General features: G+C 66.2%; 57 protein-coding genes and 1 riboswitch (1 of these 58 running past the window's edge). Of the genes, 34 read left to right on the forward strand and 23 right to left on the reverse strand.

Annotation, left to right across the window (positions count from 1 at the left end; translation table 11 throughout):
• Positions 1–184: 184 nt before the first annotated feature.
• Positions 185–877, reverse strand: a complete 693-nt coding sequence (locus ACQR1X_RS30930) for an alpha/beta hydrolase family protein (RefSeq protein WP_434900242.1) — start codon at positions 875–877, stop codon at positions 185–187.
• A 424-nt stretch (positions 878–1,301) separates the two neighbouring features.
• Positions 1,302–1,457 (reverse strand): hypothetical protein, encoded by a 156-nt coding sequence (locus tag ACQR1X_RS30935; protein WP_434900243.1) that lies wholly within the window; start codon positions 1,455–1,457, stop codon positions 1,302–1,304.
• 601 nt (positions 1,458–2,058) lie between these two features.
• Here ACQR1X_RS30935 and ACQR1X_RS30940 point away from each other — a divergent pair.
• Positions 2,059–2,448 carry a DUF1236 domain-containing protein gene (locus tag ACQR1X_RS30940; protein WP_315805169.1) on the forward strand — a complete coding sequence of 130 codons (390 nt, stop codon included), beginning with the start codon at positions 2,059–2,061 and terminating at the stop codon, positions 2,446–2,448.
• Between the two features lie 57 nt (positions 2,449–2,505).
• On the opposite strand, the gene ACQR1X_RS30945 is transcribed toward ACQR1X_RS30940, so the two are convergent.
• From ACQR1X_RS30945 to ACQR1X_RS30955, 3 genes are all read right to left on the reverse strand, one after another.
• Positions 2,506–2,859: a VanZ family protein gene (locus ACQR1X_RS30945; protein ID WP_316218496.1), complete on the reverse strand. Its 354-nt coding sequence runs from the start codon at positions 2,857–2,859 to the stop codon at positions 2,506–2,508.
• Positions 2,860–2,988: 129 nt separating this feature from the next.
• Positions 2,989–3,588, reverse strand: coding sequence for a thiamine pyrophosphate-dependent enzyme (locus ACQR1X_RS30950; RefSeq protein ID WP_315805112.1), 600 nt, complete (start codon positions 3,586–3,588; stop codon positions 2,989–2,991).
• Entirely contained in the window at positions 3,585–4,136 is a 552-nt protein-coding gene (locus ACQR1X_RS30955) for a thiamine pyrophosphate-binding protein (RefSeq protein WP_316218495.1), read from the reverse strand. The genes ACQR1X_RS30950 and ACQR1X_RS30955 overlap by 4 nt, the downstream gene beginning before the upstream one ends.
• A gap of 149 nt (positions 4,137–4,285) precedes the next feature.
• Between ACQR1X_RS30955 and ACQR1X_RS30960 the strand changes: the two genes are divergently transcribed.
• Both ACQR1X_RS30960 and ACQR1X_RS30965 read left to right on the forward strand, forming a co-directional pair.
• Positions 4,286–5,335, forward strand: coding sequence for a hydroxyacid dehydrogenase (locus ACQR1X_RS30960; protein WP_434900244.1), 1,050 nt, complete (start codon positions 4,286–4,288; stop codon positions 5,333–5,335).
• A gap of 431 nt (positions 5,336–5,766) precedes the next feature.
• Positions 5,767–5,979 (forward strand): hypothetical protein, encoded by a 213-nt coding sequence (locus ACQR1X_RS30965; RefSeq protein ID WP_315805115.1) that lies wholly within the window; start codon positions 5,767–5,769, stop codon positions 5,977–5,979.
• A gap of 9 nt (positions 5,980–5,988) precedes the next feature.
• Here the strand turns inward: ACQR1X_RS30965 and ACQR1X_RS30970 are convergent, their stop codons facing one another.
• Together ACQR1X_RS30970 and ACQR1X_RS30975 are read right to left on the reverse strand one after the other, a co-directional pair.
• Positions 5,989–6,561 (reverse strand): GNAT family N-acetyltransferase, encoded by a 573-nt coding sequence (locus tag ACQR1X_RS30970; protein ID WP_434882681.1) that lies wholly within the window; start codon positions 6,559–6,561, stop codon positions 5,989–5,991.
• An 8-nt stretch (positions 6,562–6,569) separates the two neighbouring features.
• A complete protein-coding gene (locus ACQR1X_RS30975) occupies positions 6,570–8,927 on the reverse strand; it encodes an Orn/Lys/Arg decarboxylase N-terminal domain-containing protein (RefSeq protein WP_434900245.1) in 2,358 nt (785 codons plus the stop codon).
• Positions 8,928–9,070: 143 nt separating this feature from the next.
• On the opposite strand from ACQR1X_RS30975, the gene cobT reads away from it, so the two are divergent.
• From cobT to cobS, 3 genes are read left to right on the forward strand one after another with little or no spacing between them, the layout of a single operon-like run.
• A complete protein-coding gene (cobT, locus tag ACQR1X_RS30980) occupies positions 9,071–10,126 on the forward strand; it encodes a nicotinate-nucleotide--dimethylbenzimidazole phosphoribosyltransferase (protein ID WP_316182761.1) in 1,056 nt (351 codons plus the stop codon).
• Positions 10,126–10,719: a histidine phosphatase family protein gene (locus ACQR1X_RS30985; protein WP_434888105.1), complete on the forward strand. Its 594-nt coding sequence runs from the start codon at positions 10,126–10,128 to the stop codon at positions 10,717–10,719. Before cobT ends, ACQR1X_RS30985 begins: the two co-directional genes overlap by 1 nt.
• Complete coding sequence (gene cobS / locus ACQR1X_RS30990; RefSeq protein ID WP_315805120.1) at positions 10,716–11,435, forward strand: adenosylcobinamide-GDP ribazoletransferase; 720 nt, start codon at positions 10,716–10,718, stop codon at positions 11,433–11,435. The genes ACQR1X_RS30985 and cobS overlap by 4 nt, the downstream gene beginning before the upstream one ends.
• On the opposite strand, the gene cobD is transcribed toward cobS, so the two are convergent.
• Complete coding sequence (gene cobD, locus ACQR1X_RS30995; protein ID WP_315805121.1) at positions 11,432–12,484, reverse strand: threonine-phosphate decarboxylase CobD; 1,053 nt, start codon at positions 12,482–12,484, stop codon at positions 11,432–11,434. The two genes, cobS and cobD, sit on opposite strands and share 4 nt — an antisense overlap.
• A gap of 37 nt (positions 12,485–12,521) precedes the next feature.
• Here cobD and cbiB point away from each other — a divergent pair, with 37 nt between their 5' ends.
• A complete protein-coding gene (gene cbiB, locus ACQR1X_RS31000) occupies positions 12,522–13,493 on the forward strand; it encodes an adenosylcobinamide-phosphate synthase CbiB (RefSeq protein WP_434900246.1) in 972 nt (323 codons plus the stop codon).
• Here cbiB and ACQR1X_RS31005 read toward each other — a convergent pair.
• From ACQR1X_RS31005 to cobU, 3 genes are read right to left on the reverse strand one after another with little or no spacing between them, the layout of a single operon-like run.
• A complete protein-coding gene (locus tag ACQR1X_RS31005) occupies positions 13,480–14,973 on the reverse strand; it encodes a cobyric acid synthase (RefSeq protein WP_315805123.1) in 1,494 nt (497 codons plus the stop codon). The genes cbiB and ACQR1X_RS31005 overlap by 14 nt on opposite strands.
• Positions 14,974–14,977: 4 nt before the next feature.
• On the reverse strand, positions 14,978–15,586 hold the full coding sequence (gene cobO / locus ACQR1X_RS31010; RefSeq protein WP_315805124.1) for a cob(I)yrinic acid a,c-diamide adenosyltransferase: 609 nt from the start codon (positions 15,584–15,586) through the stop codon (positions 14,978–14,980).
• A 16-nt stretch (positions 15,587–15,602) separates the two neighbouring features.
• Positions 15,603–16,139 (reverse strand): bifunctional adenosylcobinamide kinase/adenosylcobinamide-phosphate guanylyltransferase, encoded by a 537-nt coding sequence (gene cobU, locus ACQR1X_RS31015; protein WP_434896332.1) that lies wholly within the window; start codon positions 16,137–16,139, stop codon positions 15,603–15,605.
• Positions 16,140–16,173: 34 nt separating this feature from the next.
• Positions 16,174–16,366: riboswitch (cobalamin riboswitch) on the forward strand.
• Between the two features lie 119 nt (positions 16,367–16,485).
• Here cobU and ACQR1X_RS31020 point away from each other — a divergent pair.
• The 8 genes from ACQR1X_RS31020 to cobJ are packed head-to-tail and all read left to right on the forward strand — an operon-like array spanning position 16,486 to position 25,419.
• Positions 16,486–17,118 carry a HupE/UreJ family protein gene (locus ACQR1X_RS31020; RefSeq protein WP_315805126.1) on the forward strand — a complete coding sequence of 211 codons (633 nt, stop codon included), beginning with the start codon at positions 16,486–16,488 and terminating at the stop codon, positions 17,116–17,118.
• Positions 17,119–17,121: 3 nt separating this feature from the next.
• Positions 17,122–17,517: a DUF1636 domain-containing protein gene (locus ACQR1X_RS31025; protein ID WP_315805170.1), complete on the forward strand. Its 396-nt coding sequence runs from the start codon at positions 17,122–17,124 to the stop codon at positions 17,515–17,517.
• Between the two features lie 20 nt (positions 17,518–17,537).
• A complete protein-coding gene (cobW, locus tag ACQR1X_RS31030) occupies positions 17,538–18,575 on the forward strand; it encodes a cobalamin biosynthesis protein CobW (RefSeq protein WP_315718434.1) in 1,038 nt (345 codons plus the stop codon).
• Between the two features lie 9 nt (positions 18,576–18,584).
• Entirely contained in the window at positions 18,585–22,007 is a 3,423-nt protein-coding gene (gene cobN / locus ACQR1X_RS31035) for a cobaltochelatase subunit CobN (RefSeq protein WP_434900247.1), read from the forward strand.
• Positions 22,004–23,275, forward strand: coding sequence for a precorrin-3B synthase (gene cobG, locus ACQR1X_RS31040; protein WP_434900248.1), 1,272 nt, complete (start codon positions 22,004–22,006; stop codon positions 23,273–23,275). The genes cobN and cobG overlap by 4 nt, the downstream gene beginning before the upstream one ends.
• Positions 23,268–23,900, forward strand: coding sequence for a precorrin-8X methylmutase (locus ACQR1X_RS31045; RefSeq protein WP_315805129.1), 633 nt, complete (start codon positions 23,268–23,270; stop codon positions 23,898–23,900). The genes cobG and ACQR1X_RS31045 overlap by 8 nt, the downstream gene beginning before the upstream one ends.
• A complete protein-coding gene (locus ACQR1X_RS31050) occupies positions 23,897–24,655 on the forward strand; it encodes a precorrin-2 C(20)-methyltransferase (protein WP_434900249.1) in 759 nt (252 codons plus the stop codon). Before ACQR1X_RS31045 ends, ACQR1X_RS31050 begins: the two co-directional genes overlap by 4 nt.
• Positions 24,652–25,419 (forward strand): precorrin-3B C(17)-methyltransferase, encoded by a 768-nt coding sequence (cobJ, locus tag ACQR1X_RS31055; RefSeq protein WP_434891083.1) that lies wholly within the window; start codon positions 24,652–24,654, stop codon positions 25,417–25,419. Before ACQR1X_RS31050 ends, cobJ begins: the two co-directional genes overlap by 4 nt.
• Here cobJ and ACQR1X_RS31060 read toward each other — a convergent pair.
• On the reverse strand, positions 25,383–26,156 hold the full coding sequence (locus tag ACQR1X_RS31060) for a cobalt-precorrin-6A reductase (RefSeq protein ID WP_434900250.1): 774 nt from the start codon (positions 26,154–26,156) through the stop codon (positions 25,383–25,385). The genes cobJ and ACQR1X_RS31060 overlap by 37 nt on opposite strands.
• A 14-nt stretch (positions 26,157–26,170) precedes the next feature.
• Between ACQR1X_RS31060 and cbiE the strand changes: the two genes are divergently transcribed.
• Genes cbiE through cobM form a run of 3 tightly spaced genes read left to right on the forward strand, consistent with a single transcriptional unit; the run spans position 26,171 to position 28,565 of the window.
• On the forward strand, positions 26,171–27,406 hold the full coding sequence (gene cbiE / locus ACQR1X_RS31065; RefSeq protein WP_434891082.1) for a precorrin-6y C5,15-methyltransferase (decarboxylating) subunit CbiE: 1,236 nt from the start codon (positions 26,171–26,173) through the stop codon (positions 27,404–27,406).
• The gene (locus tag ACQR1X_RS31070; protein WP_434891081.1) at positions 27,403–27,807 is read left to right on the forward strand and encodes a cobalamin biosynthesis protein; all 405 of its coding nucleotides are present in this window, start codon (positions 27,403–27,405) and stop codon (positions 27,805–27,807) included. Before cbiE ends, ACQR1X_RS31070 begins: the two co-directional genes overlap by 4 nt.
• Positions 27,804–28,565 carry a precorrin-4 C(11)-methyltransferase gene (gene cobM, locus ACQR1X_RS31075; RefSeq protein WP_434900251.1) on the forward strand — a complete coding sequence of 254 codons (762 nt, stop codon included), beginning with the start codon at positions 27,804–27,806 and terminating at the stop codon, positions 28,563–28,565. Before ACQR1X_RS31070 ends, cobM begins: the two co-directional genes overlap by 4 nt.
• On the opposite strand, the gene ACQR1X_RS31080 is transcribed toward cobM, so the two are convergent.
• Positions 28,535–29,665, reverse strand: a complete 1,131-nt coding sequence (locus ACQR1X_RS31080) for a cobalt-precorrin-5B (C(1))-methyltransferase (protein ID WP_434900252.1) — start codon at positions 29,663–29,665, stop codon at positions 28,535–28,537. The genes cobM and ACQR1X_RS31080 overlap by 31 nt on opposite strands.
• Before the next feature lie 47 nt (positions 29,666–29,712).
• Here ACQR1X_RS31080 and ACQR1X_RS31085 point away from each other — a divergent pair, with 47 nt between their 5' ends.
• A complete protein-coding gene (locus ACQR1X_RS31085; protein ID WP_434891080.1) occupies positions 29,713–31,053 on the forward strand; it encodes a cobyrinate a,c-diamide synthase in 1,341 nt (446 codons plus the stop codon).
• Positions 31,050–31,706, forward strand: a complete 657-nt coding sequence (gene bluB, locus ACQR1X_RS31090) for a 5,6-dimethylbenzimidazole synthase (protein WP_434900253.1) — start codon at positions 31,050–31,052, stop codon at positions 31,704–31,706. The genes ACQR1X_RS31085 and bluB overlap by 4 nt, the downstream gene beginning before the upstream one ends.
• Before the next feature lies 1 nt (position 31,707).
• Here the strand turns inward: bluB and ACQR1X_RS31095 are convergent, their stop codons facing one another.
• Together ACQR1X_RS31095 and ACQR1X_RS31100 are read right to left on the reverse strand one after the other, a co-directional pair.
• Entirely contained in the window at positions 31,708–32,433 is a 726-nt protein-coding gene (locus ACQR1X_RS31095) for a formyltransferase family protein (RefSeq protein ID WP_316238637.1), read from the reverse strand.
• An 18-nt stretch (positions 32,434–32,451) separates the two neighbouring features.
• Positions 32,452–33,783, reverse strand: coding sequence for a hypothetical protein (locus ACQR1X_RS31100; RefSeq protein ID WP_434891079.1), 1,332 nt, complete (start codon positions 33,781–33,783; stop codon positions 32,452–32,454).
• A 734-nt stretch (positions 33,784–34,517) separates the two neighbouring features.
• Here ACQR1X_RS31100 and ACQR1X_RS31105 point away from each other — a divergent pair.
• The 12 genes from ACQR1X_RS31105 to ACQR1X_RS31160 all read left to right on the forward strand — a co-directional run bounded on the left by ACQR1X_RS31105 (position 34,518) and on the right by ACQR1X_RS31160 (position 44,839).
• The gene (locus ACQR1X_RS31105; protein ID WP_315805141.1) at positions 34,518–34,727 is read left to right on the forward strand and encodes a hypothetical protein; all 210 of its coding nucleotides are present in this window, start codon (positions 34,518–34,520) and stop codon (positions 34,725–34,727) included.
• Complete coding sequence (locus ACQR1X_RS31110; RefSeq protein ID WP_315805142.1) at positions 34,724–35,431, forward strand: RNA polymerase sigma factor; 708 nt, start codon at positions 34,724–34,726, stop codon at positions 35,429–35,431. The genes ACQR1X_RS31105 and ACQR1X_RS31110 overlap by 4 nt, the downstream gene beginning before the upstream one ends.
• A 138-nt stretch (positions 35,432–35,569) precedes the next feature.
• Positions 35,570–36,394 carry a flagellin gene (locus tag ACQR1X_RS31115; protein WP_315805143.1) on the forward strand — a complete coding sequence of 275 codons (825 nt, stop codon included), beginning with the start codon at positions 35,570–35,572 and terminating at the stop codon, positions 36,392–36,394.
• 61 nt (positions 36,395–36,455) lie between these two features.
• A complete protein-coding gene (gene fliD / locus ACQR1X_RS31120; RefSeq protein WP_434894273.1) occupies positions 36,456–38,168 on the forward strand; it encodes a flagellar filament capping protein FliD in 1,713 nt (570 codons plus the stop codon).
• Positions 38,168–38,593 carry a flagellar export chaperone FliS gene (fliS, locus tag ACQR1X_RS31125; RefSeq protein WP_434900254.1) on the forward strand — a complete coding sequence of 142 codons (426 nt, stop codon included), beginning with the start codon at positions 38,168–38,170 and terminating at the stop codon, positions 38,591–38,593. Before fliD ends, fliS begins: the two co-directional genes overlap by 1 nt.
• A 232-nt stretch (positions 38,594–38,825) precedes the next feature.
• Positions 38,826–39,098, forward strand: coding sequence for a hypothetical protein (locus tag ACQR1X_RS31130; protein ID WP_315805146.1), 273 nt, complete (start codon positions 38,826–38,828; stop codon positions 39,096–39,098).
• A 365-nt stretch (positions 39,099–39,463) separates the two neighbouring features.
• Positions 39,464–40,129 carry a flagellar hook assembly protein FlgD gene (locus ACQR1X_RS31135; RefSeq protein ID WP_315805147.1) on the forward strand — a complete coding sequence of 222 codons (666 nt, stop codon included), beginning with the start codon at positions 39,464–39,466 and terminating at the stop codon, positions 40,127–40,129.
• 22 nt (positions 40,130–40,151) lie between these two features.
• Positions 40,152–41,390, forward strand: coding sequence for a flagellar hook protein FlgE (gene flgE, locus ACQR1X_RS31140; protein ID WP_315805148.1), 1,239 nt, complete (start codon positions 40,152–40,154; stop codon positions 41,388–41,390).
• A gap of 2 nt (positions 41,391–41,392) precedes the next feature.
• On the forward strand, positions 41,393–41,662 hold the full coding sequence (locus tag ACQR1X_RS31145) for a hypothetical protein (protein ID WP_315805149.1): 270 nt from the start codon (positions 41,393–41,395) through the stop codon (positions 41,660–41,662).
• 15 nt (positions 41,663–41,677) lie between these two features.
• Positions 41,678–42,130 carry a flagellar protein FlgN gene (locus ACQR1X_RS31150; RefSeq protein ID WP_315805150.1) on the forward strand — a complete coding sequence of 151 codons (453 nt, stop codon included), beginning with the start codon at positions 41,678–41,680 and terminating at the stop codon, positions 42,128–42,130.
• Positions 42,131–42,157: 27 nt separating this feature from the next.
• Entirely contained in the window at positions 42,158–43,915 is a 1,758-nt protein-coding gene (gene flgK, locus ACQR1X_RS31155) for a flagellar hook-associated protein FlgK (RefSeq protein ID WP_434891076.1), read from the forward strand.
• A gap of 15 nt (positions 43,916–43,930) precedes the next feature.
• A complete protein-coding gene (locus ACQR1X_RS31160; protein ID WP_434900255.1) occupies positions 43,931–44,839 on the forward strand; it encodes a flagellin in 909 nt (302 codons plus the stop codon).
• A 316-nt stretch (positions 44,840–45,155) separates the two neighbouring features.
• Here the strand turns inward: ACQR1X_RS31160 and ACQR1X_RS31165 are convergent, their stop codons facing one another.
• The 7 genes from ACQR1X_RS31165 to ACQR1X_RS31195 form a co-directional block, all read right to left on the reverse strand.
• Entirely contained in the window at positions 45,156–45,695 is a 540-nt protein-coding gene (locus ACQR1X_RS31165) for a hypothetical protein (protein ID WP_434885336.1), read from the reverse strand.
• Between the two features lie 140 nt (positions 45,696–45,835).
• A complete protein-coding gene (locus ACQR1X_RS31170) occupies positions 45,836–46,234 on the reverse strand; it encodes a BA14K family protein (RefSeq protein WP_434872405.1) in 399 nt (132 codons plus the stop codon).
• A gap of 123 nt (positions 46,235–46,357) precedes the next feature.
• The gene (locus ACQR1X_RS31175) at positions 46,358–47,140 is read right to left on the reverse strand and encodes an alpha/beta fold hydrolase (RefSeq protein ID WP_434882702.1); all 783 of its coding nucleotides are present in this window, start codon (positions 47,138–47,140) and stop codon (positions 46,358–46,360) included.
• Positions 47,141–47,143: 3 nt separating this feature from the next.
• Entirely contained in the window at positions 47,144–48,439 is a 1,296-nt protein-coding gene (locus ACQR1X_RS31180; RefSeq protein ID WP_315805156.1) for an O-acetylhomoserine aminocarboxypropyltransferase, read from the reverse strand.
• A 92-nt stretch (positions 48,440–48,531) separates the two neighbouring features.
• A complete protein-coding gene (locus ACQR1X_RS31185) occupies positions 48,532–49,152 on the reverse strand; it encodes a nitroreductase family protein (protein WP_434900256.1) in 621 nt (206 codons plus the stop codon).
• Positions 49,153–49,233: 81 nt separating this feature from the next.
• Entirely contained in the window at positions 49,234–50,232 is a 999-nt protein-coding gene (locus ACQR1X_RS31190; RefSeq protein WP_434900257.1) for an aliphatic sulfonate ABC transporter substrate-binding protein, read from the reverse strand.
• Between the two features lie 1,849 nt (positions 50,233–52,081).
• On the reverse strand, positions 52,082–52,369 hold the full coding sequence (locus ACQR1X_RS31195) for a hypothetical protein (RefSeq protein WP_315805158.1): 288 nt from the start codon (positions 52,367–52,369) through the stop codon (positions 52,082–52,084).
• Between the two features lie 149 nt (positions 52,370–52,518).
• Between ACQR1X_RS31195 and ACQR1X_RS31200 the strand changes: the two genes are divergently transcribed.
• Positions 52,519–53,859, forward strand: a complete 1,341-nt coding sequence (locus ACQR1X_RS31200) for an IS1182 family transposase (protein WP_315803004.1) — start codon at positions 52,519–52,521, stop codon at positions 53,857–53,859.
• A 372-nt stretch (positions 53,860–54,231) separates the two neighbouring features.
• On the opposite strand, the gene ACQR1X_RS31205 is transcribed toward ACQR1X_RS31200, so the two are convergent.
• Positions 54,232–54,882, reverse strand: coding sequence for a TetR family transcriptional regulator (locus tag ACQR1X_RS31205; RefSeq protein WP_315805159.1), 651 nt, complete (start codon positions 54,880–54,882; stop codon positions 54,232–54,234).
• Between the two features lie 93 nt (positions 54,883–54,975).
• Between ACQR1X_RS31205 and ACQR1X_RS31210 the strand changes: the two genes are divergently transcribed.
• Positions 54,976–55,265 carry the beginning of an O-methyltransferase gene (locus tag ACQR1X_RS31210; protein ID WP_315805160.1) on the forward strand. It continues 373 nt past the right edge of the window, so the window shows 290 of its 663 coding nt (coding positions 1–290); the start codon lies at positions 54,976–54,978; its stop codon lies beyond the right edge, outside the window.

Genomic DNA, 55,265 nt, shown 5'->3' on the forward strand with positions numbered 1-55,265 from the left:
TCCCCCACCAAGCCAACGCGTCCTCGGAACAGCCGGCGTTCACGACGAAACTACTGCCGAGTTTTTCAACGGAATCGGTCAAAAGCAGTCTTCCGACGGTCGAACGACTTGCTTCCGGTTGAACCCGGGCCGCAAGATCTGGGATGAATCAATCAGCGACACCGGCAAGGGATGCGTAGCCATGTCACTGGCTTCCAGCGAGATGCTGACGGAAAAACCTGATCATCTCAGCGTGAAGGTGTTGATGAAAATCGTGACGGTCGAAGCCCGGCGCATCGGTGCAAGCCGACGGGTTACCCTGCGCTTCCTTCGGTGTGCAGGTCGCAAGGAAAGAGAAGTGTTTGGCGTCTGTGACGAAGTGATAATCCGGTCTCGGAAGCCCTTGTTTGATCGCTGCCGCACAGCATCCTGACAGGCCATCGCCGTTCTGAGCAGGATCGGAACTCCACAATTGCACGGGAACCGCTACTTCCTTCAGGTTCTTCTCGGGGAACACAAATGCCGGATAAGGATCAACGATGACGGCGGCCCTCACACGCGGATCGGACGTGACTGGCTGACCGGGCGCCTCGCCGTTTTCCAGCTGCTTGCAGGCCAACAGGCTGGACGTCGCGCAATTGGGCAGGCCCTTTCGCAAATCGGGATGACCACCGATGACGGCAAGACCCGTATAGCCGCCAAACGAAAATCCGTAGAGACCGATACGCTGGGCGTCGATGCGCGCCGCGTCGGGCCAGCCATCGAGCATGTAGTCGATCAGCCGCTTGATATCCGCAGGGCGCTCCACCAGCACCGAAAGGCTATCGGTACGGCTGGTGTCGCGCCAGGTGTCACCGGGATGATTGTGTGCAGCGACGACAAAGCCCGCGTCGGCCAAGGCGGCTGCAGTGTCATGGTGGCCGCCGAACTATCCTCGTCTGCCGTGCGATATCACGATGAGGGGAAGCTTTTCCCCTGTCACGGCGCATCCGGGGACTGCAAGGAAAATGGCACCACGTGCATCCATTTCGCGCGGGGTCTCTGCACAAGGTGTCCAAACGAGCAGCCTGATCGCCGGTCCCATCCCGCCAGCAGGAGTGTCGAAATTTTTGACACCCGCCGCGTTCGCCACTGTCAGCTCAAGGACAAAACAGAAAGCAGTTAGCAAAATAACGAGACGCATTCTTGGCTCCTGCGGGAAGAGGGCCTGCACAATGGGGAGTTGAACCAACCGATTATGTCGCCTTCGGGTTAAAAGCGGGATCAGCCGTTGTGGCCGAAACGCTGGCTCCCCGGCGTCTTCGACGTGCTCGTCGGGCAAATCACCGCCGATCCTGCGCGCAGCCATCGAACTTGCCAAGCGCAGCGCGCGAAACATGCCATGGATGTAGGTCGAAATTCGCTCGTCGGATCAATCCGATGTCGCAGCTCGTCGCTGCCAGGAAAAAATCACTTTCTTTTTTCCAGAAATCATGCATGATGCACGCATCCTGTCCCGCCGAGAGGGGCGTAGCGCGCGATCGTCACGACACGTGGGGCAGGGATGCGGTGGCCGTGTTGTGTCGCAGCGTGCTCAGCGCATGTGGACGAACGACGCATCACGGACGCGAAGTCGTGTGGTCCTGGCCTCCCGGTGCCGAGGTCAAGTTCGCGACGAGGGCTTGTGCTCTCGCGCGATGCGACGGGGTCAATCAGCCGGTCCCCGAGGAGAGCGCGAAGGAAGCGTTAAGACCGCCGCGCAGGGAATGCCGGTTGATCGGCTTTGCCTGTGGTACCTGCCGCCTGCATTTTTTTCAGCAGGCGGGCCATGGGTGAGGTCTTCACCCGGCATTCCCTGCGCCCTCTCGATGTCATCGAAGGGCGGTCGATCGCAGGACTCGGGCGTGATCCGCCGCGAGAGTGCGAACGTGCGCGTGGTTGTTTGAAGCGTGAATAGCAACTGAGCCGTCTCTCCGTGCTGTCCACGACTTCGAAGTTTTGTTCCCGCGGACATGATGAAGTTTCGGCCATTTGGAACCGGAACTGCAGCCGATCCCTTGGTGTTGAACGGCATCTCGAACACACTGGAGGAGAGAGATGATGAGAACCCGTCTTGCCGTTTCGCTGATCGCCACCTCGCTGCTGGCATCGACCGCCGCGTTCGCCCAGTCCACGACCGTCGAAGGGGCCGCCAATGGCGCGGCGGCTGGCGGCGCGGTCGCCGGTCCGGTCGGCGCCATGGTCGGCGGCACGGTCGGTGCGGCCGTTGGCGCCGCGGTGGAGATCCCGAATGCGGTGATCACGTCGATCGATGCCGAGCGTGCGCCCTCGGTCGTGGTGCATGAGCGCGTCGTGGTCGGCGAGCCGCTGCCCGCCACCGTCGAACTGCGTCCGGTACCGCGCTACACCGAGTATCGCTATGCGGTCGTCAACGATCGCCGCGTGATCGTCGATCCGCGCACCCGCCGCGTCATCAAGATCATCGAGTAATCTGACATCATCGCGCCGGAAGGCCCCGCCGCAAACCGTGGCGGGGCCTTTCTGCGTTCAGGTGGTCTGGGTGCGGATCTGGCGCGCGAGCCAGTCGAGCGCGGCGGCCAGGCCGAAGCCGATGCAGGCGGTGGTGGCGTCGACGATGAAATCCTCCAGCCGCGCATGACGCCCGGGTGCCAGGAATTGCGCCAGCTCCAGCGCCCCGATCAGGATGACCGCGATCCCTGTGGTGAGCAGCCGATGGCTGCGATAGGCGAGGCCGAAGGCCAGGCCGATCAGGACGAAGGCGAGGGCGTGCTCGCCGTCCTGTCCGAGATGGGAATGCGGCCGGTAGTTCGGCGGGCCCAGCGTCGCGAAGGCGACGGCTGCGGCGAGCAGCCAGGCCGAAAGGCGGAATACGATCTTCATGAGCTCTGCTTAGCACGATCCGGGCTGTGGGCCGGGCTCACAGCGGCTTGAGCCCCTAGTGTAGTTAACGCGGCGCGGGTCGAGGTTCATGGCGTCTCATCTTACCGCGCGGCGCCGTCGCCGGGCTTTTCAGATCGGCTGCCGCACGCCCAACCCCTGCATGAAGCGCTCGCGAATCTGCGCGGGATCGCGCCGGGTGGCGCCGACGCCGGGCTTGTCGTCGATGCGGGCCGCGATCAGCACCGGGCCGGCGGTTCCCAGCGCCAGATCGACGAGGCGTTCGAAATCCTCCTCATCTGCGGCCCAATGGCTGGCGCGAATGCCGCATCCTGCGGCAATGGCTGCGACGTCGGCCTGCCGGGCCGAGGTCGGCTGGCTGCCGGTGATCTGGTAGACGCCGTTGTCCATGACGATGATGGCCAAATTTTTCGGCGCCAGCGTCGCAATCGTGGCGAGGCAGCCGAGCTGCATCAGCAGCGAGCCGTCGCCTTCGAGCGCGAACACCCGGCGCTGCGGCTGCGCCAGCGCGACGCCGAGCGCGATCGGGCAGGCCAGCCCCATGCTGCCGAGCATGTAGAAGTTCTGCGGCCGCGGGCCCGCCGCCCACAGATCGAAATTGGTGTTGCCGATGCCGCCGATGACGGCTTCCTCATGCTTGAGCTTCGCAACCAGCCGGCAGGTAAGGTCATGGCGGTTCATGATCTTGGTGTTGAGGATCGGCGCGGTCATGCGAACACCTTTCCGCCGGTGAGCAGCGGGGAGAGGATCAGCGCCACCGGCGCCTGCGTCGCGACCGCCTGCTTGATCGAGCGGTCGACGATGAAGTCGAGCTCGTCGAGCCGCGTCATGGTGTGATGCTCCATCGCCAGCGCATCGAGCACCGGCCGCATGGTCCGGCACACCAGCGACTGGCCGACATTGAATTCGCCGAGCGTGCCGCGCTCCGACACGAGCATGATGAGCGGGATCTGGCAGGGCACGACCAGCGAGGCCAGCACGTTGGGCAAGGTCGCGAAGCCCGAGGTCTGCATCAGGAGCGCGCCGCGCCGCCCGCCCATCCAGGCGCCGGCGAGAATGCCGACCGCTTCCTCCTCGCGCGCGGTCGCAAACGTCGTGAAGAACGGATCGTCGTGCAGGCTCCGGATCAGCGGCGTCAGGACGCGGTCGGGAACGTAGGGGATGAGATCGACGTCGTTGCGCTTGAACGTCTGCAGCACGATCTCGTGCCAATTCGGCACAGCGGCTGCGGATCGCGCCGCGTCGGCATCGGCGGCCATTGCTGTTCCTCCGGTCGTCCCTGATGGGGCTCTGTTTGGTGCCGAGCTTGACGGCACCGGGACGATTGTCAACATGCCGGCCCGGCCGGTCAGGCATCCGCCTTTCAAGTCGGAAATCAAGAACCAAGATACCAGGAGGTCGCCTGTTCATGGCCGCGAATTCCAAGCGCGTCTTCTACGTCAAATATCTCGCGCACCCGATCTTCAGCGAGCTGCTCGCCGCACGCCCCGACGTCCGGCTCGACCGGCTGGAGAACGAGAGCTCCGAGGCCGAGACGGCGCCGATCCTCGCGGCGGCCCAAGCCTACCAGATCGGGGCGGCCCGGGACGAGCTCGCGCCGCGCTTCCATGTCGATGCGGAGCTGCTCGCCCGCGCGCCGAACCTCCTGATCGTGTCCAGCAACGGCGCGGGATACGATCCCGTCGATGTCGAGGCCTGCACCGCGGCCGGCGTCCTGGTCGTGAACCAGTCCGGCGGCAACGCGCATTCGGTGGCGGAGCACACGCTCGGCATGATGCTGACCCTGTCGAAGCGCATCATCCAGTCCGACCGCCGGCTGCGCCGCGAGCCCGATGTCAACCGCAACGATCTGATCGGCAACGAGGTGCAGGGGCGGACGATCGGCATCGTCGGACTTGGCAATGTCGGCCGCCGGGTTGCCGAGCTGTGTCGCGGCCTCCTCGGCATGACGGTGCTGGCCTATGACCCCTATCTCTCGTCGGAGGAGATCGCGGCCCGCGGCGCGGAGAAGGTGGACCTCCATGACCTGATGCGGCGCTCGGATTTCGTCTCGATCAACTGCCCGCTGACGAGAGACAGCCGCGGCATGATCGGCGCCCGGGAGTTTGTGCTGATGCAGCCGCATGCCTATTTCGTCACCACCGCCCGCGGCTTCATCCACGATGAGGAGGCGCTGTTCGCTGCTCTGAGCGAAAAGCGTATCGCCGGCGCCGGGCTCGACGTCTGGGCCAAGGAGCCGCCGCCGCTGGATCATCCGCTGCTCCAATTCGACAACGTGCTGGCGAGCCCGCATACCGCCGGCGTGACGCGGGAGGCGCGGCAGAACATGGGCCGGATCGCGGCCGAGCAACTGCTCGCCGCGCTCGACGGCGGCCGGCCGCCGCGCCTGATCAATCCCGAGGCCTGGCCGCGCTACAGCGCCCGTTTCCGCGAGGCGTTCGGAGTGGCGCCGGGCTAGCCGGGAGAGGGGGAGTTGCGGGGAGAAGATTTCATGCGTCGCAAGCTGCGGGGTGGTAATGAATCTTCTCTCCCGGGCGGCTGCGGCGACGTGGACATTGCTATTTTCCGCGCCGTCTCGACAGCCCGGCGGCGGCTGATCATTTTTCCAGAGGCGCCATGAGCTTAGGCCATTTTTTTCGCTCGGCGCAGAAGGGAAACTGGTCCGATGCGCCGGCTGAACGCCATCCTGAAGTCGACCCATGGCCGCGTCCGTCGCGCCGTCTCGCAGTTCGTCGCGATTGCCGCCGCAAGCCTGCCTTCGGTCGGAGCCTGAGCGCCGGTTCCACGAGCTGCGTCAAATATTTGCGTCGGCCGCTTGATATCGGTCAACAGCGGACGGAGAAGCGCGCTAACATCTCCTCGATCACTGCGTGAGAGGCAGGAGGTTGCATGTCGCGCTACGTCATCCATTTCCTGAAGGACGTGCTGGGCGAGAATGGCCGCCAGTGCGAGATTTGCCAGAGCACGCTGGAGGTTGAGGCCGACAGCGAAGGCGAAGCCGCAGAAATCGCAAAGTCCAGGTTCTGCGAACAGCAGGAGCTGCGCGACTGGTCGCTGCACGCCGACCGCATCGAGGTGAAGGCGGCCGACTTTCCCTCCTGAGCTGCGGGCTCAGCGGCCCAGCCCAGCCGGTGCATCGCGGGCCCCGGGGCCCAGCGAGCGCTGCACCATCACGGTGTCGCACCAGCGGCCGTAGCGGTAGGCGACGCCCGGCAGCAGCCCCACTCTGGCGAACCCGAAGCGTTCGTGAATGCCGAGCGAGGCGACGTTGTCGGCGTCGATATAGCCGATCATCTGCCGATATCCCGCCGCGGCGGAAGCATCGATCAGCGCCTGCATCAGCAGCCGGCCGACACCGCGGCCGAGATGCTCATGGTGGACATAGATCGAATGCTTGACCGCGAACCGATAGGCCGGCCGCTTCCTGAACAGGACGACATAGGCATAGCCCACGACCTCGCCGCGGAATGTCGCAACCAGATGCGGCAGGCGATGATTGCGCAGATTCTTGCGCCGCTGCTTGAGATCGTCCGGCTCCGGCGCGCCGGAACCGGGGGCGCTGTCCTCGACCCCGCGGCGGACGTGCCGCCGGTAGATCGAGAGCATGGCCTCGACGTCCTCGTCGCGTGACGGCCTGACGAGGACCGGCGGCTCGGTCTCGCCAGCCGTGATCGTGCTGTCCATGGTTCGAATTACTCTGCGCAGACATAGGTATGGAGCCGGACCCGGCCGGACTCGTCGAGCTCCTTGTACAGCCCCTGGATCTCGACGTCGAAGCCGGGATAGGCGTTGAACGCCCGCTCGAACATCTTGAGGTAATCGATCATCGGCTGGGCGCGCGCGGAGAGCCGCTCGCCCGGAACGATGGTGGCGATGCCCGGCGGATAGACCACGAACGGCGTCGTCGCAACGCGCCCGGCGATCTGGTCGATCGGCAGGTAATCGACCTCGTTGCGCATCAGCGCACGCGCTGCCTCACGCGGCGACATCGCGATCTCCGGCAAATGCTGCGGCTGGAACTGCTTTGCCTGCAGCGCGCTCACCTCGGCGTCGCGATAGAACCGATGCATCTCGCCGCAGAGGTCGCGCAGCCGCAGCTTGCCGTAGCGCGCAAAGCGCTTCCGGGTGAACTCCGGAATGGCGTCCTCCAGCAGCACGTTGTCATCGTGGAGCCGCTTGAAGGCGACCAGACCGCTGATCAGGGTTCCGGCCTTGCTGGCCTCGACACCCGGCGTCAGCAGGAACAGCAGCGAGTTGAGATCGTTCTTCTCCGCCACGATGCGGTTCTCGCGCAGATATTGCGCGACGATCGGCGCCGGGATGCCGTGGTCGGCATAGCCGCCGGTGGCGCGATCAAAGCCTGGGGTCAGCAGGGTCAGCTTGTTCGGATCGGTCATCGTGAAGCCGGCGGCGAGATCCGGAAAGCCGTGCCATGCGGCCCCGGGCGCGAGCTGCCAGAGGGACGCGTCGGTCGCGAGCTGGTCGGTCGAGATCGCCTCCCAGGCCACATCGTGGCTGGCTCCGGGATTGGCCGCATCGGGAATCGAGACGCGATCCGGCACGAACGGCTCGAAGAACCAGCGCCGTGCCGGATCCTTCTCCTTCTCCTCGAATTCCCTGCGCATCGCCCGGATCTTCTTGCGCAATTCGATGCCGAGCCGGATCGTGTCGTCCCACAGCACCTCGCCGGAGCGGCCCTTCATCATCTGCGCGCCGACGTCCAGCGAGGCGAACAGCGGATAGAACGGCGATGTCGAGGCGTGCTGCATGAAGCTCTCGTTGAAGCGCCGATGCTCGATCCGCCGCCGCTGCCCCTTGATGTGGCGGTCCTTGACGTGGATCTGCGAGGCCTGGGAGAAGCTCGCGAGCTGCTTGTGGGTCGATTGCGTGGCGATGATGCCTGGTGCGTCGGGTCCGAGATCGCCGAGGCCCATGGCGAAGCGGCCGGCATAGAGCGGGTGGAACTTCATGAACCCCGCCCAGGCCTCGTCGAACATGATGTAGTCGCAGAGGTGGCCGATCCGCTTCAGGATCATCTCGGCGCTGTGGATCGTGCCGTCATAGGTGCACTGCTCGACCACCGCGACGCGGAACGGCCGCTCCTTGCGCCAGGCGTCGGGGTCCTTCACCAGCGGGTTGTCGCGGATTTGTTGCCGCAGGTGCTGCTCGTCGAGCAGGTCCCAGCGCATCGGGCCGATCAGGCCCCAGGGGTTGCGAACTGTCGGGACGTAGATCGGGACGCCGCCCGAGATGAGCAGCGCACCATGATGGGCCGCCTTGTGGTTGTTGCGGTCGAACAGCACGAGGTCACCATCGGTGACCAGCGCGCCCAACACGACCTTGTTGGAGGTCGAGGTGCCGTTGAGGACGAAATAGGTCTTCTCGGCGCCAAAGATTTGCGCCGCTTCCTTCTGCGCGCGCAGCGCCGGTCCCTCATGGGTCAGGAGATCACCGAGATCGAGCACGGAATTGTCAAGGTCGTCGCGGAATACGGCTTCGCCGAGATGCTCGACGAAGATCCGGCCGATCGGGCTGCGGCTGTAGAACACGCCGCCATTGTGTCCGGGACAGGTCCAGAGCTGGTTGCCTTCCTCGGCATAGTCGACCAGCGTGCCGAAGAACGGCGTTTTCAGCGTCTCGGCATATTGCTTCAGCCGGCTGATCAGGTTCTTGGCGATGAAGGCGGGCGTCTCCTCGGAGAGGAAGACATAGCCGTCGATGAAATCGAGCACCTCGACCGGCAGGTCCTCGAAGCGCTTGCGCCGAATCAGCAGGATGATCGGGAAGTCCAGACCGCGCCGGCGCATCAGGTTGATCAGCGACGCCGTCTTGCCTTCCAGGCCCTTCTTGCCCCAATCGACGACCATGCAGCCGATCGCGGCATCCGTCTGCACCGCGATCTCGGCGTCCTCCAGCTTGCGGGCGCGCACCACCTCGAAGCCCGAGCGCTGGATCTCCTCAATGATCTGGTTGAAGCGGACGCCGGCGAGATCGTCGGTCTCGAACACCGGCGCGGCGAACAGGAAGGTGAAGCGGCGGAAGTAATCCATGAGCGTCTTTCGGGCTGGGTGGGGCAGCCACCTGTCGTCACGTTCGATGACGGTTCGATGACAATCGGGCACTCACGGAGCTTGTCTCGGCCGTCTCGCGGTGGCAATCGTCCCGAACCCGAGTGACGCTGAAAGGATCCGCGGTGCTTCCTGAATGGATCAGCCTTGATTGTGCGGCCCCGTCCGAACTCCATCGGCAGGCGGCGCTGGAACGCCAGGCGCAGTTGACCAAGCCGTTTGGCGCCCTTGGGCGATTGGAGCAGGTGGCGGTCGAACTGGCGGCGCTGCAGGCCCTGGAACGGCCGGGGGCCGACAGGGTCCCGGTGGTGCTGTTCGCAGGGGATCACGGCATCGCGGCGCAGGGCGTGTCGGCCTATCCGCCGGAAGTGACGGTGCAGATGCTGCACAACTTCGCGGCCGGTGGTGCGGCGATCTCGGTGCTGGCGCGCAGCCTGGGCTGCCCGCTTGAGGTGGTCGACGTCGGGACGCTGGCGCATGAGCCGGTGCCCGGCGTCGTCGTCGACAAGCCACGGCGCGGCACCCGCGATTTCAGCACCGAGGCGGCGCTGACGCCGGAGGAGGTTGCGTTCGCGGTGGAAGCCGGACGGCGCGCGGTGCTGCGGCAGGCCGATCACGCGCCGCAACTCGTGATCTTCGGCGAGATGGGGATCGGCAACACGACGTCGGCGGCAGCGATCGCCGCAGCGCTGCTGTCCTGTGCGCCTGCGGACACCGTCGGCAGCGGCACCGGGCTCGACGCCGACGGGCGGGCCAGGAAGGCCGCGGTGATCGCCGACGCATTGCGGCGACACGGGCTCACGGCGGGAGCGGCCGTCGCGGACATCCTGAAAGCGGTCGGCGGCTTCGAGATCATCGCGATGGCCGGCGCGATCGTCGCCGCCGCGCAGCGGCGCTGGCCGGTGCTGGTCGACGGCTTCATCGTCTCGGTCGCGGCGCTGGTTGCCGTCCGCCTCAATCCTTCCTGCCGTCCGTGGCTGTTGTTCTCTCACCGCTCGGCCGAACGCGGCCACGCCATCGTGCTCGACGTGCTCGGCGCCCGTCCTCTGATCGACCTCGATCTGCGGCTCGGCGAGGCCTCGGGCGCCGCCACCGCGCTGCCGATCATCAGGCTGGCCTGCGCGCTCCACGGGGGCATGGCGACCTTCGCGGAGGCCGCCGTCTCGGGAGCCAAGTCCTGATGCGGATCGATCTGCTGCGGCACGGGACGACGGGGCGGGATGGCCATCTCGATGGCCGCACCGATCCGCCGCTCAGCGAATCCGGCTGGGATCAATTCCGGCGGCAGACGCAGAGCCGGATCTGGCGCAGCGTCGTCAGCTCGCCGTTGGCGCGCGCACGTGCGGCAGCGGAGGATTATGCGCGTCAGACCGGCTGCGCGCTGAACATCGACGCGGATTGGAGCGAGCTCGATTTCGGGCGCTGGGACGGGCGAAGCCGCCGTGACATCGCCGCCGAGTCCGGGGGTGAAGGCTTGCTCGACGCCTTTCATGCCGATCCCACAGTCCGGGCACCGGGCGGTGAGAGCTGGGTCGATCTGCGAGCGCGTGTCACGCGCGCGACTGATCGCATTCTGGCAAAGTCCGAGTCTGCGCCGGTTCTGGTGGTGACGCATGGCGGCGCCATGCGTGCCGCGTTGTCGCATCTGCTTGGCTGGCCGCTGCGCCAGCTATGGAGCCTCCGTATCTGTCCCGGCACGCGGATCACGCTCGAAGCCGGGCAGGGCGATGATGGTGTAGCTTGGGGCGAAATCGTCGAGATCATCCAGCCATGAGTCTGCGTGAATTCTGGATCGCATTGCAGTTCCTGACGCGGCTACCGACACCGCGCGTCGCGGAGTCGCGGCCGGACGATCTTGCGCGGGCGTCGGTCTGGTTTCCGGCAGCCGGACTGGTGATTGGCGCCTGTCTGGCGCTGATCGCCCGCCTTTTTCATGAGGCCGATCCGTGGATCGTCGCGCTCGCCGTGCTGGTCGCCTGGATCTGGATCACCGGCGCGCTGCATCTCGACGGGCTCGGCGACGTCGCCGATGCGTTCGGCGCCGCGCATGGCAAGCCCGAGCGCTTCGTCGCCGTGCTCGGCGATCCCCATGCCGGCAGCTTCGCCGTGGTCGCGATATCGCTGCAGATCGCCGCCAAGCTGGTGCTGACCGCCGAGCTGGCCACGGGCCCGACGGCCTGGGTGCTGCTGCTGATCCCGGCCTGGGCACGGCTGGGAACGCTGGTCTGCACCAAGACGCTACTGTCGTTGAAGCCGGGGCTCGGCGCGAGCGTCTCGAACAGCGTCGGTTGGAATGTCATTATCGCGTGGGGCGGCGTGCTCGTGATCGCCGCGCTGGCCGGCGCGGTCCCGACGCTGCTCGCCATCGTGCTCCTGCCGGCGGTCGCATTCTATTGGCAATGGCGGCTCGGCGGCATCACTGGTGATTGCCATGGCGCCAGCATCGAGGTCACGGAAACGCTGCTGCTTGCCGCCTGCGTGCTCGGCTAGAAGGCGCCGCCGAGCGCCTGCGCCAGCCGCTGCCACTCGGACTCATCGCCCGGCAGGCCGAAGCGCAGCCAGTTTGGCTGAGCCGGAAAACGCCGAACGTGGATGCCGTGCCGGGCGAGCCGCTCGGCCAATGCGGCAGCATTCGCGTTCTCGACCAGCCTGAACAGGGGTGTTCCGCCAAGAGCCCTGGAACCGAGGCTGTGAATTTGGCAGCCGGACGCGGTCAGCATCGTATCGAGCCGTTGTCCGTCGGACACCAGCCTCACGCGTGCGTCCCGCAGCCATTGGTCGTCAGCCAGAGCAATCGAACCTATCGCAAGCGCAGGTCCAGACACGGCCCATGGACCCAGCGCACGGCGCAATTGATCGGCCAGGTCCTGGGAAGTTATGGCAAAGCCGAGCCTCAATCCTGCCAGGCCGTAAGCCTTTCCGAACGATCGCAACACCAGAGTGGCTGGTGGCAAGCTCGGAATCAGGCTCGCCTCCACGGGACAGAAATCAGCAAAAGCTTCGTCTACCACAAGCAGGCCGTTGCGACGCGCGAGCGTCACGCCGAGCAAGTGGAGCGTGGCGCGTGGCAGCAATCGTCCAGTGGGATTGTTCGGGTTGACCACAATGGCGACGTCTGCTTCCGCCAGCGCATCGACCTTGTCGACCAAACGCACTCGGTGACCGCAGCGGCGCCAGCAGAGCTCATGTTCTTCGTAGGTCGGCGTAAACACAGCGACCGAACTTGAAGCGCGCAGGCGCGGCAGAATCTGCAGCAGCGCTTGGGTGCCTGCGGCCGCAACAATCGATGCGGGTGTCTGCAGGCGGTACCGTGCAGCGGCAACGGACAGCAGCGCGTCCTCGTCGGGCTTGCTGGGCAACCGTGTCCAGCTCTCAGCCGGGACCGTCGGCACGGGGTAAGGGATCGGATTGATGCCGGTCGACAGATCGATCCACGGCAGCGGTGCGTCCGGGTAGAGACGGCTGACCGCAGCGAGATCGCCGCCGTGAAGGATCGCTTCCGGCTCATCCTTATGCGTGCTAGTCGCTCTGTCGTCCATCTCGTTCCTTTACATGCCTTTCCTTCAGCGGAGATCGATGTTCGTCTCTCTCGCGCTCACGGCGCTCCTCGTCGAGGCGGCCGTGGGCTATCCCCAGGTCCTGGTGCAGCGGATCGGTCATCCCGTGATGTGGATGGGCGCGCTGATAGCATGGGGCGACCGCCGCTGGAACAGGGCAGCAGACAGCTTTGCCGCACGACGCGCGCGCGGCATTGGGCTGGTGTGCCTGCTCGTCGTCGGGATGATGGCCACCGGCCTTATTGCAGCATGGGTCGTGCAGGCGCTCGTCGGCGAGCCGGTTGCAACCATCATCATTGGTGTGGCGGCAAGCAGCCTGCTGGCCCAGCGCAGTCTCGATACGCATGTCGCAGCCGTCGCCGAAGGATTGGAGCAGCAGGGACTCGACGGCGGCCGCCAAGCCGTCTCCATGATCGTCGGCCGCGATCCCGAGCGGCTGGATGAAGCCGGCGTCGCGCGGGCTGCGGTCGAGAGCCTGGCGGAAAACTTCTCCGATGGAGTCGTCGCGCCGTTGTTCTGGCTCGTTGTCGGCGGATTGCCGGGCATCCTGATCTACAAGGCTCTCAACACCGCCGACAGCATGATCGGTCACCTCTCGGACCGTCACCGCGCGTTCGGCTGGGCGGCGGCGCGGCTCGACGATCTCGTCAATCTGCCGGCCTCGCGCCTGTCCGCGCTGTGGATCGCAGCCGCTGCGGCCTGCATCCCCAGCGCCTCGACTTCGGCCGCGGTGCGAGCCGTTACACGCGATGCATCGAAGCATCGTTCGCCCAATGCCGGCTGGCCGGAAGCGGCGATGGCCGGTGCACTCGGACTGCGCCTGGCGGGCCCGCGCGTCTATCACGGTCATCTCGTCACCGACGCCTGGATGGGAGACGGGCGCGCCGATCTCGACGCGTCCGACATCCGGCGCGCCTTGCGGCTGTATCGGCTAGCGTGTCTGGTTCAGGCCGTGGTCGTCGCAGGACTCGTCCTGGTCAGGATCGTGTAGCCGCCTCCGGTGGTGCGGGCTGGCTGGCCAGCGCGAGGATGCGGTCGACGTCGACGTGGCGTTCAAGATGCGCCGCGAATGCATCCAACGTCGTGTCCACATCGGTCTCATAGACGAGGCCGCTCGTCGTCGAGCCGAGGCCGCGCAGCCAGTGGCTACGCAGGCCGTCGTCGGCGAACAGGCCATGTACGTAGCAGCCGGCAACCAGGCCATCGGCCGTGATGGCACCATCGCGCCGGCCATCGGAGAAGGTCAGGAAGGGGCGCTGTGTCGCCAGTCCCTCGGTGCGGCCGATATGCATCTCGTAGCCGTGAAACGACAATTGACCGTCCATCAGCGTGCCCTGGACCTCGCGCAACGCCTTGTCGTCGGTCAGGGTCGTTTCGACGTCAAGCAGCCCAAGTCCCGTGACAGAACCAGATGCCCCCTCGTGTCCGTCGGGATCGCTGATCATGCGTCCGAGCATCTGATAGCCGCCGCAGATGCCGAGCACGCGGCCGCCGCGGCGCAGATGCGCGATGAGATCGATGTCCCAGCCGGCGTCACGCAGGGCGCTGAGATCGGCGATCGTCGCCTTCGAGCCCGGCAGGATCACGATGGATGCGTCGCCAGGAATCGGCGTGCCCGGGCGCAGGAACTGCAGGTCGATTCCGTCCTCCAGCCGCAACGGATCGAACTCGTCGAAATTGGAGATGCGCGGATAGGCGAGGATGACGACCTTCGGCCTGCGTCCTTCCGATGATCCGCGTTCAGCCAGTCCGAGCGCATCCTCGGCGGGCAGGCGGCGCGCATCGGAAAAATGCGGAATGAGCCCGAGCGACGTCCAGCCCGTCCGCTGCGCGATCTCGTTGATGCCCGACGCGAATAACGCCGGATCGCCGCGGAACTTGTTGACGAGGAAACCCGCGATGCGTGCGGCATCCGCGGGCGCGATCACCGCCTGGGTGCCGACCAGGCTCGCAATGACGCCGCCGCGGTCGATGTCGCCGATCAGCACCACCGGAATCTGCACCGCCTGGGCAAAGCCCATGTTGGCGATATCGCCGGCGCGCAGGTTGATCTCGGAGGCGGAGCCGGCGCCTTCGACCAGCACGATGTCGGCATCAGCAGCCAGATGGTGAAAGCTCTCGAGCACCGCATTCATCAATTGCGGCTTCATCGCCTGATAGGCCGACGCCTTGGCGTTGCCGATGACGCGGCCCTGCACCACGACCTGCGACCCGATCTCGCTCTGCGGCTTCAGCAGCACCGGGTTCATGTGCACCGTCATCGGCCGCCGCGCCGCGCGCGCCTGCAGCGCCTGGGCGCGGCCGATCTCGCCGCCATCCGTGGTGACGGCGGCGTTGTTCGACATGTTCTGCGGCTTGAACGGCGCCACTTTCAGGCCGCGCAAGGTCAGCGCACGCGCGAGCCCCGCGACGATCAGCGATTTGCCGACGTCGGAGCCGGTGCCCTGGAACATGATGGCGCGCGCGCTCATGAGCCTAGTACTCGATGCCTTCCTGCGCCTTCACGCCGGCCGCGAAATGATGCTTCACGAGGTTCATCTCGGTCACGAGATCGGCGGCCTCGATCAGCTCCGGCTTGGCGTTGCGGCCGGTGACGACCACGTGCAGGTCGGGACGGCGCCCTGCGAGCGTGGCGACGACGTCGGTGATATCAAGGTGATCGTAGCGTAGCGCGATGTTGAGCTCATCGAGGACGAGCAGCCGGATCGACGGATCCGCCATCAGCTCCTTTGCCTTGGCCCAGGCGCGCTCGGCCGCGGCGACGTCGCGCGCACGATCCTGGGTCTCCCACGTGAAGCCTTCCCCGAGCGTGTGCCACGACACCTGGTCGCCGAACGTCTCGATCGCCTTGCGCTCGCCGGTTTCCCACGCGCCCTTGCCGAACTGCACGACGCCGATGCGAAAGCCGCGGCCGATCGCGCGCAGCATCAGGCCCCACGCCGCCGTCGATTTGCCCTTGCCCTTGCCGGTGTGAACGATGAGCAGGCCCTTCTCCACGGTCTTGGAGGCGACCTCGGCATCCTGCACCGCCTTGCGGTTCTCCATCTTCGCCTTGTGGCGTGAATCGTCGGCGCTTTCGGTCACGGGCATGTTCTCCTTGTCACTTCAAAGTCAACGGCAGTCCTGCCGCCATCAGGATTACGCGATCGGCCACGGCCGCGACGTCCTGGTTCAATCGTCCCTGGGCATCGCGAAAGGCGCGTGCGAGCGCGTTGTCCGGCACGATGCCCAGTCCGACTTCGTTGGACACGACCACGATCGGGCCATGCGCGTTCCTGAGCGCGTCGATCAACTCGGCGCATCTGGCCGGCACGTCCATGTCGGCGAGCATCACATTGCTGAGCCAGAGCGTCAGGCAATCGATCAGCATGGGCGTGCCCGAATCTCCGCTTGCCCGGACGAGGCTAGCTAGATCATGCGAGGTCTCCAGCGTCTGCCATCCCTCGGTGCGGCGCGCCTTGTGCTGGGCGATCCGGTCGGTCATTTCGGCGTCGAACGCCTGCGCCGTCGCAACATAGGTCCAGGGCGGCGGAACGGCGGTGACGATGGCCTCGGCATGGCGGCTCTTGCCCGAGCGCGCGCCGCCGAGCACCAGCGTCAGGCGCGGCAGGACGGGGTGCGGCGGGGCAGGGACCATGGGGACGATTCCGATTGACGGGCTTTGACGCGACCCGTATCTAACAGATGACGGTTCTCCGAAAGGAGAGATTTAGGGAACACGGTGCGGGTTCTTGACCCAAGGCCGTGGCTGCCCCCGCAACTGTAATCGGCGAGTGTGAGGCCAAGACACCACTGGGAAACCGGGAAGGTGGCCTGATGCAGCGACCCGAGAGCCAGGAGACCTGCCGTCGACATTGCTGTTGGCCGACCCGTCGCGCGGGGAGTCGCGATGCTGGTTCTGATCCCGCCGGGATGGGCGGGATGCCGTCGGATGCAGCGCATCGTCCGGTCCTCTGGGGAGCCGGCAAGCGACGGAGACGGCCATGAAGTTGACCCGTACCACGATCTTTGCAGCCGCGAGCCTGTTGCTGCTCGCCGCCGATCCCGCCTTCGCGCATCACATGATGGGCGGCAAGCTGCCGCAGACGTTTGCGCAGGGGATGCTGTCCGGCCTCGGCCATCCCATCATCGGAATCGACCATCTGGCGGCGATCGTGGGCGCAGGCATCGTTGCAGCTCTTCTGGGCCGCGGCTTCGCGCCGGTGCTCGCCTTCACCACCGCGATGATCGCGGGCGTCGGCCTGCATGTGGCCAAGGCCAACATCCCGGCTGCCGAGCTGCTGGTCGGCCTGACCACCGCCGTGGTTGGGCTGGTGGTGGTGATGCGTGGGCGTTTCGGCGTGTTGCCGGTTGCCGGCCTGTTCGCCGTGACCGGCCTCGTCCACGGATATGCGCTGGGTGAATCGATCGTCGGCGCCGAGAACTCTCCGCTTGGAGCCTATCTCGCCGGGCTGCTCGTGATCCAGACCGTCATCGCGGCCGGTGCGTTCCTCGGCACCAGGCTGCTGTCGGCGAAGGCCAAGGCGGCTGCGCCGCTGGCGCTGCGGCTCGCGGGCGCTGCCATCGTGCTGGTGGGCGGCGTTGCCGCCGCAACGGCCGCCGGCGTGATCGGCTGATTGATGATCGCATCGGAGACTGGAGAGACGACGCTGTTCGTCTGCGTCACCTGCCGCACGCAGGCGCCTGAAGCTGCGCCGCCGGACGAGCCGCGGGCCGGTGCCCGTTTGCTCGCAGCCATCGAGACGGTGCCGGCCGCGCAGCGCGCCGGCGTCACCGTTGTCGGTGTCGAGTGCCTGTCGAACTGCAATCGTGCGTGCACGGTTGCGGTGACAGCGCCGGGCAAATGGACCTATGTGCTCGGCGCGCTCGATCCGGATCTGCATGCGCGGGATGTGCTGGCATTCGCGCAGCTGCATCAGCGCCATGATGCGGGCCTGCCGGCCTGGCGCGAGCGCCCGGAATACATCCGCAAGAACACCGTCGCGCGCGTGCCTGCGCTGTCGGCGCCACGCTGAAACCGAGAGATCGCATCGCCATGACGAAGTCGTTCGCCAAGACGCCTTGCACCATCGTCACCGGTTTTCTCGGCGCCGGCAAGACGACGCTGGTGCGCAATCTGATCGAGACCGCGAACGGCCGCCGGCTCGCCATCATCGTCAACGAGTTCGGCGACGTCGGCATCGACGGCGACATCCTGAAAGGCTGCGGCGTGCCGGACTGTCCGGAGGATCGCATCGTCGAGCTGTCGAACGGCTGTCTGTGCTGCACCGTCGCCGACGATTTCGTTCCCGCGCTCAGGAGCCTGCTGGACCAGAAGGAGCCGCCGGAGCATATCGTGATCGAGACCTCGGGGCTGGCGCTGCCGAAGCCGCTGGTGCAGGCCTTCAACTGGCCCGAGATCGCGACGCGTGTCACGGTCGACGGCGTCGTGGCGGTCGTCGACGGCCCGGCGGTGGTTGCGGGCCGCTTCGCCGACGATCCGGAAGCGCTCGCGGCGCAGCGCGCCACCGATGCCTCGCTCGATCACGACAACCCGCTGGAGGAGGTCTACGAGGACCAGCTGCTGTGCGCCGATCTCGTCGTGATGAACAAGAGCGATCTGATGAGCGAGGAGCAGCGCAAGGATGTCGCCGCCGAGATTGCCGCCAAGGTGCAGCGCGCCGTCAAGGTGATCGCGACCGAGCATGGCAGGCTGTCGGCGTCGGTGCTGCTCGGGCTCGGCGCCGCGGCGGAGGATGATCTCGCCGCCCGGCCGTCGCATCACGACAACGAGGCCGAGCATGATCACGACGATTTTGAGAGCTTCGTGCTCGACGTCCCGGCGCAGGCCTCGCCCGATGCGCTCGTCGACCGCATCGCGGCCGCCGTCGATGCGCATGATGTCTTGCGGGTGAAAGGGTTCGTGGAAGTTGCCGGCAAGCCGCTGCGCCTCCTGGTGCAGGCCGTGGGCAGCCGCATTCAGCACCAGTTCGAGCGCCCGTGGCGCTCGGGCGAATCGCGGCAGGGGCGGTTGGTGATCATCGGCGAGCGCGGCCTCGATGCCGCCGCCATCCAGAGCCTGATCACAGGGTAGGCGTCACCGATGCACCTGCTGGCGACAACGGGCGGGGATCTCGACGACCTCGAACAGGCCGTGGATCTTGCGCAGTCGCCGGCCGAGATCGTCGTGCTGTCGTTCTCGGACACCGACCTGTCGGCGTTGGCCGAAGCCTGGACCGCGACGTCGACCGAGCTGCCCAGCCTGCGCCTCGCCAGCCTGAAGCGGCTGAAGCATCCGATGTCGGTCGATCTCTATGTCGACCGCGTCGTGCTCGGGGCGCGCGCCGTCGTCGTGCGTTGTCTCGGTGGGCTCGACTATTGGCGCTACGGGCTGGAGCGCATCGCGTCGGTGTGCCGCAGCCGCAACATCCTGTTCGCGGCACTGCCGGGCGACGATCGCGCCGACGACCGGCTCGATGCGCTCTCGACCTTGCCGCACGACGCGACGTCGCGGCTTTACGGCTATCTGCACGAGGGCGGCGTCGGCAATGCGCGCGAGGCGCTGCGTTATCTCGCGCGCCTGCTTGGCCGTGACGCGCCGTTTGCCGAGCCGATCGCGATCGGTCCGATCGTCGGCTTTACGCGCGACCGCGGCGCGGTCGGCATCGATGACCTCTGCAGCCACGATGATGCACGGCCGAGCGCGCTGATCGTGTTCTACCGTGCGAGCCTGCTCGCCGCCGATACGGCCGGGATTGCGGAATTGATGCGTTCGATCGAAGCCGAAGGGCTGGCGGCGGTCGCGGTCGCGGTGACCAGCCTGAAGGATCCCAGCATCGGCGATGCGCTGGCGCGACTGGTCCGGCACCGGCGTCCTGCGGTCATCTTGAACGCGACCGCGTTCTCGGCGCAGCGCGAGGACGGCACAACGGCGCTCGACCTCGCGGACGCGCCGGTTCTGCAGATCATCCAGGCACAGAGCACCGAGGAAGCCTGGGCTTCCTCGGCGCGTGGACTGTCGCCGACGGACCTTGCGATGAATGTCGTGCTGCCGGAGCTCGACGGCCGGCTGCTGGCGCGCCCGATTGCGTTCAAGGGCGAAGCGCCGGCGGACGAGCGTCTGCAGTTCAGCGCGATGCGTTATGTGCCTCAACAGGACCGTATTGCTTACGTCGCCCGGCTCGCGGCGCGATGGGCGCAATTGCGCGCGCTGCCGGCCAGCGAACGGCGCGTGGTGCTGGTGCTGTCCGATTATCCGGCACGCGGCGGCCGCCGCGGCTATGCGGTCGGGCTCGACACCAGCGCAAGCGCGGCCGCGATCGCGCGGCTGTTGGCGGACAGCGGGTACGACATCGGCCGCGCAGCGCCGATCGCCGACGACATCGAAGCGCTGCTGCGGGACCAGGCAGATGAGCTCGTCGTGCCGCTCGCGACCTATCGGTCCGCGCTGGCGCTGTTGCCGGATGATCTGCAGCGCGCCTTGCACGATACCTGGGGAGAGGCGGATGTCGACCCGGCATTCCGGGATGGCGCGTTCCGTTTCCCGGTGCTGCGTACAGGAAAACTGCTGATTTTGTTGCAGCCGGATCGTGGCCATCGCGCCGACCGCAAGTCCGGCTATCACGACACCAGCGTGCCGCCGCGGCACGCTTTCGTCGCGCTCTACGCGCATCTTCGTGAGGCCGAGCGGATCGATGCGCTGATTCATCTGGGTGCGCATGGCACGCTGGAATGGCTGCCGGGCAAGGCGCTGGCGCTCTCGAGCGCGTGCTGGCCGGAGGCCGTGCTGGGCCCGTTGCCGGTGATCTACCCCTTCATCGTCAACAATCCCGGCGAAGCGATGCAGGCCAAGCGGCGGTTGTCGGCACTGACGCTCGGGCATCTGACGCCGCCGCTGTCGCAGGCCGGCCTGCACGGACCCTTGCTGGAGCTGGAGGGGCTGGTCGAGGAGTATGCCGAGGCGGATGGTCTCGACAAACGCCGCTTGAAGCTGCTCGAGGAGGAGATCGTCGCGCGGGCCTGGCAGAGCGGCTTGGCCGCCGATTGCGGGCTCGACCGTGCCATGGCCGGACGCGAGGCGATCGCGCAGCTCGATGCGCAGCTCTGCGACATCAAGGAGCTCGCGGTGCGTGACCGCCTGCACGTGTTCGGGCAGGCGCCCGACACGGCGGCGACCGGCCTGTTGGCCGATGCGATCATTGCGGCCACGGGACAGGCGGCAGCGACTATCGATCGCGCCGACATCGCAGCCCGGATTGACGGGAGCGCGGCGGCCGAGCGCAGCGCGTTGCTCGCCGCGCTCGATGGCCGGCGCGTCGCCGCCGGTCCCGCCGGCGCGCCGAGCCGCGGCCGTCTCGACGTGCTGCCCACGGGCCGCAATCTGACTGCGATCGACCCGCGCGCGATTCCGACCCGCACTGCGGCTCTGGTCGGCCAGCGCGCCGCCGACGAGGTGATCCGGCGCTATCTGCAGGACCATGGCGACTACCCGCGCGCGCTCATGCTCGATCTCTGGGCGTCAGCATCGCTGCGTACCGGCGGTGACGATCTGGCCCAGGCCTTGGCTTATCTCGGCGTGCGGCCGCGCTGGGATCTCAACTCCAATCGCGTCACGGGCGTCGATGTGCTGCCGTTGGCGATGCTCGATCGCCCGCGCATCGATGCGACGCTGCGGATCTCGGGGCTGTTCCGCGACCTGTTCGAAGCGCAGATCGCGCTGTTCGATCTCGCCGTGCAGAAGGTGGCGGCGCTCGACGAGGACGATGCCGACAATCCGCTGGCCGCGGCCCGGCGGCGCGGCGAGAGCCTGGCGCGCGTGTTCGGCGGCGCGCCCGGCAGCTACGGCGCCGTTGCCTCCGATCTCGCGCTCGGGATGGACTGGACGAGCCGGTCGCAGCTCGGCGAGGCGTATCTCGACAGCACCGCTTACAGTTTTGGCGGAGCGCATGACGGCGCGTCGGCCTCCGACACGTTTCGCGCCCGCGTCCGCAGCGCCGATGCCCTCGTGCATCCGCAGGACGATCGTGAGCGCGACCTGCTCGATGGCGAGGAGGTCGCCGATTTCGCCGGAGGTTTTGCCGCCGCCGCAGCGTCGCTTGGCGCGTCGCCCGCGCTGCTGCATCTCGACACCAGCCGTCCGGAGGCGCCGACGGCGCGGAGCTTCAGCGAGGAGATTGCCCGCGTGGTCCGCGGCCGTCTCGCCAATCCGCGGTGGATCAACGGAATGCTCGCTCACGGCTATCGCGGCGTGGCCGAGATCGCGCAGGGCGTCGACGCGCTCTATGCCTTTGCGGCCACCTCCGATGCCGTCGCCGAGCACCTGTTCGATCTGGCGCATGGCGCGCTGCTGCGTGACGAAGCTGTGCTGGACGGCATGGTCGCGCGCAATCCTGCGGCCGTCGCCGCGATCGTCTCGCGGTTCGAGGATGCGCTGCGCCGGCAGCTTTGGGTGCCGCGCCGCAATGCGGTCGCTGACGAGATCGTGCAGGCTCGCGCGCGCCTCACGCAAAAGGAGAGCGTGTCGTGAGCGCCGCGGTCGAGATCAAGGGCTGGTGTCCGGGCGCGCGGCGTCCGATGCCGAGCGGCGACGGGTTGATCGTTCGCGTCCGGCCGCATGGCGGCGCGCTGCCGGTGTCGACGCTGCGCGAGCTTGCCGAGGCCGCGCGGCGTTACGGCAACGGCGAGATCGACCTCACGCGCCGCGCCAATCTGCAGATACGTGGCGTATCGTCCGAGACGCTCGTGCCGCTGTGGGAGCTGATGGCATCACTCGGCCTGCTCGATGACAGCGCCGAGCGCGAAGCCATCCGCAACATCGTCGTCAATCCGCTGGCGGGACACGACCCGGCCGAACGGGCCGACATGCGACCCGTCGCGGCCGAGCTGGAGACGTTGCTGGCCTCGGATCAGACGCTCCATGCGCTGCCGCCCAAGTTCGGCTTTGCGCTGGACGGCGGCGGCCGGCTGCCGCTGACGGAGCTCGCCGCGGATGTTCGTCTCGTCGCCTGTGGCGGCACTCGGGGGAGGCGTGTCGCCGTCGGCATTGCGGGTTCCGATGATCCCGTGTGGCTCGGAACGACAGCCGTGATCGACGCGGCATCGACGGCCGTTCACCTCGCGCGGCTGGTGCTGCAACTTAGCCCCACGCGCCGCTCCGCGACGTTGCCGCCGTCCGCGATCGCCGCGGTCAGCGCAGAGCTGAACCTTGACGTTTCCGACATCGCGCCACCGTCAGCCGCCATGGGGCAGCGACATTGCGGCGTCATTGCTCTCACGGATCAAACCTGCGCCGTCGGTCTCGGCGTGCCGTTCGGCCGCATCGATAGCGACGCGCTGGCGCGGCTTACGGCCGTGCTCGCGGCACATGATGTCGCCGAGGTCCGCCTGTCACCATGGCGTGCGCTATATGTCGTCGCGGGCGCCGTGAGTGCAGGGCAATTGGTGGCGGACGCAGCCCGGCTCGGCCTGGTCGTCGACGACGCCGATCCACTGATGCGCATCGACGCCTGCTCGGGCGCCGGCTGCTGTCCGTCCACGGAATTGGCGACGCGGCAGCATGCCCGCATGATCGCCGATGCGATGGCCCGGACGGGATTCAACGGCACGCTGCACGTCTCCGGCTGCGCCAAGGGCTGCGCGCGATCGGCGGCCGCGGACGTCGTGCTGGTCGGCGAGGCCAAATGTTATCACATCGTCCGCCACGGCACGGTGAAGAGCGAGCCCTGCGGCATGCTCGATCCCGCCGAGATCGACGTCGACGGGTTGTTCGAAACGAAAGAAAAGGCCGATGTCTGAGCTCCGCGACTACATCAAGGACGGCGCGGAGATCTACCGCCGCTCGTTCGCGACCATCCGCGCCGAGGCCGACCTGTCGCGCTTCCAGGGACTGGAAGAGAAGATCGCCGTGCGCATCGTCCATGCCTGCGGCATGGTCGAGATCACCTCCGACATCGCGATGTCCGAACATTTCGCCGCGGAGGCGCGGGCGGCGCTCGATGGCGGCGCGCCGATCCTGTGCGATGCCAAGATGGTGGCGCAGGGGATCACGCGGGCGCGGCTGCGGGAGAAGAACGAGATCATCTGCACGCTCGAGGCACCCGAGGTGCCCGCGCTTGCCGCGAAGCTTGGGACCACCCGATCCGCCGCGGCGCTGGAGCTGTGGCGGCCGCATCTCGGCGGCGCGCTGGTGGCGATCGGCAATGCGCCGACGTCGTTGTTTCATCTGCTCGACATGCTCGATCAGGGCGCGCCGCGACCGGCTGCGGTGATCGGGACGGCGGTTGGGTTCGTTGGAGCGCGGGAGTCCAAGGAGGCGCTCGCGGCCGATGGCCGGGTGCCGTATCTGATCGTGAAGGGCCGCAAGGGCGGCAGCGCGATGGCGGTCGCCGCGGTGAATGCCATCGCGAGCGACGTCGAATGAGCCTCTTAGACACCATCGCGGGCTCGGCTCATCCCGGCACGCTGTACGGCATCGGCGTCGGTCCGGGCGACGTTCGTTATCTGACCTTGCGCGCCGCGGGCCTGGTCCGGTCCGTCGATGTGGTGGCGTTCTTTGCCAAGCGCGGCATGGAAGGCAACGCGCGGCGGATCGTGGCGCCATTGATGGAAGCCGGCCGCCACGAGCTGCGGCTCGAATATCCGGTCACGGAGGAACTGCCGGTCGCCGACCCGTCCTATCAGTCAGAGATCGCCGATTTCTATCGGCGCGCGTCGGACAGCATCACCGTGCATCTGGCGGCGGGGCGATCGGTCGGTCTGCTGTCCGAAGGTGATCCGTTCTTCTACGGCTCGTTCATGCATATGTGGCGGCGGCTGGAGCACGATCATCCGGTCGAGGTCGTGCCGGGTGTCACCGGCATGTCCGGTTGCTGGACCAAGGCCAACGTTCCGATCACCTGGGGCGACGACGTCCTCTCCGTGCTGCCGGGCACACTGGGCGAGGACGTCCTGCATGATCGGCTGACGCGTTGCGAGGCTGCCGTGATCATGAAGGTCGGGCGCAACCTCGCCAAGGTGAAGCGCGCGATCATCAGCGCCGGATTGCTCGATCGCGCGCTCTATGTCGAGCGCGGCACGATGGAGGCGCAGCGCGTCGCGCCGCTGGCCGAGGTGGAGCTGGACCGCGGTCCCTATTTCTCGATGATCCTGATCCCCGGGCAGGGGCGACGGCTATGACGGGCACGCTGACCATCGTGGGCGTCGGCCCGGGGCGGGCCGAATTGATCACGCCCGCCGCCGCGGCCGCCATCGCAAGCGCGACCGATCTGATCGGCTATGGACCGTATCTCGACAGGGTGACCACAACGAGTCCGGGCCAGATCCGGCACGCCAGCGACAATCGCGTCGAGCTCGACCGCGCCCGCCACGCACTCGCGCTCGCGAGCGACGGCAGGCAGGTCGCGGTGGTGTCGGGCGGCGATCCCGGCGTGTTCGCGATGGCCGCGGCGGTGTTCGAAGCGGTCGAGGCGGGACCAGCGGCGTGGCGCGACCTCGACATCCGCGTCGAGCCCGGCGTCACCGCGATGCTGGCGGCCGCGGCTGAGGTCGGGGCGCCGCTCGGCGGCGACTTCTGTGCGATCTCGCTGTCCGACAATCTCAAGAGCTGGACGACCATCCGTCGTCGCCTCGAGGCGGCCGCCGCGGCCGATTTCGTCGTTGCGCTCTATAATCCGCTGTCCAAAGCGCGGCCTCATCAGCTGGGCGAGGCGTTCGCGCTGCTGCGCCAGATCAAGCCGGCTTCGACCGTCGTCGTCATGGTCAGGGCCGCGGGCAGTGGTGATGTCGGACGGATCATCACCACCTTGGGCGAGGTCGATCCCGACAAGGCGGACATGCGCACGCTTGTGCTGATCGGATCGAGCGCCACGCGCCTGATCGCGCGCGAGGGAAAGTCGCCGTTTGTCTATACGCTGCGCCGTGAGGTTGAGGGCGGGGCATGAACCAGTTGTGCCTCCAGCCACTGCAATGCGGCTCGCGCGCCGTCCAGCGCGATGCCATGCGGCTTGTCGGGTCTTGCGATCATCACCACGGGAATCGCGAGCCGCCGCGCGGCTGCGATCTTCGGATACGTGGCCGCGCCTCCGGAGTTCTTCGATACCACAAAGGCAATGCGCTCTTGGGTCAGAAAGGCTTGCTCTGTCGGCTCGTCGAACGGCCCGCGATCGTGGACGAAGCGAATGTCGGGCGGCAACGCGACGTCGCCAGGCGGGTCGATGGTTCGCGCGACGTAGTGGTGCTGCGGGGCTGCTGCGAAGGCTGCGAGCTCCAGGCGGCCAAGGCTGAGGAATACACGCGCCGGATCCGTTCCGAGCGCGGAAGCCGCGTCGTCGGCACTGCCGACTTCGATCCAGCGGTCCCCGGCCTGGCGTTGCCAGGCCGCGCGCCGGATCGACGCCAGCGGCACCGACAGCGCATGGCAGGCTGCGACCGCATGGCGCGAGATCTGGTCGGCGTAGGGATGCGTGGCATCGATGACGGCGTCGATCGCATGATCCCGCAGCCAGGCTTCCAGTCCGGCGATGCCGCCGAAGCCGCCGATGCGCGTCGGCAGCGGCTGCGGTCTGGGCACGGCGGTGCGGCCGGCGAGCGAGAGCGTCGCTGCGAACCGGTCGTCGCCGGCGAGCAGCCGCGCCAGCTCCGAAGCCTCGGTCGTCCCGCCAAGAATGAGAATACGCATGCGGGGCAGTGTCCATGGTGAACTCGGCCGCAACTTGCAACGCGCAGCGCTGGCTGTCCATCGTCGGGATCGGCGAGGATGGTGTTGGCGGTCTCTCGACGTCCGCACGACGTCTCATCGCGCAGGCGGCGCTCGTGGTCGGAGGCGCGCGCCATCTCGAGCTTGCCGCGCCGTTGATCGCGGGGGAACGGCTGGCTTGGCCCAGCCCGTTGAAGCTCGCGTTCGATCAGATCGCGGCGCGACGGGGAGAGCCCGTCGTCGTTCTCGCAAGCGGCGATCCTTTCAACTACGGCGTCGGCAAGCAGCTGATGCAGCGTTTCGCGCCCGCCGAGATGTTGTGCGTCCCGCAGCCCTCGGCCTTCAGCCTCGCGGCGGCACGGCTCGGCTGGCCGCTGCAGGACGTGGCGCAGGTGACGCTGCACGGCCGCCCGCTGGAAGGGATCATCCGCCATCTTGCGCCGGGGGCGCGCATTCTGGCGCTGGCCTGGGATGGATCCACTGCCGCAAGGCTCGCCGCGCTGCTGACCTCGCGCCGCATGGGACGTTCGCGCCTGACGGTGCTGGAAGCGATCGGCGGCCCACACGAGCGGGTGCGAGGCGCGCCAGCTGACGCGTTCGATCTCTCCGATATCCATCCGCTGACGACGATCGCGATCGAGGTCGACGCGGAGGTTGATGCGCCCGTGATCCCGCTGACCGCCGGTCTTGCCGATGACCTGTTCGAGCATGACGGCCAGTTGACCAAGCGTGACGTTCGCGCCGTGACGTTGTCGGCCTTGGCGCCGCGTCCAGGCGAACTGCTGTGGGACGTCGGGCTGGGCTCGGGCGCGGTGGCAATCGAGTGGCTGCTGCGGCACGGCTCGCTGCGCGCGATCGGGATCGAGGCGCGGCAGGACCGGGCCGGCCGGGCGATGCGCAACGCGCTGGCGCTCGGCACTCCCGAGCTGAAGGTGGTGATGGGACGCGCGCCGGCGGTGCTGGCGGATCTGGAAGCGCCCGATGCGGTCTTCATCGGCGGCGGCATTTCGGAAATGGGTGTGTTCGAAGCCGTCTGGTCGCGGCTGAAACCCGGCGGCCGCCTCGTCGCCAACGTGGTGTCGCTCGAAGGCGAGGCGCGGCTGAGCGCGTTGTTCGGCCAGCATGGCGGTGAACTGATCCGCATCGCGGTTTCGCGCATCGAGCCGGTCGGCCGCATGCACGGCTGGCGGCAGGCCATGCCGATCACGCAGTGGCGGGTGACGAAACCATGATCGCGCTCGGAATCGGTTGCCGGCGTGCCGCCAGCGTCGCAGACATCGAGGCGGTGATCGCACAGGCGCTCTCGCTTGCACGCCTCGCCCCGGCAGACGTGGCGGTGCTCGCCACGGCGGCGGACAAGGTCAGCGAACCCAGCGTGATCAGCGCCGCGCGCCGGCTTGGCCGCCCGCTCGTCGGAGTGGCCTCTGCTGACATGGCGGCTGTCGCCGATCGCGCGATCACGCGAAGCGATCGCGTCAGGCGCCTGAAGGGTGTACCTTCGGTCGCCGAGACGGCGGCGCTGGCTGCCGCCGGCGCGAATGCCCGGCTGGTCCTGGCGCGCGTCGCAAACGCCGCAGCGACCTGCGCGCTGGCGGAGGGCGAGGCGGCCATCGATGCGGAGCGTGCGCCATGACGGTGCACTTCATCGGCGCCGGTCCCGGCGCCCCGGACCTGATCACCTTGCGCGGCCGTGACCTGATCGCGCGCTGTCCGGTATGTCTCTATGCGGGCTCGCTGGTCCCTCGAGCGCTGCTCGATCATTGCCCGCCCGGCGCACGTATCGTCGACACGGCACCGATGTCGCTCGACGAGATCGTGGCCGAGATCGAGCGCGCCACGCTCGCGGGCGACGACGTGGCGCGGCTGCATTCCGGCGATCTCTCGATCTGGAGCGCGCTCGGCGAGCAATTGCGGCGCCTGGATGCATTGCGGATTCCCTACACGATCACACCCGGTGTGCCGTCGTTCGCGGCGGCGGCGGCCGCGCTTGGTCGCGAATTGACCTTGCCGGGATTAGCCCAATCGGTGGTGCTCACGCGGACCTCCGGCCGCGCGTCGGCCATGCCGGACACGGAGCAGCTTTCGCTGTTCGCGCAGTCGCGCGCCACGCTCGCCATCCATCTCTCGATCCACGTTCTCGACAAGGTCGTCGAGGAGCTGCGGCCGCATTACGGTGACGACTGTCCGGTCGCGATCGTCTATCGCGCGAGCTGGCCGGACCAGCTGGTCCTGACCGGCACGCTGGCGACCATCGTCGGCCAGGCCGCGGCTTCCGCCGTGGAGCGGACCGCGCTGATCCTGGTGGGCCGCGCACTCGCAACCGAGGATTTTCGCAACAGCGCGCTGTACGATGCCGACTATCAGCGGCGCTTCCGCGGGAGAGGGGATTGAGCCGGTCCATGACTTTGTCCGACCAGCCGGCCGTCGCGGTCGAACACGGCGATGTCGAGGGCCATGTCGTTGTCGCCCAGCGCACGCCGCGCCGTCGTCCAGGCGGCGAGCGCGACCACCTCTCCGGCAGGAAACCCGACCCGCTGGGACTCCTGCAGCACCTGCAGCGCGGTGTTGGCCGTGCGTGCGCTCGTGACCAGCGTGGCCGGCGCACCCGCGTCATGCAGCGTGTTCGCCAGCCAGCCGAGATCGACCTCGCCGGCGCGCGAATGCAGGTCGAGCAGGCCCTGGCCGAGCTTGGTCATCTTGGCGAAGCCGCCGGCCACGGTGACGCGAGCGACCGGATGCCGTCGCAGATATTTCAGCATGCCGCCGGCGAAATCGCCCATGTCGATCAGCGCCGTCTCCGGCAGGCCATGGAGCCGCTGCACGGCCTTCTCGGATGTGCTTCCCGTCGCGCCGGCGATGTGCGGCAGGCCGGCCGCGCGCGCGACGTCGATGCCGCGATAGATGGAGTGGATCCAGGCAGCACAGCTGAACGGCACCACGATTCCCGTGGTGCCGAGGATCGACAGGCCGCCGACGATGCCGAGCCGCGGGTTGAGCGTCTTTCTGGCGAGCTCCTCGCCGCCGGGAATGGAGATCTCGACGGCCACGTCGCCTGTCGCACCGAGCTTTGCCGAGGCTTCGCCAATCGCCGCCGTGATCATCTCGCGCGGCACCGGATTGATCGCAGGCTCTCCCGGCGGCAGCGGCAATCCCGGTCGTGTCACGGTGCCGACGCCGGGGCCGGCGCGGAACGTTACGCCGGAATTGTCTGCACCGCGCCGCAAGGTTGCTCTGACCAGCGCACCATGCGTGACGTCAGGATCGTCGCCGGCGTCCTTGACCACGCCCGCGGTGGCCTCGATGCCGTCGGCCTCATGCATCGCGATCGCAAAGCCGACACGACGTCCGCCCGGAAGGGCGATCTCGACCATGGCAGGACAGTTGCCCGTGATCAGCAGCTCGTAGGCGGCGCGCGCCGCAGCCGTGGCGCAGCTGCCGGTCGTCCAGCCACGCTTCAGCGGTCGGTTCGGCGGATCCGCGATGTCCATCATGTCGGTTCGCATAGCACATTTTGCCATGCCTCGGCGGCGTTACGGCCATGAGCAAGGCGGCGCCCAGCGGAATCATCATCGCCGCGCCGCGTTCGGGCGCCGGCAAGACGACCGTCACGCTCGGGCTGTTGCGTGCACTCAGCCGGCGCGGCGCGCGCGTGCAACCCTTCAAATGCGGCCCGGACTATATCGATCTCGCCTATCACACGGCCGCGGCAAAGCGGACGAGCTACAATCTCGACAGCTGGGCGATGTCCGCGCCGCAGCTGCTCGGGCTTGCCTGCGGCGTTGCCGCCGACGCCGATATCGCCATCGTCGAGGGCGTCATGGGCCTGTTCGATGGCGCGTCACATCCCGGGCGCGCGGGCAGGGGCTCGGCCGCAGATCTTGCAGCCCTGACCGGCTGGCCGGTCGTGCTCGTTCTCGATGTCAGCGGGCAGACCGAGACGGCCGCCGCCGTCGCGCTCGGCTGCGCGCGTTTTCGCGACGATGTCCACGTGGCCGGGGTGATCCTCAATCGGGTCGCGAGCGAGCGGCACCGGGCGCTCATCGAGCCGGCGTTTGCGACCGTCGGAATCGAGGTGCTCGGCGCGCTGGCGCGGGACGCGCAACTGACCTTGCCCGAACGCCATCTCGGGCTGGTCCAGGCCCAGGAGATCACGGCCATCGAGGCCCATCTCGAGCGTCTTGCGGCAAGCGTGTCCGGGTCGGTCGATCTCGACGCGGTGCTTGCTCTCGCAAATCCGATTCGGGCGCCTGGCCTCGCCGCGCAGAGCTCCAGCCTCGGCATCAAACCGCCCGGACAGCGCATCGCGCTCGCATCAGATGCGGCCTTCTCGTTCAGCTATCCGCATCTGCTGCGGCACTGGCGCGCTCAGGGCGCGGAGGCCATCCCGTTCTCGCCGTTGAACGATGAGGCTCCTGATCCGGCAGCCGACGCGGTGTGGCTGCCAGGCGGCTATCCCGAATTGCATGCGGGACGGCTGGCCTCGGCGCGGTCGTTCCTGGACGCGTTGCGCGCGATGGCCTCGCGCGGCGTGCCAATCCACGGCGAGTGCGGCGGCTACATGACGCTAGGCGCGGGACTCGAAGATGCCCATGGTGTCCGGCATGCGATGGCTGGGCTGCTGTCACTGGAAACGTCGTTCGCGCGACGCCGCCTGCATCTCGGCTATCGTCAAGCGACGCTCTTGGTCGACTGCAGCCTCGGCCCGAGAGGGGCCGTCGTTCACGGCCACGAATTCCATTATGCAACCATCCTGAGCGAGGCAGACGATCCGCTGATCGCGTGCCGCGATGCCTCGGGCGGCGTCATCGCCGAGCGCGGCGCCCGGCGCGGGTCGATGACCGGATCGTTCCTGCACGTCCTGAGCGGGGAGGGCGCATGAGCGAGCCAGGCCGAAGCCCTCCGCAGTTCGACGCGACATTCCGGCAGCGCTTTGCCGAGCTGGTGCGCTGGCGTCGCGACGTCCGCCGTTTCCGCGCCGATCCGGTCTCCCTTGAGCTGATCGAGCAGTTGCTCGCTCTCGCGTCCTACGCGCCGTCCGTCGGCTTCTGCCAGCCTTGGCGGTTCGTGCTCGTCGAGAGCGCCGAACGCCGCGCGACGGTGATCGAGAACTTCCAGCATGCGAACCAGGCGGCGCTCGCCGGCTATGATGGTGAGCGGCGCGCGCTCTATGCAAGCCTCAAGCTGGAAGGCTTGACGCAGGCGCCGGTCCATCTCGCCGTCTGTGCCGACGAAGGCGCTGCCACCGGGCATCGTCTCGGCCGCGCCACGATGCCGGAAACGCTCCGCTACTCGGTGGTCGCAGCGATCCAGACGTTCTGGCTGGCGGCGCGCGCGGAAGGTCTCGGCGTTGGCTGGGTGTCGATCCTGGACCCGGAGGCTGTCTGTCGCGCGCTCGAATTGCCGTCGGACTGGAGCCTGATTGCGTATCTCTGCGTCGGCTGGCCGCAGGAGGAGCATGACGATCCCGAGCTGGAACGTCACGGCTGGGAAACGCGGCTCGACCGGACCGTGATCAAGCCGCTCAAGCGTTAGGTCACGACGCGAGCGCCAACGCCGGCGCGTCAACCGTCATCGGCTCGCCGACGGCGGCCTCGGCGCGCATGAGCTGAAACCGTGTGCCGTGCAGGTTGACGGTCAGTGGAATGCCGCGGAAATCGTCGTGAAAGGCGTGGATGCGGCGCGCCATCTCGGATCGATCGATGTCGGCGGGCATGTCGCATAGGGCGGCGTACATCTGCCTCGTGCTCTTGGTGCCGCTCCAACCGGTGCCGAGCGCCGGCAGCGGGCCGGCCTGGCAGGCGAGGTCGCGCGACATCCGCCAGAACAGATAGGCGAGCCGCACGAACGCCATCTGCTCCAGGCCGCGGACATCCACGCCTTGGGGGATGTCGAACGGCTCGACACCGACGATCGCGCCGCAGTCGACCCGGGTCTCCATCGCGTGGGCCGTCGCGCCGAAGCGCTTCGTACCGTCGTACATTGCGAAATGGGCCGGCGCCCAGCCGGGATAATCCGGTGGGCCCGGATGAAAATTGTAGGCGCCGTAACCGAGCGCCTGAAGGATGGCGGCAGGCACGACGACGCCGGTCGTGAACGCAAGCAGGCGGGATCTGCCGAGCACGTCGCGTTCGATGGCTTCGAGGTCCTGCAGGCTGACCGCGCAGCGGAATGCGAGGGCAGCGTTGTGCGCCCGCAGGAGCTCGGACAACGCGAGCTGCTGGTCACGGCTGCCGGTGAGAAGAATGATGGTGTCGAACATGATTTGTCCTGGCTGGCGTCAGTGGCGATGGGCGTTGAAGCTGGCGGGCCGGCGCATGGCTTCCGAGGCGGCGGTGGCGGCGAACAGATCGGCCGGCAGCTCCTGACCGGGGACAATCTCGAGTACCATGTTGTCGGCCAGCAAAGCGGCCCGCCGCGCCATGCGAACCTCCGGCGCCCACGAGCACAGCGAAAGCTCGAGGCGGCCAAAGCCGCCGCAATCGGCGACGAAGGCGCTCGTCAGCCGCTCGATGCTGTCGGCCGTTGCGCGCGCGCTGCTACCTTCGACATCGCGCAGGATGACCGTGACGCCCCGGCCGGATTTTACTTTCGAGCGCACCACGAGCAGCGACTCCAGCGCGCCGACGCGCCCCGCCCGCCGCGGCGAGCGTGCCACTTCGGCGAAGTCCGGGTCGGGGCCGAGATCAGCGTTTGTCGGCTTCAGATTGTGGACGATCGTCGCGTTGCCGACTCCGGCTTCCCCTGCAACGGCATGGTAGCTGCGGGGAAGCCAGACCGTATCGAGTGCGATCTGGGACGTCACCGCACTCCAGGCCTGGTCGATCAGATAGCCGTCCCAGACATCGGGATATGACGAGGCAATCTCGCGCCAGGTCGTCAGCATGGTCTCGGCCGCCTTGGAGCGGCCGAAATAGAGAGTGCGCGGCGACATCTCCCAGCCGTTCCACTTATGGACGGCGAAGTCGCAGCCGGCCAGATGAGGAAGGCCCGGGGCGGCTTGAAACATCACGTCCGCCTCGACGTACAACAGCGGCTCGCGGTGCCGCTGCCACATCCGCGCGACGAAGTCGGCCTTGTCGGCAGCGCTCAGGCGTTCGCCGGGGCGGCAATCGATCGCCTCGATGTCGAATGGGAGCCCGAGCCGCTGCAGCGAGCGTCTGAGATGATAGACGTGCAAGTCGCCGACCGTCGTCGGATGGCAGGACACGACACGCATCGTAGTTGCGGGTGCCGTCTCCGGAGCAGGCCAGTCGCGGCCGCCCCACCACAATTCATGCGGACCGTCGGCCGAGGTGCCGACGGTGCCGAACGCCGTCAACTTGGATTTCAGGAAATCGAACGCGGGGTTTTCGCCGAAAGGGATCGCCACGGCATCGTGCGAGGTCAGCGTGCCGTACAGCAGCTCCGCACCCGCGCCGGTTGGCGGATCGAGCAGGACGATCGTGCGGCCGCGGCCAGGCGATGGACGTTCGCCGCAGTGAACCAGCGGCCCGAATGTCCGCGACAGCCACTGCAGACGAAGACCTTGCTGCTGACCGAGCCTGACGCCTCGAGCGCGCAAGGCTTGCGTCGGGTCGTCGTCGATGGCTTTCGGGTCTTGTCGCATCATGCCGGGTCCTCCTGCACAATCAAACGGACCACGTCGGCCAATCAGGCGCGTCGATCACGCATGCGCCGGCGTCGGTCACTTGCGATGATGCGAGCAGGACGAAGCTCTCGACACGGAAAACGCGAACTTCGTTTCGCAATGTTGCCGGCGCGCCGCGCGAAGCCCGCACAGATGAATCAACATCGTGGATGCGTAAGAAGACGTACGGGCATTCGCTTTCGATCTGATAGCGCTTGGTCGACGCCGAAGTACGAAATCGGGCATTAAAAAGCAGTCGCGGGCGCGGATCGCGCGCTTCGCGCTGAGATATCGAACGCGACGATACTCACGAAAGTCGACGTCGATCGAAACATTGAGCAACATTCGGTGACGCTACAGACATCGATTGACACCTACGCGTGCGTCGTCGGCGCGCGACGCATCACGTCGATCGCTTCATTTGTCGTTCCATCAGCAACTACAACGTACGAGCACGACAGATCAGGCGCGCCTTGTCGCAAAAATCGTCACGAGATTCAAAAATCGCGTCTGCGGAAACTGACAGAGTCGAAAAATGCGATAATTTCGTCGAGGTGATTCGGAAAAAATTGCCGGGCGAGATGATCGTTTCGCAAGAACTCCGGATCTTGATCGACCGCAGATTTGGTGTGCGCGGTCCGCATCCAGGGATGCTGTTAGTAAGCGTTGCAGCCCGCGTTTTCTGCTGAACTCGTCTTCCGGAATGAACCCGCGCCATGCCGAACATCGGCCTCTCCTTCTCAATGATCGTCGAGCGCTCGATCCGCGTGCGGCAGAATTTGCCTGTCCCTAGGCAAAACATTCCATCTAACTACCTGAAAAATCACGAAAAATCTTCGCCTGCTTCTCTCGATCACAGCGTTCAACGATCGGAAGCCGTCTGCGAATACCGCATTCGGCATTGCGGGTTGGAGATGCGGAAATGAGCTACGCGCTGGACGTCTGGGCCCCGGCCGATGGCGTATCTTCGAAGGAGCCGGGGTCCCCGGACGTCGCGGTGGTGCTGCCGTCGAGCGAGTCGGTCAGCACCGTTCCAGACTCTGCGCCGCCGGGCGAGACCATGGTCTTCGACGAGGACAAGGATCTGCTCGACCGGCTGGCCACCGGAGAGGAGCTCGCATTTCGCCTTCTCGTCGAGCGCCACATCGACCGCGCCTATGCGATTGCGTTGCGCATCGTCGGCAATGCCGCCGACGCCGAGGACGTCGTTCAGGATACGATGCTGAAGGTCTGGACTCATCGCGGGCGGTGGCAGCACGGCCGTGCCAAATTCTCGACCTGGCTCTATCGCGTCGTCAGCAACCGCTGCATCGACATCCGCCGCAAGCCGCGGACCGAGAATGTCGATGTGGTGCCCGAGGTTGCGGACGGCAAGCCGGATGCCGTGAGCGTCATCGAGCGTGCGGAGCTCAGCGACCTCCTGGAAGGAGCGATGCAGCGGCTTCCGGAGCAGCAACGGATCGCCGTGATCCTGTCGTATCACGAGAACATGAGCAACGGCGAAATCGCCGAGGTGATGGACACGACAGTGGCCGCCGTGGAGTCGCTGTTGAAGCGGGGTCGCCAGCATCTGCGCGACATGCTGCGGCGTCACGAGCGCGACATTCGCGGCGCCTTCACCGATTGCTAACCATAAAATTCCCGGCGCGGGAGAATTCCCGCCTGATTCCCGCAGGCGCTTCCGTTTGATCGGTCAGACGGGGCCGATCCGCACCGTCAGTCCTTCCACGATGCGGCGTGCTTTGCCGATCACTCAGGAGTCCTCACCGTGCCCGCAATTTCCACCAACATCGCCGCCAACTCCGCCGTCCGCTACTTGAACATCAACTCCAACCAGGAGACGAGCTCGCTCTCCAAGCTGTCGAGCGGTTCGCGCATCACGTCGGCCTCGGACGACGCGGCCGGTCTCGCCATTTCCACGCGCATCTCCTCGGACATCACCACGCTGCAGCAGGCCGCGACCAACGCCGCCCAGGCGACGTCGATCCTGCAGACCGCGGATGGCGGCGCGTCGAACATCAGCGACATCCTGGCGCGCATGAAGTCGCTGGCCTCCGAGTCCGCATCGGGCACCACGGTCGGAACCAGCCGCACCTACATCCAGTCGGAATTCTCGCAGCTCATCAGCGAAATCTCGTCGATCGCGACCGGAACGCGCTACAGCGGTCAGAGCCTGCTCGACGGCACCAGCACGTTCTCGTCGGGCGTCTCGGTTCTGGTCGGATCGTCCGCGTCCGACACCATCAACATCACGCTGTCGGATCTCACCGCGAGCACGCTCGGCGTCTCGTCGCTCGACGTCAGCACCCAGACCGGCGCGACCGCAGCCTTGACCACTCTCGACACCGCGATCGACACCGTGTCGAAGGCGCGTGCCGACATCGGCGCGCAGGAGTCGCGCTTCAACTTCTCGGCCGATTCGATCTCGACGCAGACGCAGAACCTGCAATCGGCCAATTCCGCCATCAAGGACGTCGACATCGCCTCGGAGCAGGCGAAGCTGTCGTCGGCGCAGGTGAAGACCCAGGCCGCGGTATCGGCGGAAGCCGCCGCCAACCAGATCCCGCAGTACCTCCTGAAGCTGCTGGGCTGAGCCGTGATCTGCCGGGCCGGCGCCTCGCCGGTCCGGCTTTTTCCTCGGAGGACGACGACGGATGACGGTGAGCAGCGCAACCTCGAGCACGAGCAGCACGACATCGTCTTCTTCATCATCGACGAGTTCGAGCAGCTCGCTCACGACGTCGGGAACGAGCACCACGAGCACGATCGACTGGACCGCGCTGATCGAGTCCGCCGTCAATGCCAAGCTCACCCAGGCGACCCAGATCTCGACCAAGATCACCGCCAATGAAGCCAAGATCACGGCGTACCAGACGCTGCAGACCGCACTGAAGACACTGTCATCGGGATTGTCGTCGCTGGCGACATCGATGGTGAACTCGCTTGCGACCAACGCCTTCGCCACGCGGGCCGCCACCATCAGCGCGACCGGCGACGTCAGCGCCTCATCGGCGCTGTCGATGTCGGTGAGCAATGGAGCCGCGACCGGCAGCCACACGCTGACGATCGGCCAGGTCGCCACGGCGCACAAGGTGACGGGCACGACGCAGTCGAGCCAGACCGCGGCCCTCGGCTATTCCGGCACGTTCTCGCTCGGCCTGTCCGGAGGCAGCACGGCCGACATCACCATCACCAGCGGCATGTCGCTGCAGGATGTCGTCGACGCGATCAACGCGCAGACCTCCACGACCGATGTCGAGGCGTCGATCGTCCAGGTATCGAGCGGGTCCTATCAACTGGTGCTGACGGGGACCCAGGATGCCGCCGACATCACCTATGCAAGCTCGTCCGGGGACGACATCCTCAACAAGCTCGGGGTGACCGACAGCTCGGGAGCCTTCGCGACGGTGCTGCAGACGGCCCAGGCCGCGGAGTTCACGCTCGATGGGATCAGCCTGACCCGCAACACAAACGACATCACCGACGTGCTCAGCGGCGTCACGTTCGATCTGCTGCAGGCGACACCCTCCGGAACGACGCTGACCGTCGCCATCGGCGCCGATACGAGCCAGATCTCGTCGGCGCTGCAGACCTTCGTCACCGACTACAATGCGTTCCGCGATGCCGTGATTGCGCAGCAGACCACCAACTCCGACGGAACCGCCTCATCCAGCTCGGTGCTGTTCGGCGACGGCACCATGCGCGACATCATGAACTCGCTTCAGACCGTGCTCGGAACGTCCGTCGGCGGGCTGACGATGGCGGACCTTGGTCTCTCGTTCAACGAAAAGAACGAACTCGAACTCGATACGGGCACGCTGTCGACGATCCTGAGCACCAATTTGAGCGGTGTGACGACGTTGTTGTCGGCGCAGACCAAGACCTCGTCGAGCCAGCTCAGCGTCGTCAATACCGGGTCGTCGCCGCAGTCGTTCACCCTGGATCTGACGGTGGATGCCTCGGGGAATCTCTCGGCCGCATCCGTCGGTGGCGACAGTTCGCTGTTCACGGTCAGCGGCAACACGATCGTGGGCAATTCCGGGACGATCTATGCCGGCATGGCTTTCACCTATACCGGCTCGACCTCGCAATCGATCACGGTGACCTCGACCCAGGGGCTTGCAACCCAGATCTACCAGATCGCCAAGACCGCATCGTCCAGCACCGGCTCGTTGCAGACTTTGATCGACAATCTGACGTCCCAGGACGAGACGATGCAGGCCAAGGTCAACGACATTAAGAGCTCGGCTGCGACGTTCCAGACCCAGCTCACGGCGCAATACGCCAAGTACCAAGCCGCGATCGAGAGCGCCAACAATACGCTGACCTATCTGAAAGCCCTCCTCAATTCGAGTTCGAGTAACTGATGACCCAGAGTTCGATGGCGCAATTTGCAAGTCAGGCCTACCGCGGCACGGCCGTCGCGGTTCCGCCGCTGCGGGCCGTGATCATGCTGCTCAACGGCGCGGTCACCTGCCTGCAGAAATCCGTGCAAGCGCAGGAGGTGCGTCGCTTCGAGGAGGGGCATGCCCACCTGACCCGGGCAACGGCGATTTTGCGCGGGTTGAGCTTGCACCTCAATTCCACGCGCGGCGGACCGGTCGCCGACCAGTTGTTCGGAACCTACAACGCCCTGATCGTGGCCGCGCTGCGGGCCTATGGTCGACCTCACATGCGCGAGAATTTCCAGCGGATCACCGAAAGCCTGCTGGAACTGCGGCAGGCGTGGGAGGCTGTCGATGTGGCGGCCCGGGGAAAGCGAGCGGCTGCTGATTCGGCCAACCGTCGGTAGATCTCGCCGAATCGGGCACTCGCCGCGCTGCGGAAATCTTGAGAAATCGATCAGAAATGGGCTGCATTGTCTCCCGTTTCGGTATCCAGTGCGGCCTCGCGTGCATACGACTCCCGAAAAGTACGGAGTTTCCAGGGCTTGGTTGCGGTCGATCGTCACAATTGCCGATATCAATTTCGTTCGCGGGCTGAATGCTTTATGACCAAGCTGGAAGCGCTGGATTGGGCGGACGATGGACGTCAGGGAATTCGAGGATCTGATCGGCAGGCTGGGTGAGGACCTCTCGCGCTGGCCGGCGGAGCAGCGTCAATCCGCTGCTGATCTGCTTGCGTCCTCTCCCGAAGCCGATCGATTGCTATCCGAGGCACGTCTCGTTCGTGAGGCGCTGTCGTCGCCGCCGGTTCGTGCACCCGCCGGCCTGACGTCGCGCATCCTTGCTGCGGCCCATCGCCTGGCCCAAGAGGAAGCGGCAACCCCGCCGGCTGACGCCCATCAGCCTGGCTGAGCCTTAGCCAGGACCGCGCTTGCGCGGCTGCGCTTCGGCCGGTCGGACCTCGCCGCTGGAACCGCAACACCATCGCAACTGTCATCTCGCTCAGTTTCTTGAGTTCGCTTGCGCGCGAATCGAGGGCGCCCGAGTGCGACGACGGCGAGCCGTGGCGCCGATGCAGATCGGGGCCTCGCACCAGGCGATTTTTGCCGCCTCTGCGCAACAGCGCGGCGGCAAATTCTGCCGTCGGATCAACTAATTCGATCGACTAATTGTGCGCCTGGAATCGGCGCTCTGGCCGTTTGATCAGCAAACGCCTTCACGACCGCGTGGTCGTGCTGTGTCCCGCCGCCGCTCGCGGCGCGAGCCGGAGTTCTGCCATGACCGTCACCGCCGCGAGTTCGTCGACCGCGACCACCTCATCGACATCATCGTCCAGCGACACATCGCGTACGACGCTCAGCTCGACCGACTTTCTTCAGCTGCTGGTGAGCGAACTGCAGAACCAGGATCCGCTCAACGCGACCAGCGTGACCGACTTCATCAACCAGATGACGTCCTACGCCAATTTCACCTCGCAGCAGTCGCTCAACAGCAGCATGACCTCGCTGGCCGGCTCGTTCTCGAGCCTGGTGACGCTGAATTCGGTGAACTACATCGGCCACACCGTCGAGGCCAAGAGTGACACTGCCGTCCTCTCGAACGGCTCGGCGACGTTCGGCTATTCGCTGTCGTCAGCAGCGTCAAACGTTTCGATCTCGATCAAGGATTCCTCCGGAAGCACGGTCTGGACAGGCACCGGGACCGGCAACAAGGGCGCCAATTCGATCACCTGGGACGGCACCGATTCCAGCGGCAATCAACTCAGCAATGGCGGCCAGTACACGATCTCCGTGACGGCGACGGACTCCGCGGGCACCTCGGTCCTCAACTACACGACGGTCACCGGGACCGTAACCGGCATCGACACCTCGACCAGCACGCCGTCGCTCACCGTCGGCGGCGTTCCTGTCAGCGCCAGCAACATCATCGGCGTCACCTCCTGACCGCATTACCCGGAGTACAATCATGAGTCTTTCTGGAGCCCTGTCATCGGCGATCTCGGCGCTCAACGCGCAGAGCTCGTCGCTCGCCATGATCAGCGACAACATCTCCAACGCCGATACGACCGGATACAAGACCACGTCCGGCCTGTTCGAGCAGCTGGTGACGGCATCGAGCAGCTCGAAAGCCTATTCCTCGGGGGGCGTCTCGGTCTCCGGCCGTGCCAACATCACGCAGCAGGGGCTGCTGGCCGCCACCACCAACGCAACCGACGTCGCCATCCAGGGCTCGGGCTTCTTCGTCGCGACCAACTCGACTTCGGCCGGGGGTGAGACCTTCTACACGCGCAACGGCGCGTTCACGACCGACAATGCCGGCTATCTCGAGAACGACGGCTACTATCTCGAAGGCTGGCGCACAGATGCGAGCGGCAACGTGGTCGGCAACGGCCTCGAGCCGGTCAATACCAAGGTGGCGCTGACGAATGGTGGGGCGACGACCAAGACGTCGCTTGCGGCCAACCTGCCGGCCGATGCTGCGAGCGGAGACACCTTCAGCAGCTCGATGACGGTGTACGATTCGCTTGGCCAGTCGCATACGCTCAATGTGACCTGGACCAAGTCGGCGACGGCGAACGAATGGACTGCCGATGTCGCGCCTGCCACGGCGTCGGACGGCACCGTGACGAGCGGCACCTATACGATCGATTTCAACTCTGACGGCTCGCTGAGCACGGTCTCCTCGACCAATCTCGGCATCACCTGGAACAACGGCGCCGCGGCGAGCTCGATCACGCTCAGCTTCGGCACCACCGGCGGCGGCACCGACGGTCTGACCCAATTGTCGTCCGGCAGCACGACGCCGAGCGTCTCCAATTTCAGCGCCAATTCCGACGGCATCTCGTTCGGAACGCTGAGCAGCATTTCGGTCGGCAAGAACGGTCTTGTCGAGGCGACCTATTCCAACGGCCAGACGGTTCCGATCTACAAGATCGCGGTGGCGACCTTCGCCGATCCCAATGGCCTCGTGGCACATAGCAGCGGCATGTACACGTCGACGGCGACATCGGGCAACGCGACCCTGCAGGCATCCGGCGAGAATGGTGCAGGGACCATTTACGGTAGCGAGCTGGAGTCGAGCACGACCGATACCACGGGCCAGTTCAGCAGCATGATCTCGGCTCAGCAGGCCTATTCGGCGGCGTCGCAGGTGATCTCGGCCGTCAACAAGATGTACGACACCCTGATCTCGTCGATGAGGTGATCATGGCCGACCTCAAGAGGGAGCGGCTCGGCGAGGGCGAGGTTCTGCTGAAGAAGCTGCGGCGGCTGAGACTGCGCGCCGCGACCGCCGGCAAGGACGACCGCGTGCAACTGTTGGCCTTGATCGACGATATCGAAACGGTCCGACGAAAGCTGCTTCGCGAATGTGCGCTGCTCGACGAGGAACTCAAGGTCGCCACCGTGAGGGTGACGGCGCTGAATACCTATGCCCGCGTCGCGCAGATCAGTCGCCGACCGCAGCGTGAACAGTAAGAGGGGAGCGACAGGATGAAACACGCAATTCAGGCCGATCGACGGCCCGCAAGCGAGGACGAGGTGCGGACCTTGATCGCGCTGATCGACGAACTCATCGCGGTGGTGTCGGAGGAGAATGTGGAGCTCGCCAAGGGATTGCCGGCCTCGCGCTCGAAGCAGCTCGACGACAAGAACCGGTTGGCCGGGTTGTTCGAGCAGCGGGTGGCCGAATGCGCCAGGCAGACGGCAAGCCTCGACGTCCGCGACCGCGTCCTGCGCGAGCAGCTCATGGAGCACATCCTCAACCTGCGTGGCGCGATGGATGAGAACCTCGTGCGGCTGCGGGCCGCGATCGAAGCCAGCAATCGTCGCATCGAGGCAGTCATGCAGGCGATCCGCGAGCAGATCGCAAATGCCTCCCCCTATGGAGCCGGTGGACGTCGTACCGCGCGTGCGACATCGTGCGGAACCAATGTGAGGGCGTGATGGCCAGCCAGCAGCAGGAGTAGGGCAATGTCGCTCGACATAGCACGGTTGGTCGCCTTCAGCGGCATCTCGGCCACGGAGCTGCAGATCAGCGTGGCGTCGTCGAACATCTCGAACGCCGACACGAAGGGGTATACGCAGAAGACGGCCAACCAGGTCACGAACGTGACCGGGGGAGTTGGAACCGGCGTTTCCATTACCGGCATTTCGAGCAATGTCGACAAGCTGCTGCTGAAATCCCTGATCGGAGCCAACTCCGAGCTCGGCGCGGCCGACACCACGAACAATTACCTGACGCAACTCCAGCAGTTGTTCGGCAGCGCGTCCACGTCCGGCACCTCGACGACGGGAACGTCGCTGGCAAACTCGCTGGCCTCGCTGGAGTCCGCCTTGTCGTCGCTGGCGAGCTCGCCCAGCAGCGTGTCGCTGCAATCGGCCGTGGTCAGCGCGCTGGACGATTTCGCCAGCCAGCTGCGCAGCACGTCGAGCGGCGTGCAGACGCTGCGCGCCAATGCCGACAAGGACATCGCGTCGTCGGTCCAGAGCGTCAACGACGACCTGCAGCAGGTCGCCGATCTCAACGTCGAGATCCGGAAGATGGCGGCGTCCGGCCAATCGACCGCGGATCTCGAGGACGAGCGCAACGCGGCGCTGCAGGACCTGTCGTCCTACATGAACGTCAGCTACTACACGGCGTCGAACGGCGATCTTCAGGTCTATACCTCGTCGGGGCGGGCTCTGGTCGACAGCTCGGCGCACACGCTGAGCTATACGGCCTCGGCGAATGTCTCGGCGGCGTCGAGCTATGCGTCCGGCGGCTTCAGCGGCATCACGGTCGACGGCGTCGACGTCACGTCCCAGATCACGTCGGGCAAGATCGGCTCGCTGGTCACGTTGCGGGACGAAACCCTGCCGGCCGCGCAGACCCAGCTCGATCAACTGGCCTCGCAGCTGAAATCGGCGCTGAATTCGATCACTGATGGCGCGTCGGCCGTTCCACCTCCGACTACCCTGACCGGATCCGCGAGCGTCAGCAGCACGACGGCCCTGGCGGCGTCCGGAACGGTCCGCATCGCCGTGGCTGACCAGAGCGGCAATCTCGTTTCGTATCAGGATCTCGACCTGTCGTCCTATGCGACGGTGGGCGATCTGGTCACGGCGCTCAACGGCATCTCCGGCGTCTCCGCCTCGATCGATTCCAGCGGGCACCTGTCGATCAGCGCCACGTCGTCGTCGAACGGCATCGCGATCAACGACATGACCAGCGCGATCGGCGGCAGCGGCTTCGCCGGCTATTTCGGCATGAATGACCTCGTCACCGGCACGAGCGCGGCCAATTTTGCCGTCAACAGTAGCATCCTGAGCGGCGCTGCCGGTCTTCCGACCGGCACGCTCGACGGCTCCGCGACCCTGACGACCGGCAGCCAGGTGCTGACGGCCGGCTCGGCGACGGTCATCAACGCGCTCATCGACAAGCTGACCGGCTCGACCAGCTTCGCCTCGGCCGGCGGCCTGAGCGCAACGAGCGGTTCGTTTGCCGACTATGCCGCGGCGATCGTCGCCAATGTGGCCAGCAAGGCGTCGCAGGCAGCGACGGCCTACACCGCGAAATCGACGGCCCAGTCGAGCTATGCGAGCTCGCTGTCCTCGCAGTCGGGCGTCAACCTCGACGAGGAGACGGCGCGGCTGAGCTCGCTGCAGAACAAATACGCTGCCGCCTCGCAGCTGATCTCCGTGATCAACAGCATGTTCTCGTCGTTGCTCACTGCCGTGCAGTCGACCTAGTCCGGAGCGCCTATCATGACGATGCGGATTGCGACATTCTCGAACTCCGACCAGATGATCGCGAGCGCGCTGCGGACGCAGGCGACCATGGCCAACCTCCAGGTGCAGGAGGCCTCGGGGCTGAAGACCGAGTATCTCGCCGGTTATGGCGCCGACACCCAGCACGTCGTCAATCTGCAGGTGTCGGTCACGCGGGCGCAGTCCTATATCGATGCCGCGACCCTGGCCGACAGCAAGGTGCAGGTGATGTATTCCGCCGTGGGACAGGTGTCGGACATCGTCAGTCAGCTGCGCACGGCGCTGAGCGCTGCGAGCTCCGGCAGCAGCACGGGAACCACGTCCGCGATCAGCAGCGCGCAGCAGTTGCTGCAGCAGATGGCGGGCATCCTGAACACCCAGTATGACGGGCAGTATCTGTTCGGCGGCGGACGAACCGCGACGGCGGCGGTCGACACGTCGAGCTTCGCCTCCGGCACGGGATCGCTGACCACGACGGATAGCAGCTACTATCGGGGCGACAGCGAGCTGGCCTCGGTCCGGGTTTCCGATGGGCAGTCGGTCACCTATGGCGTCACCGCCGACAACCCGGCGTTCGAGGAGGTCATGCGGGTCCTGAAGTTCGTCGCCAACAGCTCGACCCTCTCCGGAACCGACGTCACCTCCGCATTGACGCTTGCCGATCACGCGGTGGACGACGTCGCGACGGTGCAGGCCAAGCTCTCCGATGCGGCGTCCCGGATCGAGAGCGCGAAGTCGCAGCAGACCGATTACAAGAGCTATGCCGAGAGTCTGGCGACCGACCTGACCAGCGTCGACGTCGCTGCGGTCACCGCCCAGCTCTCGACATATCAGGCCCAGCTCACGGCGAGCTATACCGCCATCTCCAAGATCCAGAGCCTGAACCTCGCCAGTTACCTGCGCTAAGACAGCGGCACCGATTGCGATCGGCGGGATGGGCATGGGCGGATCAAGGAAAACGCGAAAGCTCAGCAGCTCCATCTGCGGGAAGAGGATGATCAGGACGGCGAGCTGCCGAGGAATTTCGCACCGGAGTCGTCTGCGCCTTCGTCGCCACGGTCATGGGTCTCGACCAGATCTGGTGGGTGATGGCGCTCGGCGCAATGAGGCGTTGGCAGCATTTGCCGTGGCGCGATCATGACGAGTCCGTCATCCGCGCGGCGGAGGTTGCGCATTGACGTGCCGGTGCGTCGGGCGAGCCCCACGCACCGGCGAACTCACGTCACCAGCGATGATGGGTGCGGATCACGCCATGGCCGTGGCGGTGTCCGAAATGACGGCCGCCGTGCCAGCCATGATGATGGCCCCAACCCGGACCGCGGTAATAGCCGTAGCTGTGCCGCCACGGCCGCGGGCCATAGGAATAGCCGTAGCTGCGATAGACCGGGCGCGGCGCGTAACTGTAGCCATAGCCGCCGTAATAGGTGCGGTAGGCCGGGTAGTAGCCGCCATAGCCGTAGGGATAGGCGGCGTAGCGATACCCGCCGTAATAGGGATAGGGCGCGTAGCCGCCATAATAGGAGGGCGCGGCGATCGCTGATCCGATCACGGCCCCCGCCAGCAGCCCCGCGCCGATCGCGGCACCGCCGCCCCAGCCGCCATGCCAGCCGCCGTAGCGGACCTGGACGGCATGCGCGCTTTCGGCGCCCGGTTTGGCGGCTGCTGACAGCGACGTCAGCGGCGCAGCCGAGACCGAGTGCAGCGTGGACAGAGAAAGTGCGCCGGCGATGGCGAGCGTCGCGGCGGCTTTGAAGGTGACCATCCTGGTGTCTCCCGTTGATTCAGGGTCATGCTCAACCGGAAGAGACGATCTTCGTTGCAGCGGTCGCAGTGGACGTTTTGTCGCGCGCCATTGGTCCAGGTGGCGGTCGATGCCGGAGACCGGCATCGACCTGGGTGTCGTTACGGGCAGGAATGGCGCAGGCCGTCATTGCCGAGATAGGTGCCGGAGCCCGGGTCGTAGGACCGGAAGCGCTGGGCGCAATAGGCCTGGGCATTGGCGGCCTCGGCGCGGCTGTTGGCGATCGCGCCACCGATGATCGCGCCGGCCGCCAGACCGCCCAGGGCCGCGGCACCCGCACCGTAGCCGTGCCCGCCATAGCGATGGCCGTAATAGCCGTGGTGATGACCGTAGCCGCCGCGCCAGTGGCGATACTGCACCTGCTGCAGCTCGGTCGCGTTCTGCGTGGCGGCGGCCGGCGCCGGATGGTTCGGAAGCAACGGCGCGGCGGCGAGCGGCGATGCGGTCGCGAGCGTCATCGTTCCGATGGTGGCGACCGTGAAAAGTTTGCGCAGATCCATCTGCGTGCTCCTTTCTGTTCGTTATGCGGAGGGCAACGGCTCGCCGCCGTCCTCCGTTCCGCGCCGCGACGGAGCATGTCGGCGGCACGAGGTCGCATCCCAGAGGGGAACCGTGACCGCAAGCTACGCGATCAGCGCATCGAGCAGCGCATCCGGACATTCTGTCATCATCGTATGCCCCGCACCGGGCAGCACGATGGTGCGCGATTGCGCGATCGCAGCCGCCAGCGCCTTGCCGGCTTTCAGCGGCGTCATCATGTCCTTCTCGCCGAGGATCAGCCGCGCCGGCACCTTGATCTTGGCCGCCGCCGCGAGCGCATCCTGATAGGCGTTGCAGGCGGAGAGATCGTTGAACAGCACGCCTGGCGCGCAGCGCTCCAGGGTCGCCTGCGCGCCGCCATGCATCCACAGCCCCGGCGCGCGGCTGCCGCCGAGCTCGGCGGCAAAACCGAGGCCCCAGATCGAGACCATGTCGATGGCGGCGTGATCATTGGCTTCGGCGGCGTTCAGGAGGTCAGGCCCGACCGTCATCGTGGCCGCGGTGCCGATCAGGCTCAGCGCCGACACGCGATCGGGATGGCGGGCCGCGGCATCGAGCGCGATCAGCGAGCCCATCGAGTGGCCGATCAGGTGCGCAGGCTTGGCGTGCACCGCCTGCAAGAGCGCGACGATCCAGTCGGCCATCGCAGCAATGGTCGGCAGCGCCGGGCCGGCCGAGCGGCCGTGGCCCGGCAGGTCGGGCGCCAGCACGGCAAAGCCGTGATGGGCGAACCAGCGGCTGTGCAGCGCCCAGACCGAATGATCGAAGCCGGCGCCATGGATGAAGACGACGGCGGGCAAGGACGAATCGAACTCGCGGCCGCCCGTGGCGGCGAAGACCTCATGATCTCCGATCGACAGCTGCATGGCTCACACCTTCTGCGAGGCGCGCAGCGCCTGTCCGAGATCGTCGATGATGTCGCCGGCCGCCTCGATGCCGACGGAGAGCCGGATCAGCTCCTCGCCGATCCCTGCCGCGGCGAGCTGGGCTGCGTCCATCTGCTGATGCGTGGTCGAGGCGGGATGGATCACCAGCGTCTTGGCGTCGCCGACATTGGCGAGATGGCTGATCAGCTTCAGGCTCTCGATGAACTTGCGTCCTGCGGGACGTCCGCCCTTGATGCCGAACGAGATGATCGAGCCGGCGCCGCGCGGCAACAGCGCCTTGGCGAGCGCATGGTCCGGATGCGTTTCGAGCGAGGGATGCAGCACCCAGTCGACGGCCTTGTTGGCCGTCAGCGCCGCCAGCACCGCGGCGGTGTTGGCAACATGCCGCTCCATGCGCAGATGCAAGGTCTCGACGCCCTGAAGCAGGTGGAACGCGTTGGTCGGCGACAGGCAGGCGCCGAAATCGCGCAGGCCCTCGGTGCGCGCGCGCATGATGAAGGCGGCTGCGCCGAACTGCTCGTCGAAGACGATGCCGTGATAGCCGGCATAGGGCTCGGTGAGCTGCGGGAACTTGGCCGAGGCGCGCCAGTCGAACCGGCCGCCATCGATGATCGCGCCGCCGATCGCGATGCCATGGCCGCCGAGCCATTTGGTGGCGGAGTGCATCACGATGTCGGCGCCTTGGGTGATCGGCTGGCTGAGAAAGGGCGTCGCGAAGGTGTTGTCGATCAGGAGCGGCACGCCGGACGCGTGCGCGATCGCCGAGACCTTGGGAATGTCCAGTACCTCGAGGCCGGGGTTGCCCAATGTCTCGCCGATCAGCAGCCGCGTGTTCGGCTTGATCGCGGCGCGGAAACCGTCGTGATCCCTGGGCTTGACGAAGCTCGTGGTGATGCCGAAGCGCGGCAGCGTGTGGGCGAGCAGATTGATGGTGCCGCCATAGAGCGAGGAGGAGGCGACGATGTGATCGCCCGCATTCAAGAGCGTGGCAATGGCGAGATGCAGCGCCGCCTGGCCGCTCGCGGTGCAGACGGCGCCGACGCCGCCCTCGAGCGCGGCAAGCCGCTCCTCGAGCACGGCCGTGGTCGGGTTGGAGATGCGGGTATAGATGTGGCCGGCGCGCTCGAGATTGAACAGCGCCGCGGCGTGCTCGGTGTCGTCGAACACGTAGGACGTGGTCTGGTAGATCGGCACTGCGCGGGCGCCGGTTGCGGGATCCGGGTGCTGGCCCGCGTGCAGGCTCAGGGTCTCGAAGGCGGGCGGTTTCGGCGGCGGCATGCGGATCAACTCTCCTCAAGCAGAACGCGTCTTCTGCCACAGATTTCGCCGTCCGTCAGGGGCGGCGCGGCACGCCGCCCCTGACGCATCGATCAGCCGGCGAAGCGCTGCGGGAAAAGGCCAGCCGAGGCGATCTCGGCGATGGACAGGCGTGCGCTCGGCTTCTCGCGCTCCTTGAGCATGGCCGGCAGCTTGTCGCCATCGCCCTTGCGGCCGACCGCGATCGCGATCTCCACGGCGAAACCGTCGGGGACGCCGAGCGCCGTCTGCGCGGCGGCGACGTCGAACCCGCTCATGCCGTGCGTGACCCAGCCGGACACCGCCGCTTGGTTGGCGAAATTGGCCCAGGCCGCGCCGGCATCGAAGGAATGCGTCCGCGTCGGTGCCGGCTCGGTCTTGCCCGCCGGGATGAAGGTCTTCTTCGACAGCACGTAGACGATCGCCGCGGCATGCTGCGCCCAGCCGCGATTGAACTCGACCAGCGGCGCCAGGAAGGTGTCGAACTCGGCCGAGCCGCGCAGCGCGTAGAGGAAGCGCCAGGGCTGCGAGTTGTAGGAGGAGGGGGCCCAGCGCGCCGCCTCGATGAAGGTCAGGAGCTCCGTCTCGGGCAGCGCCTCGTCGCTGAAGCCGCGCGGCGACCAGCGATCGACGAAGATGCGATGCGCCGGATGCTCGGTGATGCGATCGGTCGGCGGGGGACGATGGGCAGTCACGGTGGTCTCCTTCGTTCAGGCCCGTCGTCGGGCCTCGTGCCGCGCCTCGCTGCGGAGCACAATCCTCGGCCCCTGTGTGGCTCACGGCGCCTTGGGAGTCCAGATCGCCAACGCAGATGTGTCCACCTTGACCGGCAGCACGCGCTCGGCAAGGAAAGCGTCCGCGATCTTCTGCTGCTCCGAGAGGCCGGCCGCGGTGACCGCGCCGACCTGGTAGGAGCGGTGGCTGTTGGCCTCCTCGACGGTGGCGGCATCGATGCCCCAGAGCGCCGCGAGCTGGCCGGCCGCGGCGGCCGGATTGGCCTTCACCCATTTGCCGGTCTCGACCAGCTTGCCGTAGATGACGTCGAGCGCGTCGCCATGCCCCGCGGCATAGTCGGCGGCGGCGAGATAATAGCGCTTGTAGCTGGCAAGCCCGTCGCTACCGTCGGCGAGCACGCGCGCCCCGGACTGGCGGATGGTGCTGGTCAGGAACGGATCCCACGCCACCCAGGCATCCACATTGTTGCTGACGAAAGCGGTGCGGCCGTCGGCGGGTGGCAGATAGGCCGGGGTGATGTCCTTGAAGGTCAGACCAGCCTTGGCGAGCGCCGACAGCAGCAAATAGTGGCTCCCCGCGCCCTTGGTCACCGCGATCTTCTTGCCTTTCAGGTCGGCCAGCGTCCTGGTCGGCGATGCCGTCGCCACGAGGATCGCCTGCGCCGACGGCGAGGCGGCTTCCTCCGCGACATAGGCGAGCTTCGCGCCCGCGGCCTGCGCGAACACCGGGACGGTGTCGGCAACATCGGCGCCGAAATCGATGCTGCCGATGTTGATCGCTTCCAGCAGCGGCAGGCCGCTGGAGAATTCGTGCCAGGACACCTTGATGCCGAGCGGCGCCAGCACCTTCTCCAGCTCGCCATTGCTCTTGAGGAGAGCAATCAGGGTCGAGGACTTCTGATAGCCGATGCGCAGCGTCTCGGCGGCGTCGGCTCGCGGCGTGGCGAGCGCGCCGAGCAGGGCGAGCGCCATCACCAGGACGCCGCGGCGGGCGAGATGCGAGGATCGCGCGCGGCGCAGTCCGCTGAAGAACGGGGTCATTCGGAAATCTCCCAAACAGGCGATGGCGTGCACTTGTCCCGGATCATTCGCAGGATCGGGAGTGTTGCGCAATTTTGCAGATCGGTTCGGATGGAGAGGAAAGTTCTTCATGTGGCCGCGTCGCGAGAAGTTTGTTTTCTTGGCGCGTGAGAGACCCGGTGGACAGCCGCTCGCATCCTCGCGGCGCGCATGGCGTCCGAGATGTGTCTGCCGTTCGTCCCTCTTTCGATGAGAGGGCACAGGGAAGGCCGGGCGTCGACTGACACCCATGGCCCGCGTGCAAAAAGGAAGCACGCGGCGGTTACCACAGGATCAGCCGGACATCCGGCCTTCCCTGCGCAATGGGCTTACGGCTTATACGCGATCTCCCCGGTGCGCCGGGCTTTCTGGCCACCGTCATCCGCGAGACACGCAAGCATCTTCGCGAACTTGATACTAGCGTCGGAGTATCAGGACCACGCGATTTCGCCGTCCGGCTCCCCTCGTTCGTCCGCGCGCTTGACGCACGCTGCGACGAGAACCGGCCATCGCATCCCACACCAACGTTTCGTGACGTTCGCGAAGCGCCCCTCTCGATCGGGCGGGATGGCGCCATTCAATCATGAATTCTGAAAAAAAGAAACAAGAATATTTTTCGTCGCGGGACTGGACAGGGCAAATCAGCCTGAGAATGCGGGCGAATTCCACTTCGTCGCGCACGCGCGAGGAGAAGCCATCGGCTCGTCACGCAAGCCCTGGGGCTTCGGCATATCACAATCAGCTTGTGCCCCTCTGCCGCGACGTCATGGCAGGGCCTCGGCCCGGCCATGACGTCTTAGCGACTCTCCGCAGAGGTCTGGGCGGGCATGTCCGATCGAACTGCCTTGCATCTGCCGGCCGAAATGAAGCGCGGGGGCTCATGAGCGGATCTGGCCGAAGCCCGCATACTTGCGCGGTGCAGCAAGCCAGCAGCCATGGGGGGCAGGAGCCGCGGAGCGGGCACGTTCGGGAGGACAGCCCGTGACTAAGGCAGACCTCTGCGATCGAGTCGGCGGCGTCCGCATTCAGCGCGTCGCGGACATCCCAGGCGTAGACCGGAAGGTCGGAGATGGGCCAATGGATTAAACCGCTCGCGCGGTAGGGCACGCCGGCCGCCCGAATGTGCCGCGCCGTCAATCATGCGGCCGGCGTCCGAAACCCTTCACAGAAGCGGAAGTGCCGGCCATTGTAGTGCTTGTTAATTACGGTGCGCGCCGACGGCACCAATGATGCCAATAAACAGGCCGAAAAAAATGGAAACCACCACCATCAGAGCATTCACTAAGGCTGCTCCAAGTTCTGGCCCTGAAACACGAAGTAGCAGGACGACAAGAAGCCCCACACCTCCCACGCAGAGTACTGGCAAAACCGCGCGCCGCCGCGCGGCGAGCCGCTTGGATGGGCTCGCCAGCTCATAGTCCCGGAACAGGCTCCAGGCCCAACGAGATGATATCTGGGCACTAACGATTATAATGATTAGACAGACAATGAGTAAGTACATTGAACGTTGTCCTTGGCGCCAGCCGTTGCCAAGCGAAGGTCGGGGGACGTCCAGTAGCGTATATTGATTGCGTCGACCTTAAGGATACATTGAACATCAGCCGTATCAGAGCCATTCAAAGCCAGAATCTCACGCTGAGAAAAGCTGACTGATCACGCCCGGCGGTGAACTGGGAACAGTCCCATCATAGGTCCGCTCTGGGTCAAAGCGACCTCCGGCCCTCCGGCGGCTTACTTCCGGTTGAAACCAGAATGCGGACTTCACGACCACCGACCGTGAGATCCGCGACGGACTAACAGCAGACATCCTGTGCGCTGGTTTCACGTTGACTTAGTCGCCACAAACGCCACGGCAAACTTGCACCACAGCGGGACGTCGCTGGCGAACTTCGAAGAAGTCATCGAAATAGACGAGGCCCAGATCGATGAGCCTCCGCGTCAGAGTTGCGAGTGCCTCTGGACCGAAGCTTGGACCAAAAGAGAGTAGCTCCTCATCAGCACCGCGCGGCTTATCCGTCTCAAGGGCATTAAGTACGGCCTGATACGATACGCCCCTTTCGGTCAAGGCGCGCCGACGGATGACGATCCCGTATTCAGCAGTGACGGCAACGAAATTCATTCTCACTCCGTTGGTCGTGAGATATCTCCGAGCCTCACATTTACCGAACCATGCGACGTCTTCAATGGGTCGATTCCGTTGAAAAAGTCGGCAGTTGCGACGCAGAGAGATCGATGATTCAGTCCGTCTAGTTGGCAGGACTAAAGGTCATGATGGGGCATCGGCAAGTCGAACAGGCTGCGTTGTTCTATGAGTTCTCCCTAGAAAAGCACGTTCCAGCCGACCACCTCCTGCGGTCGATCGATAGGTTCGTCGACCTCGAGGACCTGCGACGGGAGTTGGCACCGTTCTACAGCAACATCGGGCGGCCCTCGATCGATCCGGAGCTGATGATCAGGATGCTCCTGATCGGCTACTGCTTCGGCATCCGATCGGAACGGCGCCTCTGTGACGAAGTCCACCTCAATCTGGCATACCGCTGGTTTTGCCGGCTGGGTCTGGACGGAGCTGTCCCCGATCACTCGACGTTCTCGAAGAACAGGCACGGCCGCTTCCGTGAGAGCGATCTCTTCCGCCGCGTGTTCGAGACCGTCTTGCGGCGCTGTATCCGGGAGCGCCTGGTTGGCGGTGAAGGGTTCGCGGTCGACGCGAGCCTGATCAAGGCGGATGCCAATCGGCAGAAGGGAATCGAAGGCGATAAGGGGCTTCCGCCGGAGGCCACGGGCCGAGCGATCGACGAGTACCTTGCTGCTCTTGATGATGCCGCGTTCGGTGCCGCGACGGAGGTCACGCCCAAGTTTGTATCGCCCTCCGATCCGGCGGCGCGCTGGACGGGAGCGCATGGCGGCCAAGCCTTCTTCGCCTACTCGACGAACTATCTGGTCGACGTCGAGAACGCGATCATCGTCGATGTCGAGGCGACCACGGCGATCCGCCAGGCAGAAGTGTTGGCCGCCAAGCGCATGATCGAGCGTTCACTCGAAAGGTTCGATCTTTATCCAAGCCGGCTTCTCGGCGACAGCGCCTATGGCTCCGCTGAGATGCTCGGGTGGTTGGTCTACGAGCACGGGATCGAGCCGCACGTGACCGTCTTCGACAAGTCGGCCCGCACTGACGGGACCTTCTCGCGTGAGGCCTTCACTTACGACCATGCTGGGGACGTCTATCGCTGCCCCGGTGGCAAAACCCTCACCACCACAGGAACGCTGGTGAACGACGACAAGACGATCCTCTACCGCGCGAGCAAGCACGACTGTCAAGCATGCTCTCTGAAAAGCAGGTGTAGCCCGAACACCCCGGCCCGGAAAGTGCCACGCTCGATCTATGAGGGCGCTCGCGACATGGCACGCGAGATCGCAAGCTCATGGGAGGGCCGCACTTCACGGCGGCTCCGCAAGAAGATCGAGATGCTGTTCGCGCATCTCAAGCGCATTCTCAAGCTCGATCGGCTACGACTAAGAGGGCCGAACGGCGCGCGTGACGAGTTCACCCTTGCTGCAGCCGCTCAGAATCTTCGTAAAATGGCCAAGCTGATCCCGATGCCCGCGTGACTCCCCCACCAAGCCAACGCGTCCTCGGAACAGCCGGCGTTCACGACGAAACTACTGCCGAGTTTTTCAACGGAATCGGTCAATTCGCGACTTGATTGGACGCCTCATCGTGTCCGGAATTCGCCCTTAACCGACAATCACGGACTCTGATGAGAGGTCCGTCGTTGGCTGCGGACCCCCGACCTGCGGCGCTGCATCAAGTCGGCGGCGATCTGGGATACGACGGCATCAAGTCAACGGAGCGTCGCGGCGCCCCGTGGCCGTGCAGAGGTTCCCAGTTTGCGTGGGAGAGGCGTGGATGCGCGGGACAAGCCCGCCCATGGCGGGAACACCCCGAGAGGCCGCTTGACCGGAGACACGCCGGCTCTAGGACTACCCGGCCTTACGCCTGTGAGGCTTGTTCGCGGTGGAGAGGTACGCACAGAACATGTCGGCCATCGCATCGGCATAGGCCGATATCTCGGCCCGGCTGCGCGGTGTCTCCGAGAAGCGCTTGCCGACCTGGCCGAGCGTCGTCTTGATCAGATCGGCGGCCCGCGCGCGCTCGGCCTCTCCGGCACCAGGCAGCACCTCGCGCATGAAGGCGAGCATGGCGCGGCGGCCACTGGCCCTGGCCTGGCGTGCCTCGGGCGCGTCGCGATAGAGCGGGGCGGCGTCGTAGAGTGCGCCGCGCACGGCGGCCTCGTCGCACTCCGATTGCAGGAACGCGTGAACGAGGGCGCGCAATCGCGTCAGAGGCGGACGGCGGGTGTCCTCCAGAATGCCGTGCAGCAGTTTCGTCGTCTGCTGCCACTCGTCGCTCTGCAGCCTGAACAGGATCGCCGCCTTGTTCGGGAAGTACTGATAGAGCGAGCCGACGCTGACGCCAGCCTTCTCGGCGACACGGGCCGTGGTGAAACGTTGCGCGCCTTCCTTGGTCAAAACCTGAACAGCCGCCTGCAGAATGGCCGCGACGAGGTCGGCCGAGCGTGCCTGTTGCGGCAGTTTTCGCGGGGAAATCGGGGCTTTTCGAGCCGGGGCCATGGAGCGTTCCGAAATGCGATTAGCGAATGCGAATGATTATTCGTATTCTGACTTCGACGCAAACGACACGCATCGAGAATACGGAGAATATCGATGATCACCCTGACCACCCAGCCGGTGGCGCCGCTGCTGGATCGCCTGCTTGCCGAGGCCACGTTGCTGCGGCCGGAGACGAGCCCGATCTTCGCCGGCATGGCCGAACGGGGCGCGCAGCTGATGCGCAGCAGGTCCGGCCATGTCGAGCTCTACACGCAGCTCAAGGACTTTCCGTTGCCCGTGTCGCGCGACACCGGCATGCTGCTCTACATGCTGGCGCGCGGCGTCGGTGCGCGATCGATCGTCGAATTCGGCACCTCGTTCGGCATCTCGACGCTGTTCCTCGC

It is taken from the genome of Bradyrhizobium sp. HKCCYLRH3073 (genome assembly GCF_051167995.1).
GTDB lineage: Bacteria > Pseudomonadota > Alphaproteobacteria > Rhizobiales > Xanthobacteraceae > Bradyrhizobium.

Coding starts and splice junctions, on each gene's coding strand:
- ACQR1X_RS30935 (WP_434900243.1), bottom strand. CDS start 1,457: ATGCATGATTTCTGGAAAAAAGAAAGTGATTTTTTCCTGGCAGCGACG.
- ACQR1X_RS30940 (WP_315805169.1), top strand. CDS start 2,059: ATGAGAACCCGTCTTGCCGTTTCGCTGATCGCCACCTCGCTGCTGGCA.
- ACQR1X_RS30945 (WP_316218496.1), bottom strand. CDS start 2,859: ATGAAGATCGTATTCCGCCTTTCGGCCTGGCTGCTCGCCGCAGCCGTC.
- ACQR1X_RS30950 (WP_315805112.1), bottom strand. CDS start 3,588: ATGACCGCGCCGATCCTCAACACCAAGATCATGAACCGCCATGACCTT.
- ACQR1X_RS30955 (WP_316218495.1), bottom strand. CDS start 4,136: ATGGCCGCCGATGCCGACGCGGCGCGATCCGCAGCCGCTGTGCCGAAT.
- ACQR1X_RS30960 (WP_434900244.1), top strand. CDS start 4,286: ATGGCCGCGAATTCCAAGCGCGTCTTCTACGTCAAATATCTCGCGCAC.
- ACQR1X_RS30965 (WP_315805115.1), top strand. CDS start 5,767: ATGTCGCGCTACGTCATCCATTTCCTGAAGGACGTGCTGGGCGAGAAT.
- ACQR1X_RS30970 (WP_434882681.1), bottom strand. CDS start 6,561: ATGGACAGCACGATCACGGCTGGCGAGACCGAGCCGCCGGTCCTCGTC.
- ACQR1X_RS30975 (WP_434900245.1), bottom strand. CDS start 8,927: ATGGATTACTTCCGCCGCTTCACCTTCCTGTTCGCCGCGCCGGTGTTC.
- ACQR1X_RS30985 (WP_434888105.1), top strand. CDS start 10,126: ATGCGGATCGATCTGCTGCGGCACGGGACGACGGGGCGGGATGGCCAT.
- cobS (WP_315805120.1), top strand. CDS start 10,716: ATGAGTCTGCGTGAATTCTGGATCGCATTGCAGTTCCTGACGCGGCTA.
- cobD (WP_315805121.1), bottom strand. CDS start 12,484: ATGGACGACAGAGCGACTAGCACGCATAAGGATGAGCCGGAAGCGATC.
- cbiB (WP_434900246.1), top strand. CDS start 12,522: ATGTTCGTCTCTCTCGCGCTCACGGCGCTCCTCGTCGAGGCGGCCGTG.
- ACQR1X_RS31005 (WP_315805123.1), bottom strand. CDS start 14,973: ATGAGCGCGCGCGCCATCATGTTCCAGGGCACCGGCTCCGACGTCGGC.
- cobU (WP_434896332.1), bottom strand. CDS start 16,139: ATGGTCCCTGCCCCGCCGCACCCCGTCCTGCCGCGCCTGACGCTGGTG.
- ACQR1X_RS31020 (WP_315805126.1), top strand. CDS start 16,486: ATGAAGTTGACCCGTACCACGATCTTTGCAGCCGCGAGCCTGTTGCTG.
- ACQR1X_RS31025 (WP_315805170.1), top strand. CDS start 17,122: ATGATCGCATCGGAGACTGGAGAGACGACGCTGTTCGTCTGCGTCACC.
- cobW (WP_315718434.1), top strand. CDS start 17,538: ATGACGAAGTCGTTCGCCAAGACGCCTTGCACCATCGTCACCGGTTTT.
- cobN (WP_434900247.1), top strand. CDS start 18,585: ATGCACCTGCTGGCGACAACGGGCGGGGATCTCGACGACCTCGAACAG.
- ACQR1X_RS31045 (WP_315805129.1), top strand. CDS start 23,268: ATGTCTGAGCTCCGCGACTACATCAAGGACGGCGCGGAGATCTACCGC.
- ACQR1X_RS31050 (WP_434900249.1), top strand. CDS start 23,897: ATGAGCCTCTTAGACACCATCGCGGGCTCGGCTCATCCCGGCACGCTG.
- cobJ (WP_434891083.1), top strand. CDS start 24,652: ATGACGGGCACGCTGACCATCGTGGGCGTCGGCCCGGGGCGGGCCGAA.
- ACQR1X_RS31060 (WP_434900250.1), bottom strand. CDS start 26,156: ATGCGTATTCTCATTCTTGGCGGGACGACCGAGGCTTCGGAGCTGGCG.
- cbiE (WP_434891082.1), top strand. CDS start 26,171: ATGGTGAACTCGGCCGCAACTTGCAACGCGCAGCGCTGGCTGTCCATC.
- ACQR1X_RS31070 (WP_434891081.1), top strand. CDS start 27,403: ATGATCGCGCTCGGAATCGGTTGCCGGCGTGCCGCCAGCGTCGCAGAC.
- cobM (WP_434900251.1), top strand. CDS start 27,804: ATGACGGTGCACTTCATCGGCGCCGGTCCCGGCGCCCCGGACCTGATC.
- ACQR1X_RS31080 (WP_434900252.1), bottom strand. CDS start 29,665: ATGATGGACATCGCGGATCCGCCGAACCGACCGCTGAAGCGTGGCTGG.
- ACQR1X_RS31085 (WP_434891080.1), top strand. CDS start 29,713: ATGAGCAAGGCGGCGCCCAGCGGAATCATCATCGCCGCGCCGCGTTCG.
- bluB (WP_434900253.1), top strand. CDS start 31,050: ATGAGCGAGCCAGGCCGAAGCCCTCCGCAGTTCGACGCGACATTCCGG.
- ACQR1X_RS31095 (WP_316238637.1), bottom strand. CDS start 32,433: ATGTTCGACACCATCATTCTTCTCACCGGCAGCCGTGACCAGCAGCTC.
- ACQR1X_RS31100 (WP_434891079.1), bottom strand. CDS start 33,783: ATGATGCGACAAGACCCGAAAGCCATCGACGACGACCCGACGCAAGCC.
- ACQR1X_RS31105 (WP_315805141.1), top strand. CDS start 34,518: ATGCCGAACATCGGCCTCTCCTTCTCAATGATCGTCGAGCGCTCGATC.
- ACQR1X_RS31110 (WP_315805142.1), top strand. CDS start 34,724: ATGAGCTACGCGCTGGACGTCTGGGCCCCGGCCGATGGCGTATCTTCG.
- fliD (WP_434894273.1), top strand. CDS start 36,456: ATGACGGTGAGCAGCGCAACCTCGAGCACGAGCAGCACGACATCGTCT.
- fliS (WP_434900254.1), top strand. CDS start 38,168: ATGACCCAGAGTTCGATGGCGCAATTTGCAAGTCAGGCCTACCGCGGC.
- ACQR1X_RS31130 (WP_315805146.1), top strand. CDS start 38,826: ATGGACGTCAGGGAATTCGAGGATCTGATCGGCAGGCTGGGTGAGGAC.
- ACQR1X_RS31135 (WP_315805147.1), top strand. CDS start 39,464: ATGACCGTCACCGCCGCGAGTTCGTCGACCGCGACCACCTCATCGACA.
- flgE (WP_315805148.1), top strand. CDS start 40,152: ATGAGTCTTTCTGGAGCCCTGTCATCGGCGATCTCGGCGCTCAACGCG.
- ACQR1X_RS31145 (WP_315805149.1), top strand. CDS start 41,393: ATGGCCGACCTCAAGAGGGAGCGGCTCGGCGAGGGCGAGGTTCTGCTG.
- ACQR1X_RS31150 (WP_315805150.1), top strand. CDS start 41,678: ATGAAACACGCAATTCAGGCCGATCGACGGCCCGCAAGCGAGGACGAG.
- flgK (WP_434891076.1), top strand. CDS start 42,158: ATGTCGCTCGACATAGCACGGTTGGTCGCCTTCAGCGGCATCTCGGCC.
- ACQR1X_RS31160 (WP_434900255.1), top strand. CDS start 43,931: ATGACGATGCGGATTGCGACATTCTCGAACTCCGACCAGATGATCGCG.
- ACQR1X_RS31165 (WP_434885336.1), bottom strand. CDS start 45,695: ATGGTCACCTTCAAAGCCGCCGCGACGCTCGCCATCGCCGGCGCACTT.
- ACQR1X_RS31170 (WP_434872405.1), bottom strand. CDS start 46,234: ATGGATCTGCGCAAACTTTTCACGGTCGCCACCATCGGAACGATGACG.
- ACQR1X_RS31175 (WP_434882702.1), bottom strand. CDS start 47,140: ATGCAGCTGTCGATCGGAGATCATGAGGTCTTCGCCGCCACGGGCGGC.
- ACQR1X_RS31180 (WP_315805156.1), bottom strand. CDS start 48,439: ATGCCGCCGCCGAAACCGCCCGCCTTCGAGACCCTGAGCCTGCACGCG.
- ACQR1X_RS31190 (WP_434900257.1), bottom strand. CDS start 50,232: ATGACCCCGTTCTTCAGCGGACTGCGCCGCGCGCGATCCTCGCATCTC.
- ACQR1X_RS31195 (WP_315805158.1), bottom strand. CDS start 52,369: ATGAATTTCGTTGCCGTCACTGCTGAATACGGGATCGTCATCCGTCGG.
- ACQR1X_RS31200 (WP_315803004.1), top strand. CDS start 52,519: ATGATGGGGCATCGGCAAGTCGAACAGGCTGCGTTGTTCTATGAGTTC.
- ACQR1X_RS31205 (WP_315805159.1), bottom strand. CDS start 54,882: ATGGCCCCGGCTCGAAAAGCCCCGATTTCCCCGCGAAAACTGCCGCAA.